At 70.7% G+C, this 57,671-nt stretch carries 48 protein-coding genes and 1 pseudogene (1 of these 49 running past the window's edge); 40 read left to right on the forward strand and 9 right to left on the reverse strand.

Annotation, left to right across the window (positions count from 1 at the left end; all coding sequences use genetic code 11):
* From E1294_RS52305 to E1294_RS00710, 5 genes and pseudogenes are all read left to right on the forward strand, one after another.
* Positions 1 to 343 (forward strand): annotated as a pseudogene (locus E1294_RS52305) (hypothetical protein); the annotation flags it as partial.
* Positions 344 to 364: 21 nt separating this feature from the next.
* Positions 365 to 1,153, forward strand: coding sequence for a DUF2786 domain-containing protein (locus E1294_RS00695; RefSeq protein ID WP_132503647.1), 789 nt, complete (start codon positions 365 to 367; stop codon positions 1,151 to 1,153).
* Positions 1,154 to 1,309: 156 nt separating this feature from the next.
* Positions 1,310 to 2,392, forward strand: coding sequence for an Ldh family oxidoreductase (locus tag E1294_RS00700; RefSeq protein ID WP_132503648.1), 1,083 nt, complete (start codon positions 1,310 to 1,312; stop codon positions 2,390 to 2,392).
* A gap of 39 nt (positions 2,393 to 2,431) precedes the next feature.
* Positions 2,432 to 3,745 carry an MFS transporter gene (locus E1294_RS00705; protein WP_132503649.1) on the forward strand — a complete coding sequence of 438 codons (1,314 nt, stop codon included), beginning with the start codon at positions 2,432 to 2,434 and terminating at the stop codon, positions 3,743 to 3,745.
* Positions 3,746 to 3,754: 9 nt separating this feature from the next.
* Complete coding sequence (locus E1294_RS00710) at positions 3,755 to 4,519, forward strand: SDR family NAD(P)-dependent oxidoreductase (RefSeq protein ID WP_132503650.1); 765 nt, start codon at positions 3,755 to 3,757, stop codon at positions 4,517 to 4,519.
* 76 nt (positions 4,520 to 4,595) lie between these two features.
* Here the strand turns inward: E1294_RS00710 and pgm are convergent, their stop codons facing one another.
* Positions 4,596 to 6,224: a phosphoglucomutase (alpha-D-glucose-1,6-bisphosphate-dependent) gene (gene pgm / locus E1294_RS00715; protein WP_132503651.1), complete on the reverse strand. Its 1,629-nt coding sequence runs from the start codon at positions 6,222 to 6,224 to the stop codon at positions 4,596 to 4,598.
* A gap of 97 nt (positions 6,225 to 6,321) precedes the next feature.
* On the opposite strand from pgm, the gene E1294_RS00720 reads away from it, so the two are divergent.
* The 3 genes from E1294_RS00720 to thrS all read left to right on the forward strand — a co-directional run bounded on the left by E1294_RS00720 (position 6,322) and on the right by thrS (position 9,968).
* Complete coding sequence (locus tag E1294_RS00720) at positions 6,322 to 7,221, forward strand: LLM class F420-dependent oxidoreductase (protein ID WP_132503652.1); 900 nt, start codon at positions 6,322 to 6,324, stop codon at positions 7,219 to 7,221.
* A 30-nt stretch (positions 7,222 to 7,251) separates the two neighbouring features.
* The gene (locus E1294_RS00725; RefSeq protein ID WP_165977016.1) at positions 7,252 to 7,866 is read left to right on the forward strand and encodes a glycoside hydrolase family 25 protein; all 615 of its coding nucleotides are present in this window, start codon (positions 7,252 to 7,254) and stop codon (positions 7,864 to 7,866) included.
* A gap of 137 nt (positions 7,867 to 8,003) precedes the next feature.
* Positions 8,004 to 9,968: a threonine--tRNA ligase gene (gene thrS / locus E1294_RS00730; RefSeq protein ID WP_132503654.1), complete on the forward strand. Its 1,965-nt coding sequence runs from the start codon at positions 8,004 to 8,006 to the stop codon at positions 9,966 to 9,968.
* A 144-nt stretch (positions 9,969 to 10,112) separates the two neighbouring features.
* Here thrS and E1294_RS00735 read toward each other — a convergent pair whose 3' ends face one another.
* Complete coding sequence (locus E1294_RS00735; protein ID WP_132503655.1) at positions 10,113 to 10,835, reverse strand: PIG-L deacetylase family protein; 723 nt, start codon at positions 10,833 to 10,835, stop codon at positions 10,113 to 10,115.
* Positions 10,836 to 10,965: 130 nt separating this feature from the next.
* Here E1294_RS00735 and E1294_RS00740 point away from each other — a divergent pair, with 130 nt between their 5' ends.
* Positions 10,966 to 11,496, forward strand: a complete 531-nt coding sequence (locus E1294_RS00740) for an HIT family protein (protein WP_246082734.1) — start codon at positions 10,966 to 10,968, stop codon at positions 11,494 to 11,496.
* Between the two features lie 19 nt (positions 11,497 to 11,515).
* Here the strand turns inward: E1294_RS00740 and E1294_RS00745 are convergent, their stop codons facing one another.
* The 3 genes from E1294_RS00745 to E1294_RS00755 form a co-directional block, all read right to left on the reverse strand.
* Positions 11,516 to 13,588 carry a hypothetical protein gene (locus tag E1294_RS00745; protein WP_246082735.1) on the reverse strand — a complete coding sequence of 691 codons (2,073 nt, stop codon included), beginning with the start codon at positions 13,586 to 13,588 and terminating at the stop codon, positions 11,516 to 11,518.
* Between the two features lie 275 nt (positions 13,589 to 13,863).
* On the reverse strand, positions 13,864 to 15,414 hold the full coding sequence (locus tag E1294_RS00750) for a glycoside hydrolase family 10-like protein (protein WP_132503657.1): 1,551 nt from the start codon (positions 15,412 to 15,414) through the stop codon (positions 13,864 to 13,866).
* Positions 15,415 to 15,549: 135 nt separating this feature from the next.
* Entirely contained in the window at positions 15,550 to 17,688 is a 2,139-nt protein-coding gene (locus E1294_RS00755; RefSeq protein WP_181958439.1) for an elongation factor G-like protein EF-G2, read from the reverse strand.
* A gap of 144 nt (positions 17,689 to 17,832) precedes the next feature.
* Here E1294_RS00755 and pgsA point away from each other — a divergent pair, with 144 nt between their 5' ends.
* The 19 genes from pgsA (at position 17,833) to E1294_RS00850 (ending at position 39,084) form a co-directional block, all read left to right on the forward strand.
* A complete protein-coding gene (gene pgsA / locus E1294_RS00760) occupies positions 17,833 to 18,456 on the forward strand; it encodes a phosphatidylinositol phosphate synthase (RefSeq protein WP_132503659.1) in 624 nt (207 codons plus the stop codon).
* Positions 18,453 to 19,361, forward strand: a complete 909-nt coding sequence (locus tag E1294_RS00765; RefSeq protein WP_132503660.1) for a phosphatidylinositol mannoside acyltransferase — start codon at positions 18,453 to 18,455, stop codon at positions 19,359 to 19,361. Before pgsA ends, E1294_RS00765 begins: the two co-directional genes overlap by 4 nt.
* On the forward strand, positions 19,358 to 20,488 hold the full coding sequence (locus E1294_RS00770) for a glycosyltransferase family 4 protein (RefSeq protein ID WP_132503661.1): 1,131 nt from the start codon (positions 19,358 to 19,360) through the stop codon (positions 20,486 to 20,488). The genes E1294_RS00765 and E1294_RS00770 overlap by 4 nt, the downstream gene beginning before the upstream one ends.
* Entirely contained in the window at positions 20,485 to 21,027 is a 543-nt protein-coding gene (locus tag E1294_RS00775; protein WP_132503662.1) for a hypothetical protein, read from the forward strand. The genes E1294_RS00770 and E1294_RS00775 overlap by 4 nt, the downstream gene beginning before the upstream one ends.
* Positions 21,028 to 21,090: 63 nt before the next feature.
* Positions 21,091 to 22,107: a DUF3048 domain-containing protein gene (locus tag E1294_RS00780; RefSeq protein WP_132503663.1), complete on the forward strand. Its 1,017-nt coding sequence runs from the start codon at positions 21,091 to 21,093 to the stop codon at positions 22,105 to 22,107.
* A gap of 109 nt (positions 22,108 to 22,216) precedes the next feature.
* The gene (pdxS, locus tag E1294_RS00785; protein WP_132503664.1) at positions 22,217 to 23,137 is read left to right on the forward strand and encodes a pyridoxal 5'-phosphate synthase lyase subunit PdxS; all 921 of its coding nucleotides are present in this window, start codon (positions 22,217 to 22,219) and stop codon (positions 23,135 to 23,137) included.
* A 147-nt stretch (positions 23,138 to 23,284) separates the two neighbouring features.
* Positions 23,285 to 24,976 carry an alkaline phosphatase D family protein gene (locus tag E1294_RS00790; protein WP_132503665.1) on the forward strand — a complete coding sequence of 564 codons (1,692 nt, stop codon included), beginning with the start codon at positions 23,285 to 23,287 and terminating at the stop codon, positions 24,974 to 24,976.
* Between the two features lie 149 nt (positions 24,977 to 25,125).
* A complete protein-coding gene (gene pdxT, locus E1294_RS00795) occupies positions 25,126 to 25,704 on the forward strand; it encodes a pyridoxal 5'-phosphate synthase glutaminase subunit PdxT (protein WP_132503666.1) in 579 nt (192 codons plus the stop codon).
* A gap of 3 nt (positions 25,705 to 25,707) precedes the next feature.
* Entirely contained in the window at positions 25,708 to 26,457 is a 750-nt protein-coding gene (locus E1294_RS00800; RefSeq protein WP_132503667.1) for a YebC/PmpR family DNA-binding transcriptional regulator, read from the forward strand.
* 140 nt (positions 26,458 to 26,597) lie between these two features.
* Positions 26,598 to 28,382, forward strand: coding sequence for a sugar ABC transporter permease (locus tag E1294_RS00805; RefSeq protein WP_132503668.1), 1,785 nt, complete (start codon positions 26,598 to 26,600; stop codon positions 28,380 to 28,382).
* Positions 28,383 to 28,393: 11 nt separating this feature from the next.
* Positions 28,394 to 29,536 carry a GNAT family N-acetyltransferase gene (locus E1294_RS00810; protein ID WP_132503669.1) on the forward strand — a complete coding sequence of 381 codons (1,143 nt, stop codon included), beginning with the start codon at positions 28,394 to 28,396 and terminating at the stop codon, positions 29,534 to 29,536.
* An 85-nt stretch (positions 29,537 to 29,621) separates the two neighbouring features.
* A complete protein-coding gene (gene ruvC, locus E1294_RS00815) occupies positions 29,622 to 30,152 on the forward strand; it encodes a crossover junction endodeoxyribonuclease RuvC (RefSeq protein ID WP_132503748.1) in 531 nt (176 codons plus the stop codon).
* A 231-nt stretch (positions 30,153 to 30,383) separates the two neighbouring features.
* On the forward strand, positions 30,384 to 31,004 hold the full coding sequence (gene ruvA, locus E1294_RS00820; RefSeq protein WP_132503670.1) for a Holliday junction branch migration protein RuvA: 621 nt from the start codon (positions 30,384 to 30,386) through the stop codon (positions 31,002 to 31,004).
* A 261-nt stretch (positions 31,005 to 31,265) separates the two neighbouring features.
* Complete coding sequence (gene ruvB, locus E1294_RS00825) at positions 31,266 to 32,297, forward strand: Holliday junction branch migration DNA helicase RuvB (protein WP_132503671.1); 1,032 nt, start codon at positions 31,266 to 31,268, stop codon at positions 32,295 to 32,297.
* A gap of 217 nt (positions 32,298 to 32,514) precedes the next feature.
* Positions 32,515 to 32,895 carry a preprotein translocase subunit YajC gene (gene yajC / locus E1294_RS00830; protein ID WP_246082736.1) on the forward strand — a complete coding sequence of 127 codons (381 nt, stop codon included), beginning with the start codon at positions 32,515 to 32,517 and terminating at the stop codon, positions 32,893 to 32,895.
* Between the two features lie 91 nt (positions 32,896 to 32,986).
* Positions 32,987 to 34,762 carry a protein translocase subunit SecD gene (gene secD, locus E1294_RS00835; RefSeq protein ID WP_132503673.1) on the forward strand — a complete coding sequence of 592 codons (1,776 nt, stop codon included), beginning with the start codon at positions 32,987 to 32,989 and terminating at the stop codon, positions 34,760 to 34,762.
* A gap of 1 nt (position 34,763) precedes the next feature.
* Complete coding sequence (gene secF, locus E1294_RS00840; RefSeq protein WP_132503674.1) at positions 34,764 to 35,762, forward strand: protein translocase subunit SecF; 999 nt, start codon at positions 34,764 to 34,766, stop codon at positions 35,760 to 35,762.
* A gap of 423 nt (positions 35,763 to 36,185) precedes the next feature.
* Positions 36,186 to 36,704 carry an adenine phosphoribosyltransferase gene (locus E1294_RS00845; RefSeq protein ID WP_132503675.1) on the forward strand — a complete coding sequence of 173 codons (519 nt, stop codon included), beginning with the start codon at positions 36,186 to 36,188 and terminating at the stop codon, positions 36,702 to 36,704.
* A gap of 187 nt (positions 36,705 to 36,891) precedes the next feature.
* Entirely contained in the window at positions 36,892 to 39,084 is a 2,193-nt protein-coding gene (locus tag E1294_RS00850; protein ID WP_132503676.1) for a RelA/SpoT family protein, read from the forward strand.
* A 30-nt stretch (positions 39,085 to 39,114) separates the two neighbouring features.
* Here the strand turns inward: E1294_RS00850 and E1294_RS55380 are convergent, their stop codons facing one another.
* From E1294_RS55380 to E1294_RS00870, 3 genes are all read right to left on the reverse strand, one after another.
* Entirely contained in the window at positions 39,115 to 40,203 is a 1,089-nt protein-coding gene (locus E1294_RS55380) for a cupin domain-containing protein (protein WP_246082737.1), read from the reverse strand.
* A gap of 73 nt (positions 40,204 to 40,276) precedes the next feature.
* A complete protein-coding gene (locus tag E1294_RS00865; RefSeq protein WP_132503677.1) occupies positions 40,277 to 41,506 on the reverse strand; it encodes a DUF349 domain-containing protein in 1,230 nt (409 codons plus the stop codon).
* Positions 41,507 to 41,568: 62 nt separating this feature from the next.
* A complete protein-coding gene (locus E1294_RS00870) occupies positions 41,569 to 42,438 on the reverse strand; it encodes a peptidylprolyl isomerase (RefSeq protein WP_342774996.1) in 870 nt (289 codons plus the stop codon).
* Between the two features lie 138 nt (positions 42,439 to 42,576).
* Here E1294_RS00870 and E1294_RS00875 point away from each other — a divergent pair, with 138 nt between their 5' ends.
* From E1294_RS00875 to aspS, 3 genes are all read left to right on the forward strand, one after another.
* On the forward strand, positions 42,577 to 43,257 hold the full coding sequence (locus E1294_RS00875; protein ID WP_132503679.1) for an MBL fold metallo-hydrolase: 681 nt from the start codon (positions 42,577 to 42,579) through the stop codon (positions 43,255 to 43,257).
* On the forward strand, positions 43,257 to 44,516 hold the full coding sequence (hisS, locus tag E1294_RS00880; protein WP_132503680.1) for a histidine--tRNA ligase: 1,260 nt from the start codon (positions 43,257 to 43,259) through the stop codon (positions 44,514 to 44,516). The genes E1294_RS00875 and hisS overlap by 1 nt, the downstream gene beginning before the upstream one ends.
* Positions 44,517 to 44,723: 207 nt before the next feature.
* Entirely contained in the window at positions 44,724 to 46,469 is a 1,746-nt protein-coding gene (gene aspS / locus E1294_RS00885; protein WP_132503681.1) for an aspartate--tRNA ligase, read from the forward strand.
* 70 nt (positions 46,470 to 46,539) lie between these two features.
* On the opposite strand, the gene E1294_RS00890 is transcribed toward aspS, so the two are convergent.
* Positions 46,540 to 47,436, reverse strand: a complete 897-nt coding sequence (locus E1294_RS00890; protein ID WP_246082738.1) for a peptidylprolyl isomerase — start codon at positions 47,434 to 47,436, stop codon at positions 46,540 to 46,542.
* 221 nt (positions 47,437 to 47,657) lie between these two features.
* Between E1294_RS00890 and E1294_RS00895 the strand changes: the two genes are divergently transcribed.
* The 9 genes from E1294_RS00895 to infC all read left to right on the forward strand — a co-directional run.
* Entirely contained in the window at positions 47,658 to 48,959 is a 1,302-nt protein-coding gene (locus E1294_RS00895; protein WP_132503683.1) for a replication-associated recombination protein A, read from the forward strand.
* A 259-nt stretch (positions 48,960 to 49,218) separates the two neighbouring features.
* Positions 49,219 to 49,608 (forward strand): DUF948 domain-containing protein, encoded by a 390-nt coding sequence (locus tag E1294_RS00900; RefSeq protein WP_132503684.1) that lies wholly within the window; start codon positions 49,219 to 49,221, stop codon positions 49,606 to 49,608.
* Positions 49,605 to 49,835: a hypothetical protein gene (locus E1294_RS00905; protein WP_132503685.1), complete on the forward strand. Its 231-nt coding sequence runs from the start codon at positions 49,605 to 49,607 to the stop codon at positions 49,833 to 49,835. Before E1294_RS00900 ends, E1294_RS00905 begins: the two co-directional genes overlap by 4 nt.
* A gap of 30 nt (positions 49,836 to 49,865) precedes the next feature.
* On the forward strand, positions 49,866 to 52,541 hold the full coding sequence (gene alaS, locus E1294_RS00910; RefSeq protein WP_132503686.1) for an alanine--tRNA ligase: 2,676 nt from the start codon (positions 49,866 to 49,868) through the stop codon (positions 52,539 to 52,541).
* 10 nt (positions 52,542 to 52,551) lie between these two features.
* Positions 52,552 to 53,031 carry a Holliday junction resolvase RuvX gene (gene ruvX / locus E1294_RS00915; protein ID WP_132503687.1) on the forward strand — a complete coding sequence of 160 codons (480 nt, stop codon included), beginning with the start codon at positions 52,552 to 52,554 and terminating at the stop codon, positions 53,029 to 53,031.
* Positions 53,032 to 53,152: 121 nt separating this feature from the next.
* On the forward strand, positions 53,153 to 54,463 hold the full coding sequence (gene mltG / locus E1294_RS00920) for an endolytic transglycosylase MltG (RefSeq protein WP_246082739.1): 1,311 nt from the start codon (positions 53,153 to 53,155) through the stop codon (positions 54,461 to 54,463).
* A 211-nt stretch (positions 54,464 to 54,674) separates the two neighbouring features.
* Positions 54,675 to 55,838 carry an endolytic transglycosylase MltG gene (gene mltG, locus E1294_RS00925; protein ID WP_132503688.1) on the forward strand — a complete coding sequence of 388 codons (1,164 nt, stop codon included), beginning with the start codon at positions 54,675 to 54,677 and terminating at the stop codon, positions 55,836 to 55,838.
* 222 nt (positions 55,839 to 56,060) lie between these two features.
* Positions 56,061 to 56,903 carry a shikimate dehydrogenase gene (locus E1294_RS00930; protein WP_132503689.1) on the forward strand — a complete coding sequence of 281 codons (843 nt, stop codon included), beginning with the start codon at positions 56,061 to 56,063 and terminating at the stop codon, positions 56,901 to 56,903.
* A 555-nt stretch (positions 56,904 to 57,458) separates the two neighbouring features.
* Positions 57,459 to 57,671, forward strand: the 5' end (the start) of a protein-coding gene (infC, locus tag E1294_RS00935) for a translation initiation factor IF-3 (RefSeq protein ID WP_281284075.1). The gene runs 357 nt beyond the window's last position; only the first 213 of its 570 coding nucleotides appear in the window; the start codon lies at positions 57,459 to 57,461; its stop codon lies off the right edge, out of view.

The raw sequence follows: 57,671 nt of genomic DNA on the forward strand, positions 1-57,671 counted from the left end.
CCTGCCGCCCGCGCTGGCCGAGCTCGTCGAGGACGAGGACGAGGACGTCGAGGTGCTCGACGCCACCCCGCAGGTGGTCAGCACGGCCGAGCGGGCCGCACGGATGCGGGCCGCGCGCGACTACTGGGACCGGCAGATCGCCAAGGGCATCGTGCCGCGCACCGTCGACATCGCGCAGGAGATCGGCATCTCGCTGGCCACGGCGCGCGAGTATCGTGCTCTGTGGAAGCTGGAGCCGCAGGCACACGCCCTCATCGAGGCTCTCTACCACCAGCACGGCATCGTCGACACAGGCGCCTTCCCCGCCCTAGGGGCCGACGGGAGGGTGCTGACGAAGTCCTGAGGCGTCGTCGGAGGAGCACTGTTGCGGGAGCGCACGCTGGAACGCGTCAGGAAACTCCTGGCCAAGGCCGAACGCACCGACAACGAGCACGAGCGGGCGGCGTTCATGGCGGCCGCGTCGGCGCTCATGGCCAGGCACGGCATCGACGCGCTTCCTCCCGCGGGCACCCGCCAGACGCCCGGCGACCGCATCGTCTCCCTGCCCCATCCGTGGGCCAGGGAGAAGGCCCGCCTCGTCAGCCTGGTCGCCCAGGCGATGCGGTGTCGGCCCCTGCTCATCGGGCGGGGTGAGGGCGGGCAGCGCGTGCACGTGTTCGGCTTCGCCGCCGACCTCGAACGCGCCGACCTGCTGGCCACCTCGTTGCTGCTGCAGATGGCCTCGGGGCTGGCGCGCGTGCGGCTCCCCGAGGGGGTCACGGCCGCGCGGGCCTACCGGCGGTCGTGGTTGCTCGGGTTCACCGACGAGGTGTACCGGCTGCTGTGCGAAGCCGAATCCCGCGCCGAATCCCGCGCCGAATCCCGCGCCGAATCCCGCGCCGAATCCCGCGCCGAATCCCGCGCCGAATCCCGCGCCGAATCCTGCGCCGAATCCCGCGCCGAGGCCGAGTCCGCCGGCACCGGGACGGCGGTGGTGCTGGCCGACCGGAGGGCCGAGGTGGAGCGGGCGGTGGCGGCCCGCTACCCGGACATCCGGATGAGCGTGCCCAGGACGAGCGGCACCGGCTACCGCGACGGGGTCGCCGCCGGCCGCCGCGCGGACATCGGCCGCACCGGGATGAGCACCGCCACCGCCCCCGAGCTCACCCGCTGACAGCCCCTCCCGCGGCTCTGCCGCGCCGGTCCGGCGTCCGTCCGGGCTGCGGCCAAGCGCTTGGTACGCCCTTTCCCTTGATCCGTTTGGGCGGGCTCACAGTGGGCATAAGCGCGCACACGGAACGCAGGATCTGCGGAAGCGAGACAGGTCACCGTGAACGCATCCTCCCGTCTCATCACCGCCGACCAGCTGCGCGATCTCGCCCGCGACCTCCTGACCGCCGCACGGGTCCCCGCCGGCACGGCGGCGACGGTCTCCGCCTCCCTGGTCGAGGCCGACCTCGCCGGGCACGGCTCGCACGGCGTACGCCGGCTCATGCCGTACGTTGACAGGATCGAGGCCGGTGTGATCGTGCCGGACGCCCGCCCCGCCGTCGTCTCGCGCCGTGGCGCGACCGCGGTCGTGTCGGGACGGCGCGGCTTCGGCCAGGTCGCCGCCCGGCTGGCCGCCGCCGAGGCGGCGCGGCTCGCCGCCGCGCACGGCGCCGGCGTGGTCGCCATCAGGGAGTGCAACCACGTCGGCAGGCTCGGCGAGTACGCCGGGACGCTGGCCGCCCAGGGCCTCATCGCGCAGGTGGTCGGCAACGCCGACCCGACGGTCGCCCCGTACGGCGGGCGCCGCAGGATGCTCGGCACCAACCCCATGGCCTGGGCCGTGCCCCGGGCAGGAGGTGCGGCCGTGGTCATGGACTGGGCGACGGCTGCCATGGCCGAGGGCAAGCTGGGCCTGCTGCTGGCCGGCGGCTCGAAGGCGCCCGAGGGGGTGGTCGTCGATCCCGAGGGCCGCCCTTCCACCGACCCGGCCGACTTCTACCGGGGCGGGGCGCTGCTGCCGTTCGGCGGCCACAAGGGGTACGGCCTGAGCGTCCTCATCGAGCTGGTCGGCGGCCTGCTCACCGGCACCGACACCGCCTGCTCACCCGAGTACGACGGCACGTTCGGCACGGTGATCACCGCCATGGACGTTTCCGCGTTCGTCCCCCTGGACGACTACGTCGCCCAGGTCGAATCGTTCTGCGAAGCCCTGCGCGCCTCGGGCCCCGGCGTGGTCGTTCCGGGGGAGCCGGAGGCGGAGGCGCGCGCGAGGCGGCTGAAAGAGGGGATTCCCGTGCCCGCGCCCGTCTGGGCCGAGCTGGGCGTCCTCGCCGCACGGCTCGGCGTCGCGCAGCCGCGGGCTCCGCGGGCTCCGCGGGCTCCGCGGGCTCCGCGGGCTCCGCGGCCTGCGCCGGGCCGCTGACCGCGGCCCGGCACGCCCTGACACCCCCCTGGAGGTCAGATGTCCGCCACAACACCCGAACTGAAGCGCGTCGTCACGGGCGCCCTCGTGGGCACCGCACTGGAGTGGTACGACTTCTTCATCTACGGCACCGCCGCCGCGCTCGTCTTCAACCAGCTGTTCTTCACCGAGGCCGATCCGGCGGCGGGCACGATCGCCGCGTTCGCCACGTTCGGCGTGGGATTCGTGGTCCGGCCGTTCGGCGGCATCCTGTTCGGCCACCTCGGCGACAAGATCGGCCGCCGCTCGACCCTGATCATCACCACCCTGATCATGGGCGTGTCGACCGGGCTCATCGGCCTGCTGCCCACCTACCCGTCGATCGGCGTGTGGGCGCCCATCCTGCTCACGCTGCTGCGCGTCTGCCAGGGGCTGGGAGCGGGCGCGGAGTTCGGCGGGGCGGCGACGCTGCTGGCCGAGCACGCCCCGCAGGGCAGGCGCGGTTACTACGCCTCCTACGCGCAGACCGGCGTGCAGATCGGCCTGGTGCTCGGCACCTCGGCGTTCCTGCTCGTGCAGCTCCTGCCGCAGCAGGACATCTTCTCGTGGGGCTGGCGGGTGCCGTTCCTCGTGAGCTTCGCGCTGATCGGGGTGGCGCTGTACGTGCGGTTGCGGGTGGCCGAGTCGCCGGTGTTCCGCGAGATGGAGCGGACCCGCGAGATCATCAGGCTGCCGATCAAGGACGCCGTGGCCCGCTACCCGCGCAACTTCCTCGTCGGCGTCGGGGCGCACATCTGCGACACGGCCGTGGTCTACACGCTGGCCACGTTCAGCGTCGCGTACGCCACCAGCCGGCTCGGCCTGGACAGCCATACGGCACTGCTGGGGGTGATCTTCTTCGGGCTGACCGTCATCGTGCTGCAGCCGGTCTACGGCCATCTGTCGGACCGGGTGGGGCGGCGCCCGCTCAACCTGTTCAGCGTGGTGTTCGTCGCGGTGTTCGCCTTCCCGTACTTCCTCATGGTCGACACCGGCGTGCCCTGGCTCGTGTGGCTGGCGATGATGATCATGGGGGCGTTCGGGTTCGCCCCGCAGGTCGCGGTGCAGCCGGTGTTCTACGCCGAGCTGTTCGGGGCGCGGGTGCGCTACACCGGGTTCGCGGCCTCCCGCGAGCTGGGCGCGGCGGTGGCCGGGTTCTCGCCGCTGATCGGCGCCGCTCTCGCGGCACGGCTGGGCGGGGCGCCGTGGCTGGTCGCGGCGTTCCTCATCGGGACCGCGGTGATCTCGTTCGCGGCCTTCTACGCCTCGCGCGAGAGCAAGGACATGGATATCACCGCCTTCGACCCGCTGCGCCGGCGACTGGTCGAGGAGTGAAGGAGAGGCATGGACATCAACGGCAGCGTCGCCGTGATCACCGGCGGCGGCACCGGCATCGGGGCCGCCGTGGCGGAGCACCTGGCCGGGAAGGGCGCGGCGACCGTGATCGTCAATTATTCGCGTTCGGCGGCGGAGGCGGAGGCCACGGTCGCCCGTCTGGAGGGTCTGGGCTGCAAGGCCGAGGCGATGGCCGCCGACGTGTCCGACGACGCCGCCGTGCGGCGCATGGCCGCGCGTGTACGCGCCGCCCACGGCAGGGTCGACGTCCTGGTGTGCAACGCGGGAACGACCACCTGGGTGCCCTTCCCGGACCTGGAGGGGCTCACCGGCGAGGTGTGGCGGGAGATCATGGGCGTCAACCTGATGGGCCCCTTCCACTGCGCCCGCGCCTTCGCCCCCGACCTGCGGGCCGCGCGCGGCGCGATCGTCAACGTATCCTCCATTGCCGGTCTCCTCCCCACGGGCTCCTCCATCGCGTACGGGGTGAGCAAGGCCGCCCTGATCCAGCTCACCCGTGACCTGGCGGTCGCGCTCGGCCCCGAGGTCCGGGTGAACGCCGTCGCGCCCGGCATCGTGGCGACCCGCTGGCACATCGGCAGGATGGGGGAGCAGGTGTTCTCCGAGATGGCCGCGCGGGAGGAGGCGAAGGCGCCGCTGAAACGCACGGCGCGTCCGGAGGACGTCGCCCAGATGATCGTCGCGCTGCTGGAGTCGGACCTGGTCACCGGCGAGGTCCTCGTCGGCGACGGCGGCCGGCACCTGACCTACTGATGGGGCTCTCACGGGCCGCGCTGGATCCCGCGGGCGCCAGGCCGGGCCACGCCCGGCGGCCTGGCCGCCCGCGGGCTCAGCCGAGGGCCGACGAGACCAGGGAGCGGGCCTCCTCCTGGACCTTGGCCAGATGGTCAGGCCCGCGGAAGGACTCGGCGTAGATCTTGTAGACGTCCTCGGTCCCGGAGGGGCGGGCCGCGAACCAGGCGCTCTCGGTCGCCACCTTCACCCCGCCGAGCGCCGCGCCGTTGCCGGGCGCCGACGTCTGCACCGCCGTGATCGGCTCGCCCGCCAGCGACGAGGCCGTCACCTGCTCGGCGGAGAGTTTCCCGAGCACGGCCTTCTCCTCGCGCGTCGCGGGAGCGTCCACGCGGGCGTACGCGGGCTCGCCGAACCGCTCGACCAGCTCCCTGTAGTGGTCGCTCGGCGACCGGCCGGTGACGGCGAGGATCTCGGAGGCCAGCAGTGCCAGGATGACGCCGTCCTTGTCGGTGCACCAGACGGATCCGTCGCGCCGCAGGAACGACGCCCCCGCGCTCTCCTCGCCGCCGAATCCCAGCGACCCGTCGAGCAGCCCGGGCACGAACCACTTGAAGCCCACCGGGACCTCGTAGAGCCGCCGCCCCAGCGACTGCGCGACGCGGTCGATGACGCCGCTGCTGACCATGGTCTTGCCGATTCCGGCGTTGGCCGGCCAGCCGTCGCGGTGTGCGTAGAGGTAGGAGATGGCGACGGCGAGGTAGTGGTTGGGGTTCATGAGGCCGTCGGGTGTGACGATGCCGTGCCGGTCCGCGTCGGCGTCGTTGCCGGTGGATATGTCGTATTCTACGCGATTGGCGATCAGCGACGCCATCGCGTACGGCGACGAGCAGTCCATCCGGATCTTGCCGTCCCAGTCGAGCGTCATGAACCGCCACGTCGGATCGACCAGCGGGTTGACGACCGTCAGGTCGAGGCGGTGCCGTTCGGCGATCTCCCCCCAGTAGGCCACGCTCGCCCCGCCCAGCGGGTCGGCCCCGGCCCGCACCCCGGCCGCCCTGATCGCGTCCAGGTCGAGCACGGACGGCAGGTCGTCGACGTACGTCCCGAGGAAGTCATAACGCCCCGCCAGGCCCAGCGCCCTGGAGTAGGGGATCCGCGACACGCCCTCCATCCCCGCGGCCAGCAGCCGGTTGGCGCGGTCCTGGATCCACGTGGTGGCGTCGGTGCCCGCGGGACCGCCGTGCGGCGGGTTGTACTTGAAGCCGCCGTCGCCCGGCGGGTTGTGCGACGGCGTGATCACCACGCCGTCGGCGAGCCCCGACGTGCGACCCCGGTTGTGCCGCAGGACGGCGTGGGACACGGCGGGGGTCGGCGTGTAGCCGTCGCGGGCGTCGATCAGGACCGTGACGTCGTTGGCCGCCAGCACCTCCAGCGCCGACACCCGCGCGGGCTCCGACAGCGCGTGCGTGTCGATGCCGAGGAACAACGGCCCGTCCGTGCCCTGCGCGCGCCGATATTCGCAGATGGCCTGGCTCGTGGCGAGGATGTGGTCCTCGTTGAACGCCGTGTCGAACGCCGAACCCCGGTGCCCCGAGGTGCCGAACGCCACCCGCTGCTCCACCTCGTCAGGGTCGGGACGGAGCGCGTAGTAGGACGTCACCAGCCGGGCGACGTCGACGAGGTCGGCTGGTCGAGCGGGCTTTCCCGCGCGTTCGTGCGTCATGTTCGCCACTTTACAAATCTCGTCCGGCCCGGCGGATGACCCCCGCCGCGATGGGGAGATACATTCGCGTCAGTCACCAGAACGGAGTTCTGTCCTTATGCGATACGGCTTCTTCCTGTCCGAGCGAAACGTGGACGACCCCATCGGCGACCTCCGCGACCAGATTGCCGGGGCGGCGCGGGACGGCTTCACCTCGGCCTGGTTGTCCAACATCTTCGGCCTCGACGCCCTCACCGCCCTGGGCGCCGCCGGCGGCCAGGTTCCCGTCATCGAGCTCGGCACCGCCGTCGTGCCGACCTATCCGCGCCACCCGGCCGCGCTCGCCCAGCAGGCCATGACCGTCAACGCCGCGCTCGGCGGGCGCCTCGCCCTCGGCATCGGCCTGTCGCACAAGGTCGTCATCGAGGACATGTACGGCTACAGCTTCGACCGGCCCGGCCGCCACATGAAGGAATACCTCGACATCCTCATCCCGGCGAGCAGAGGAGAGCAGGTCAGGTACGAGGGCGAGACGCTCAAGGCCGACATCCGGCTCGGCACTCCGGGCGCCGGATTCCCCGTGCTGGTCGCCGCGCTCGGCCCGCGGATGCTCAGGCTCGCCGGCACCGTGGCCGACGGCACCGTGCTCTGGATGACCGGCCCCAAGACGATCGCCGAGCACATCGCGCCCACCATCAAGGCGGCCGCAGCCGAGGCGGGCCGCGAGCCGCCCAGGATCGTGTGCGCGCTGCCCGTCTGCGTGACCGACGACCCCGCCGCCGCGGTCGCGCGCGCCAACGAGATCTTCGAGACGTACGGACGCCTCCCGTCCTACCGTGCGATGCTCGACAGGGAGGGCGCGGCCACCCCGGGCGAGGTGGCGGTCGTCGGCGACGAGGACACGGTGCTGGCCAAGCTCGACGAGCTCAGGCAGGCCGGGGTGACCGATTTCGTGGGCTCCGCGTACTCCGGCAGGGAACGTACCCTGAGCCTGCTGATCGGCGCGGCGAAGGGCTGATCAGGAGACATCTCAATAAACTCCGACAAGGTGAAGCGCTTGCTCCTGGGCATAGATGTGTCGAACTGGCAGGGCACCGTCGACTGGGCCGACCACGCCGAGACCGGCGTGTCCTTCGCCTTCGCCAAGGCCACCGAGGGTGGTGACTACGTCGACAAGTGGTTCGCGCGCAACTGGAACGGCATGCGGGAGAGCTGGATCGTCTGCGGCGCGTACCACTTCGCCCGGCCCAAGGGCGACCCCATCGAGCAGGCGCGGCACTTCCTGCGCACCATCGGGCAGGCGGGCGGGCTGCGCCGCGGCGACCTGGTCGCCCTCGACCTGGAAACCAACGACGGCGCGCGCCCCGAGCGGGTCGCCCGCTTCGCGCGCCGCTGGTGCCACCACGTCGAGCGGCACGGCGGCCTGCGGCCGTTCATCTACACCTTCCACGCCTTCGCCCATGGAGGACACTGCGCGGGCCTGGCCGAATATCCGTTGTGGATCGCGAGCCCGGCGAAGCCGCGCGGCCGGCCGGACGTGCCGCGTCCCTGGCGCGACTGGACCATCCACCAGTACGCCAACAGCCCGATCGACCGCAACATCTTCCACGGCACCCGCAGGGAGCTGACGAAACTGGGGTATCGCCCGCGCCAGCGGCACTGACCCGCCGGCTCCGCCCGGAAGATCGTCCAGGGCGCGGGCGCGGTGGCCGGGGACGCCTGTCGCCCGCGATAGCATCGGTGTTCACCATCGAAGCAGCCTCGGTGCCGGGCATCGAGCGCGATCCCTGAGGAGTCACCGTGTCAGCCGAGCTACGCATCACCCTCGCCGGAGCCGAGCGTGTGGTCGCGGCCGGCACGACGGCCGGGCAGGCCCTCGAGGCCGACGGCCGCACGGTCATCGCGGCCAGGGTCAACGGGGAGGCGCGCGACCTGGCCCACCCGCTGGAGCAGGGCGACGCGGTCGAGCCGATCGAGGTCTCCAGCGAGGAGGGCCGGGCGATCGTCCGCCACTCCACCGCCCACGTCATGGCGCAGGCCGTGCAGGAGCTCTTCCCCGAGGCCAAGCTGGGCATCGGCCCGCCCGTCGACAACGGCTTCTACTACGACTTCGACGTCGAGCAGGCGTTCCACCCCGACGATCTCAAGCGCATCGAGAAGCGCATGCGCGAGATCGTCAAGCAGGGGCAGCTGTTCTCCCGCCGGGCCGTCTCCGACGACGAGGCGCGCGAGGAGCTGGCGGGCGAGCCGTACAAACTGGAGCTGATCGGGCTCAAGGGCGGGGCCGAGGACGAAGAGTCGGTCGAGGTGGGCGCGGGGCAGCTCACCATCTACGACAACCTCGACCCCAAGACCGGCGAGCCTGCGTGGAAAGACCTGTGCCGCGGCCCCCACGTGCCGTCCACCCGGTCGATCCCCGCGTTCAAGCTCATGCGCTCCGGCGGCGCCTACTGGCGGGGCAGCGAGAAGAACCCGCAGCTCCAGCGCATCTACGGCACCGCGTGGGAGTCGCGCGACAAGCAGGACGACTACCTCAAGCTGCTGGCGGAGGCGGAGAAACGCGACCACCGCAGGCTCGGCGCCGAGCTCGACCTGTTCAGCTTCCCGCCCGAGCTGGGCAGCGGTCTGCCGGTCTTCCATCCCAAGGGCGGGATCATCCGCAAGGAGATGGAAGACTACATGCGCCGGCGGCAGGGCGAGGCGGGCTACGAGTTCGTCAACACCCCGCACATCACCAAGTCGACGCTGTTCGAGACCTCCGGTCACCTGCCGTGGTATGCCGAGGACATGTTCCCGCCCTTCGAGCTGGAGGGCATCGACTACCGCGTCAAGCCGATGAACTGCCCGATGCACAACCTGATCTTCCGGGCGCGCGGGCGCTCCTATCGCGAGCTGCCGCTGCGGTTGTGCGAGTTCGGCTCGGTCTACCGCTACGAGAAGTCGGGCGTGGTCCACGGCCTGACCCGGGTGCGCGGCATGACGCAGGACGACTCCCACATCTACTGCACCCGCGAGCAGATGGCCGGCGAGATCAAGAGCCTGCTCACCTTCGTGCTCAGCGTGCTGCGCGACTTCGGCCTCTCGGAGTTCCACCTGGAGCTGTCCACCCGCGACGACTCCGACAAGTTCATCGGCGACCCCGCCGACTGGGACGAGGCGACCGAGGCGCTGCGCCAGACGGCCGAGGAGTCGGGCCTCGAACTGGTCGACGACCCGGGCGGCGCGGCCTTCTACGGCCCGAAGATCTCGGTGCAGGCCAAGGACGCGATCGGCCGCACCTGGCAGCTGTCCACCATCCAGCTCGACCTCAACCAGCCCAAGCGCTTCGAGCTCGAATACCAGGCCGCCGACGGCAGCCGCCAGACGCCCGTCATGATCCACCGGGCGCTGTTCGGCTCGATCGAACGTTTCCTCGGCGTCCTCACCGAGCACTACGCCGGCGCGTTCCCGCCCTGGCTGGCCCCGGTCCAGGTGACTGGCATCCCGATCGCCGACGCCCACGTGCCCTACCTCCAGGACGTCGCCAAGCGGCTGAAGGAGCGGGGCATCAGGGTCGAGGTCGACGGGTCCGACGACCGCATGCAGAAGAAGATCCGCAACGCGCAGAAGGCCAAGGTCCCCTTCATGCTGCTGGCCGGTGAGGACGACATCGCCAACGGCGCGGTGTCGTTCCGCTACCGCAGCGGCGAGCAGAAGAACGGCGTCCCCATCGACGAGGCGATCGCCGAGATCGTCAACGCCGTGGAGCGCCGGGTCCAGGTCTGACCCCGCACGCGCGGTGAGGCGCCCGCCGCACCCCGGCGCCGCCTCACCACTGTTCCCCGCCGTGCCCTGCTGGCCGCGTCCTGCTGGCTGTGCCCCGCTGGCCGAGCCACGGGTCGAGCGGGCGGGGCCGGCGGGCCGGGGGAGTCAGCGGAGGAAGAGGCGGAAGGAGACGGCGGGGCGGCCGCCGAAGCGTTCGGCCGTCTCCGTGGCGAAGCCCTCGATCAGGTTGCGGGCGTAGGCTTCCGGGTCTTCGGTGGTGAGGGCCTCGATGTAGGCGCGGTGCTCCATGAGCGAGCGCACGCCGCGTTCCAAGCCGGACGTGACGTCCACGGCGTGGGTGGGGGAGGCGGATCCGGCCACGGCGACCCAGCGCACGCCGTCCCACGGCTCCGCCTCCGTGTCGGGAAAAATCCACCGATTTCCGGCGTCACCGGCCGCGTCGAGCACGGCCCGGCCCACCGCACGATGATCGGGCGTGTTCCAGTACGTGCCGTTCCAGGTCTCGTCCGGGTTCAGCGTGACCACGAGCTCCGGACGGTGCCTGCGGATGGCGGAGGCCAGATCCTTTCTGAGGGCGGTGCCGTACTCGATCACCCCGTCGGCGTGGCCGAGGAACTCCACGCTCGTCACCCCGACGACGGCCGCGCTGGCCCGCTGCTCACGCTCGCGCACGGCGGCGGACTTGGCGGGTTCGAGCGTGTCGATGCCCGCCTCGCCCTTCGTGGCGAGCACGTAGGAGACTTCGCGGCCCGCGTCGGTCCAGGTCGCCACGGCCGACGCGCAGCCGTACTCCAGGTCGTCGGGGTGGGCCACGATGGCGAGGGCCCGCTGCCAGTCTTGGGGCATGGGTTCGAGCTGAGAGGTCATGGGTGACATCCTGGCAGGCCTTCCGGCGGCTCGCGCGGGGAGAGTGCCCGCCCTCGGGCCCGCGCGCAGGCGGTGCTCGGGTCCGTACCGGAGGAGCACCGTGATTGCCCGTAGTCCTATGCTGCTAGGTATGCACGATCAGGCAGGGGCAGGGGATCCGGACCACTTCGAGCGTCTGTGGACCCCGCATCGCATGGCCTACATCAAGGGCGAGAACAAACCGACGGGCACCGGCCCCGGCGACGGGTGCCCGTTCGACGCGATCCCCAAGATGAGCGACGAGGAGGGCCTGATCGTCGCCAGGGGCGACACCGTCTACGCGGTGCTCAACCTCTATCCGTACAACTCGGGGCACCTGATGGTGGTGCCCTACCGTCACGTGGCCGACTACGCGGAGCTGCAGCCCGCCGAGCTGGTGGAGCTGGGTCAGTTCACCCAGAAGTCGCTGGGGGCGCTGCGCACGGCCAGCGGCGCTCAGGGCTTCAACGTCGGCATGAACCTCGGCCAGGTCGCCGGCGCCGGCATCGCCGCGCACCTGCACCAGCACGTGGTGCCCAGGTGGGGCGGCGACACGAACTTCATGCCGGTCGTCGGCCAGACCAAGGTCCTCCCGCAGTTGTTGCGCGACACCAGGCAGTTGCTCGCCGACGCCTGGGACTGACCCGTCCCGGGCCCACGGCTCACCTTCGCACGCTCGCCAGCTCTCCCAGAGCGCCTCCGGCGGACGCGGGCGCGCGTAGCACGCCGATGCCGGTGGCCAGCAGCAGAGGCACGGCCAGCGCGAGCGCCATGGACAGCACGGCCGCACCGGAGTCGTTGACGAGCATGCCGAGCACGCCGCTGACGAGCGTGCCGATCAGCCCGGCGCGCAGGGCGGGGGAGTGCTCGAACGCGGCCGGCACCACGCCGGCCGAGGCCTGCTCGGGCCGCAGGATCGCGTAGACGAGGAAGGCGACGGCCGCGATCACGATCGGCATGAGGTTGGGGCTGAGCAGGGTGGCCAGCATGGCCTGCAGCTTGCGGAAGATGACGTCGAACGCCTCGCCGGTCAGCACCTGGCCGACGAACCTGCCCAGATGCGTCTGCTGGTCCGGCGGCCGCAGGTAGTTGAGCCAGGCGAACGTCATCACGATCACCCCGCCCGCCACGCAGAACACGGCCAGCTTCACCAGCGAGACGCGCTTGCCCGCCAGCACGAGGGCGGTCACCGCGATGCCCGGCACGAAGGCGATCACGCCGCCGAAGTCGCTGCCCATGCCCGACCCGCCGAGCACCATCGCGAACGTGCCGAGCACCACGATCGCGGCCACGCCCGCCCTGCCCGGCCAGCGGTGCGCGATGACCGTGGCGGTCAGCAGCGTGCCGGTCGCCAGCAGCGCGAACGGGATGTTGCCGAGCCCGTAGTAGCGGGCGCCGACGTCGGCGCTGTAGCCCATGACGCTGTTGACCTGCAGGGTCGTGCCGGTCAGCAGGTCGCCGACGAGCGTCAGTGCCGTGGCGCCGGCCACGACCGCGAGCGGGCCGAGGGGCGCGCGCCGCCACGGCCCCGCGAACGCCAGCGCGGTGATGGCCGCCGTCCACGCGAGCACCCCGGCGACCATCTGCGGCACACTCGACCACGGCAGCAGGTTGACCAGGAAGCTGGCGGCGGGCACGGCGGCCAGGGCGGCGCCCGCGACGCGTACGGGGACGAGGCCCTTGCGGCGGCGTAGCAGCAGGAACGCGATCAGGTAGAACAGCACCTGCAGGACCGCCATGACCGTGAAATAGGCGCCCTTCACCGAGCGGACGGCCTGCGCGTCGGCGTCGGCGTCACGCAGCCGGTCGACCGTCGCACCCTGGTCGCCGACCTGCAGCGGACCGCCCACGACCGTGGCCGGCACCGGCACGCCCAGCTTGGTCAGCACGGTGGCGGTCAGGTCGGGCGTGATGGAGAGGTCTTCGCGGCGCGTGGAGGTCGCGCCGAGCAGGTGGCCCGCCGCGCCGGGCTCGCGCAGCGCGGTCACCCGCAGGTGCGGCACGGAGCCGTGGTCGGACAGCCCCGCGAGCACCACCGTGGTGTCCGCGGGCAGGACCGACAGCAGCGCGCCCGCCTTGGCGTCGGCCAGGCGCAGCGCGTCGCGGCGCTCGGTGGCGCTGAGCTGGTCGGGCACCCGGGGCAACTGACCGCTCGTGAGGTAGGGGAGGACGAGGTCGTCCACGTCCATGGCGATCATCCGGCACTTCTCCAGGTCGGCGGTCTTCACCTGGAGTGGTGAGGAGTGGTAGTGCCGCACCGCGCCCTGCCGGTCGGCCAGCCCCAGGGCGGCGCCGGGGCCGATGGCGATCGAGCACTGGCCGGCGGCCTTCAGCGACTCGCCGAGGACGCCAGCGTTGCGCTGGCCGGCCACGTCGATGAGGTAGCGGTAGTGGGGGATGACGGCGCCCGCGCCCTGCGGCTCGGGCGTGGGAGGTGCGCCGCAGCGGTAGCCGACGGCCGACCTGGTGCCCGCCGACACGGTGAGCCACGCGTCGTAGGGGCAGGTCACGGTGCCGACCGTGCGGATCGACATGGAGCCGATCGCGCTCGCCCTGGCCAGCTCCCACAGGTTGGGGGTGTCGGCCTGGGTGAGGTCGTTCCAGTGCAGGCCGGACACACCGATGAGGGCCACCCGGCCGGTGCCGTCGTCGGCCCGCGCCGCCCCGGTGAACAGCCCCAGCCCGGCCAGCACCTGAACGGCCAGCACGGCCAGCACCACTAGCGCGCGCCTCACCCGAGAACCTCCCGTGATCGATGTTCCGTGGCACGGGGCGATCAGCTCACGTTCCGGCGCCACCGGACCCGACTACCCTCTCACGCGGCGGGTGTGCTCGGTGCGATCCCGGCCGCCCGCGCGGCCCGTTGCGGCCCCTTTTCCTCATCCCGCGCCCGGCCCTCCCACCACCGGGTCTGACGCTCTCCTTCCCCGTTCGGGCGCGAACTCCCACGTCATGCGCGAGGACCCGCCGCGATGCCGCGCGGCGGGTCCTCAGGTGATGCGTACGGGCGTCAGCCGGACTTCACCTTGACGGCCTCGCTCTCGTGGTAGAGCCGGTCGAGCGAAGTGACCAGGTAGGTGCCCTCCTTCGCCGCGTACGACGGTTGCGAGACGACGGCGACGAGGTCGCGGGCGTCGGTGGTGCGGCAGTCCTTGCCCGACTTCGGCACCCGGTAGACGGCGTACGCGCGGGCGCCCTCGGAAGGCGCCCACGACAGCGTGCCGTCGGAGGCCTGGGCGCCGGCGGGCGGCGCGGGAGCCTGGCCGCCGCGCTCCTTCATCAGGGGCGGCAGCGCCGGCCGTCCGTAGCGGGACTTGGCCAGGCGGTCGACCGAGCCCAGCGGGTCGCTCAGCACCTGCTTGGCGCTGAAGTAGACCGACCCGTCGACCTGCTTGAGCTTGCGGTTGACGCCCACCTGCGCGGCCAGCTCGCCCGGCTTCCTCCAGGCCTTGTCGTCGGCGGCGCCGACGCGGTAGAGGCCGTGACCGATGTAGAGCTGCACGTCGGTGCCCTTGACCTCGCGGGCCCACCAGCGCGCGAGCGTGTTGTAGTCGGCCAGCCGGTGCCCGCGGGGCCAGTAGAGCTGCGGCAGCACGTAGTCGACCGTGCCGGACTTGATCCAGGCGCGCGCGTCGGCGTAGATCGAGTCGTACGCAGACATGCCCGACGTCTTGGAGCCGCTCGGGTCGTTGGACGTGTTCCGCCAGATGCCGAACGGGCTGATGCCGAACTTCACGTGGTTCTTCGCGTCGTGGACGGCCTTGTCGACCTCGGCGACCAGGGTGTTGACGTTGTCGCGCCGCCAATCGGCGAGCTTTTTTCCCTTGCCGTGCTTCTTGAAGGCCGCGCCGTCGTCGAACTTCGCGCCCGCCACCGGGTAGGGGTAGAAGTAGTCGTCGAAGTGCACCCCATCGACGTCGTAGCGGCCGACCACGTCGGTGATGACCTTGGTCACGTGGTGGCGCACGGCGGGCAGGCCGGGGTTGTAGTAGAGGCGGCCGCCGTATTTCACGGTCCAGCCCGGGTGCTTGCGCGCGGGGTGGCCGGCGGGCAGCTTGGCGGTGCTGTCGCCGTAGGAGGCGCGGTAGGGGTTGAACCAGGCGTGGAACTCCATGCCGCGTTGGTGTGCCTCGTCGATGAGGAACGGCAGCGGGTCCCACCCGGGGTCCTTGCCCGCCGTGCCCGTGAGATATTGCGACCACGGCTCGAGCGACGACTTGTAGAGCGCGTCGGAGGCGGGCCTGACCTGGACGAAGACGGCGTTGAGGTGGCGCTGGGCGGCGCTGTCCAGGATCTTCAGGTATTCGGCCCGCTGCTTGGCGGGGCTCAGCCCGGTCTTGGACGGCCAGTCGATGTTCTGGGTCGTGGCGATCCACACCCCGCGCAGCTCGCGCTTGGGAAAGCGGGCGTCGGCCTTGCACGCCGCGGCGGGGGCGGCCATGGCCGTCTTCTTCTGGCTCGCTGCGGGGCTCTCTCCGGCTCCGGGGCCGAACACGTAGGCGGCGGCCGTGGTGGCGACGGCGAGCGCGGCAGCGGCTAGGAGTGGGCGTCCAGTTCGCATAGTGCCACCCAGTGTGGCAGTTGCCCTCACATGCTCGGGACCAAAAAAAGAAATGTACTCGTGATGCTTCTGTGATTAAAGGGTAGGGCCGGGCCGGGAGGGACGAATCCCCTCCCGGCCCGGCCCGCCGGCCCCTCAGCCGGTTGCCGCCACCTTGCTCGCGAGGTTGGACGGCAGCGGCTCGTAGCGCAAGAACGTGCGCTGGAAGCTGCCCGTGCCGTGTGACATGGATCTCAGGTCGATGGCGTACCGCGTTATCTCCAGCTCCGGCACCTCCGCCTTCACCAGAGTGCGGCCCGTGCCCACGGGCTCGGTGCCGAGCACCCGCCCGCGCCGCGACGACAGGTCGGACATCACCGAGCCCACATAGTCGTCGGCCACCAGCACCGAGATCTCGTCCACCGGCTCCAGCAGCAGCGTGGGCACCTTCGACGCGGCCTCTTTGAGCGCGAGCTGGCCCGCGATCTGGAAGGCCATGTCGGAGGAGTCGACGGAGTGGGCCTTGCCGTCGTACAGGGTGACCCGGACGTCCACCATCGGGTAGCCGGCGACGACGCCCCGCTCCATCTGGGCCCGCACGCCCTTCTCCACCGACGGGATGAACTGGCGCGGCACCACGCCGCCCACGATCTTGTCGACGAACTCGAAGCCGCCTCCTGACGGCAGCGGCTCGACCTCCAGGTGGCAGATGGCGTACTGGCCGTGGCCGCCGGTCTGCTTGACGTTGCGGCCCATCGCCTGGCACTTGCCGCCGAACGTCTCGCGCAGCGGCACCCGCAGGTCCACCCGCTCGACCTCGACGCCGTGCCGTTTGGACAGGCGGTCGAGCAGCACGTCGGTGTGCGCCTCGCCCATGCACCACAGGACGAGCTGCCTGGTCTCGGCGTTGTTCTCCAGGCGCAGCGTCGGGTCCTCGGCCACCAGCCTGCCGAGGGCCTGTGACAGTTTGTCCTCGTCGGCCTTCGATTTGGCCGTGATGGCCACGGGGAGCAGCGGGTCGGGCATCTGCCAGGCCGTCATCAGCAGCGGCCGGTCGACGTCCGAGAGCGTGTCGCCGGTCTCGGCGCGTGACAGCTTGGCCACGGCCACGATGTCGCCGGCGAGGCCCTTGGCCGCGCCGCGCTGCTGCTTGCCCAGCGGGCAGGTCAGGGTGCCGATGCGCTCGTCGACGTCGTGGTCCTCGTGGCCGCGCTCGGCCAGGCCGTGCCCGGACACGTGCACGGTCATGTCGGGGCGCAGCGTGCCGGAGAAGACGCGTACGAGGCTGATGCGGCCCACGTACGGGTCGCTCGTGGTCTTGACGACCTCGGCCACGAGCGGGCCGTCCGGGTCGCAGGTGATGTCCTTGACCGGCTTGCCGGACAGATCGGTGATCTCCGGCATGGGATGTTCGAGAGGGGACGGGAAGCCCTGCGTGATGAGCTCGAGCACCTCCGTCGCACCGACGCCGAGCCCGCTGCAGAGCACCGGGTAGAAACTGCCGCGCGCGACCGCCTTCTCCAGGTCGTCGATGAGGACCTTGGTGTCGATGGGCTCGCCTTCGAGGTATCGCTCCATGAGCGACTCGTCCTCGCTCTCCTGGATGATCCCCTCGATCAGGACGCCGCGGTGGTCCTCGATCTGGGACGCGTACTCGGCTCCAGGGTCGTTCTCCGTGCGCGTGCCGGTGGCGTAGTTGAAGAACTTCTGCGACAGCAGCCCGATCAGGCCGTTGACGTGGCCGTTGGTGATCACCGGGAGATAGAGGGGCGCGACGCCGTCGCCGAACACGTCCTGGCAGGTGGTGAGCACCTCGTCGAAATCGGCCCGCTGGTGGTCGATCTTGGTGATCACGACCGCGCGCGGCATGCCGACCTTGGAGCACTCCTCCCAGAGGATCTGGGTGAGGCCGTCGATCCCCTCGGAGGCCGACACCACGAACAGCGCGGCGTCGGCCGCGCGCAGCCCCGCGCGCAGATCGCCCACGAAGTCGGCGTAACCGGGCGTGTCGAGAAGGTTGATCTTGATTCCGTTGAACATGAGCGGTGCCGACGCGAGGTTGACGGAGCGCTGCTGCCGGACCTCGACCTCGTCGAAGTCGCTGACCGTGTTGCCGTCCTCCACGCGACCCGGGCGCTGGACGGTGCCCGTGGCGGCCAGCAACTGCTCGACGAGGGTCGTCTTACCCGCTCCCGAGTGGCCGACCAGCACGACATTGCGTATCGCATCCGCCCGGTCGGCCGCGGGTGCCCTGCCCGCGGCTCCCACGGCGCCGCCTGAGTGTCTTTCCGCCACATCGCCTCCCGCGTCGTCGGATGTTTCCCAACGCCGCGCCCGCGCGGAAGGTGACAGAAACCGCATGGACGCGGTGTGTTCACCAAATACCCCTGTGGCGGATATCACAAGAGGGGCAGGGCAAAGAAAGTTGTCAGGTCCGCGATGGCCTACGATCGGACGGCGATGCTCAAACTCCTGCGCCCGGCCATGACCCGGATACTCACCCCGCTGGGCAGGGCTCTCGTCGGCCGCGGGATCGGCCCCGACGCCGTCACGGCGATCGGCACCCTCGGCACCGTCGTGTCCGCTCTGCTCTTCTTTCCCCTGGGGCTCCTGACCGTGGGCGCCTTCGTCATCACCGTCTTCGTGCTGTTCGACCTTCTCGACGGCGTGGTGGCCAGGCTCGGCGGCAAGGGCGGCAGCACCTGGGGGGCCTTCCTCGACTCGACGCTCGACCGGGTCGCCGACGCCGCCATCTTCGGCGGCCTGATCTTGTATTTCGTCGCCGGAGGCGACACGCTGATGGCCGCGGTGACGTTGGCGTGCCTGATCGCGGGAGCCGTGGTCTCCTACGCCAAGGCCAGGGCCGAAGGGCTCGGGCTCACGGCCGACGTGGGGCTGGCCGAACGTCCGGAGCGGCTGGTCGTGGCGCTGGTCGCGGCCTTCCTCTCGGGCCTCGGCGTGCCGTACGTCCTGCCGGCGGGCATGTGGCTGCTCGCGGTGGCCAGCCTGATCACCGTGGGGCAGCGTGTGGTGGCGGTCTACCATCAGACGAGGGAGAGATGAGCGAGAAGACGTCCGTCAGCGATCGCATCGTGGCCGCGGGCTTCGCGGCCGGCTGGAAGCTCGTTCCGCTGCTGCCCGAGGGGCCGACGGCGGCGGTCTTCCGCTTCCTGGCCGACCGCGTCTGGCGCAGGCGCGGCAAGTCCGTCCGCCGGCTGGAGTCCAACCTGGCCAGGGTGACCGGCCTCGAGGTGGGCAGCCGTGAGCTGAGCGAGCTCACCAGGGCCGGCATGCGCTCCTACTTCCGCTACTTCCACGAGGTCTTCCGGCTGCCGTCGATGCGCACCGAGGAGGTCGTTCGCCGCACCCATGTCATCGGCGCCGAGCACGTGCACGACACCGTGGCGGGCGGGCGGGGCGTGGTGCTGGCCCTGCCCCACATGGGCAACTGGGACCAGGCGGGCGCGTGGCTGGTGGGCGTGGGGCATCCGTTCACCACCGTGGCCGAGCGGCTCAGGCCGGAGTCGTTGTTCCGCCGCTACGTCGCCTTCCGCGAAGGGCTCGGCATGGAGGTGCTGCCGCTCACCGGAGGCGACGGGCACAACTTCGGCACCCTGGCCTCGCGGGTGCGCAAGGGCGGAGTCGTGTGCCTGCCCGCCGAGCGCGACCTGACCAAGAGCGGCGTCGAGGTGCGCTTCTTCGGCGCGACCACCAAGGTGCCCGCGGGGCCGCCGCTGCTGGCCGTGCAGACCGGGGCCGCGCTGCTGCCCGCGACCGTCTACTTCGTGGGCGACGACTGGGGCATCCACATCCACGAGGAGATCCCGGTCCCGGAGGAGGGCACCCGGCAGGAGAAGGTCGCCGCGGTGGCGCAGCGCATGGCCGAGGTGTTCGAGAAAGGGATCGCCGAGCACCCGGAGGACTGGCACATGCTGCAGCGGCTCTGGCTGGAGGACCTGCGGTCATGAAGGTCGGCATCGTCTGCCCCTACTCGTGGGACATGCCGGGCGGGGTCAAGCAGCACATCGACGATCTGGCCCAGGCGCTCATGGCGCAGGACCACGAGGTGTCGGTGATCGCGCCGGCGGCCGACGACGACGAGCTGCCCCCCTACGTGACGGGCGCGGGCCGCGCCATCCCCGTGCCGTACAACGGGTCGGTGGCCAGGATGTCGTTCGGCTTCCTGTCGGCCGCGCGGGTGCGGCGGTGGGTGCGCACGGGCGAGTTCGACGTGCTGCACATCCACGAGCCGCTGATCCCGAGCCTGGGCATCCTGGCCTGCTGGGCCGCCAAGGGCCCGATCGTGGCGACGTTCCACGCCTCGTGGGTGCGCTCGCGGGCGATCGCGGTGGCCGAGCCGGTGCTGCAGAGCGCGCTGGAGAAGCTCAGCGGGCGCATCGCGGTCTCCGACGCGGCCCGTAAGAGCCTGGTGGAGCAGTTCGGCGGCGACACCGTGCTGATCCCCAACGGCGTGACCGTCTCCCGCTACACCGAGGTTGAGCCGCTCGGCGGCTGGGGGCCCGACGGCGCCACGCTCGGCTTCCTCGGCCGGATGGACGAAGAGCGCAAGGGGCTGCCCATCCTGCTCGACGCGTTCTCGAAGCTGGCGGCCGAGCGGGCGGACGTGAAGCTGCTCGTCGCCGGCCCCGGCGACGAGAAGGACGTCTACGAGCGGGTGCCCAAGCGCTTCCACGACAGGGTGACCGTGCTCGGCATGGTGAGCGAGGCCGACAAGATCCGCGCCTACCACTCGGTCGATGTGTTCTGCGCGCCCAACACGCGCGGCGAGAGCTTCGGCATCGTGCTGGCCGAGGCCATGGCGTCCGGGGCCACGGTGCTGGCCAGCGACATCCCCGCCTTCCGCAGGGTGCTCGGCGACGGGCAGGCGGGCGCGCTGTTCTCCAACGGCGACCCCGACGCGCTGGCGCGCGAGGCGGGCGCGCTGCTCGACGCTCCGGAACGCCGGGCCAAGCTGGCCGCCGAGGCGCTGGTCGCGGTCAGGAAGTACGACTGGTCCACGGTCGCGCGCGACGTCGTGCGCGTCTACGAGACGGTCACCACGAGCGGCGCGGGGCGTGTGGAGGAAGACCTGTGACATCCACCATGATCGTGCTGATCGTGGGCATCGTCGTGGTGCTCGTGGCCGTCTACATCTCCTGGCGTGCGGGCCGGCTCGACCGCCTGCACATCCGGCTGGAGCTGGCTCAGGAGTCGCTGGACGCCGCGCTGATGCGGCGCAGGGCCGTGGTGCTGGAGCTGGCCGGGTCACGCCTGCTCGACCCCGCCACGTCCCTGGTGCTGGCCGCCGCCGCCCACGAGGCGAGGACGGCCGGCCCCGACGAGCGCGAGCACGCCGAGAGCGACCTGTCGCGGGCGCTGCGGGCGGCCGTGGACCAGGAGCGGTTCAGGGAGAAGCTGTCGGAGACGCCCGGGGGGCGTGACCTGCTCGGAGAGCTCGACGCCGCCGTGGCCAAGGTGGTCTACTCCCGCCGCTTCTACAACAACGCGGTCGCGGTCACGCGTACGGCGCAGCGCCGCTGGCTCGCCAGGACCCTCCGCCTGGCCGGCCACACCGAATACCCCCGATTCTTCGAGATTGATGACAATCCGCCAGCGACTATGGCAACTGAATGACCTGATTTGGGGAAACCAGTAAGCTTCATCCCGTTTTCAGGGCTGAGGCGAGGAGTGTTACTGGTGCGGCTATCCCGGACGATCACCATCTGGCTGGCCGGAGCGGCCGTGCTCCTGCCCGTCTCGGCCTGTTCCTCCGAGGAACCGGCGCCGGGCAAGGTGCCGCAGGCGGCCGCCTCCGTCGCGCCGAGCGAGGAGCCCGCCGAGGTCAAGACCCACCCCTTCACCGGCAGGCCGTACGACAGCCTCAAGCCCGTGCTGGCCGTGAAGATCGAGAACACCGCGGCGGGCAAGCCGCAGCAGGGCCTGAAGAGCGCCGACATTGTCTACGTCGAGCAGGTCGAGGCCGGTCTGACCCGGATCATGGCGATCTTCTCGTCCAAGCTGCCGTCCAAGGTGGGGCCTGTGCGCAGCGCCCGCATCTCCGACCTGCACATCGCACCGCAGTTCGGCAAGCCCGCCTTCTCCTACTCGGGGGCGCAGAGCAAGATGTTGCCGTTCATCGCCGAGGCGTCCCTGTTCGACGTCGGCGACACGCGCAACCCTGGCGCGTACTTCCGCCAGCCGGGCCGCTTCGCCCCCTACAACCTGTTCGCCAACACCAAGCGGCTGCTGGCCAAGGCGCCGAAGGCGAGCAAGGCCAAGGACATCGGCTTCACCTTCGGCGACGCTCCTGCCGAGGGCGGCGTGGAGCGCAAGTCGTACACGGTCAAGTGGCCCGCCGCGCGCTTCACCTTCGCCTGGTCGGAGGCGAGGAAGAAGTGGATGATCTGGCAGGACGGCAAGAAGGACATGGCCGCGGAGGGCGGGCAGCTCGGCGCGCCGACGGTCGTCATCCAGTACACGAAGACCGAGCGCTCGCAGTTCCACGACAAGAACGACAGCTACACGCCGCTCGTGCACACCACGGGCAAGGGCAAGGCGATCGTGCTGCGCGACGGCAAGGCGTACAAGGCGAACTGGGAGCGGGAATCGGAGAAGGACGGCACGACGTTCACCACGCAGAGCGGCGAGCCGATGAACTTCGCACCCGGCCAGGTCTGGGTCGCCCTCGCCAGCCGCAAGCCCGTCATCCCGTAGTACTTGTGTATAAGTAAGGCGATAGAACCTGACATATTGGCATGTCGGGGGAGGGGTCCGTCAGGACCTACGATGGGTTTGAGAACATACCGATTCGCCGTGAGAGCCCGTGAGGAAGACCGTGTCCAGCAGCACGCCAGAAAGCAGCCCTGTCACCGGAACGGCCCGCGTCAAGCGCGGCATGGCCGAGATGCTCAAGGGCGGTGTCATCATGGACGTCGTCACGCCCGAGCAGGCCAAGATCGCTGAGGATGCCGGGGCGGTCGCCGTCATGGCCCTCGAGCGCGTGCCCGCCGACATCCGCGCCCAGGGCGGCGTGTCGAGGATGAGCGACCCCGACATGATCGACGGCATCATCGAGGCCGTGTCGATCCCCGTCATGGCCAAGGCCCGCATCGGCCACTTCGCCGAGGCGAAGGTGTTGCAGGCGCTCGGCGTCGACTACGTCGACGAGTCGGAGGTGCTCACCCCGGCCGACTACGCCAACCACATCGACAAGTGGCAGTTCACCGTGCCGTTCGTGTGCGGGGCGACCAACCTGGGCGAGGCCCTGCGCCGCATCACCGAGGGCGCGGCGATGATCCGCTCCAAGGGCGAGGCGGGCACCGGTGACGTCTCCAACGCCGTCACCCACATGCGCACGATCCGCGCCGAGATCAAGCGGCTCGCGTCGCTGCCTGGGGACGAGCTGTACGTCGCCGCCAAGGAGCTGCAGGCGCCGTACGAGCTGGTCGCCGAGGTCGCGAAGCTCGGCAAGCTGCCGGTCGTGTTGTTCACCGCGGGCGGCATCGCCACCCCGGCCGACGCCGCGATGATGATGCAGCTGGGCGCCGAGGGCGTCTTCGTGGGCTCCGGCATCTTCAAGTCGGGCGATCCGGCCAAGCGCGCCGCGGCCATCGTCAAGGCCACCACCTTCTACGACGACCCTGACGTCGTCGCCAAGGTCTCGCGCGGCCTGGGTGAGGCCATGGTCGGCATCAACGTCGACGACATCCCGCAGCCGCACCGGCTGGCCGAGCGCGGCTGGTAGTCCCTCCGTACGGAGACGGCGAGTATCGCCAGAAAAGGCGGCATCCGCGAAGGATGTCGTCTTTTTCTGTTCTGCTGTTCACCCTCCGGTCATGATCCTGAGTCAGGCTACGGACGTCCCTCACCCTTGATCGCCCGGGAGCCTCACGTGTCCAAGCTGAACCGCCGGCATTTCCTCGTCACCGGTTTAGCGGCGGGCGCCGCCGCCGCGATCCCCGCGACCGGCGCGCACGCCGCCCCAGAGCCCGCTGCTGAGCCAAGCAAGGAAACCGCCCAGAGCCTCGCCTCGCGCGGGCTGCGCACCGACCCCTTCACTCTCGGCGTCGCGTCCGGCGACCCCGATCACGAGGGCTTCGTCATCTGGACCAGGCTCGCCCAGCAGCCGATGGCCGAGGACGGCCTCGGAGGCATGCCGCAGCAGCCGTTCCCCGTGCTGTGGCAGGTGTACTCCGACGAGGGCGCCCGCCGCGTCGTGCGCAGCGGCGTGACGGTGGCCGCGCCCGAATGGGGGCACAGCGTTCACGTGGAGCTGCAGAACCTGAGCTCCGACCGCGACTATTGGTACCGCTTCCGCGTCGGGCCGTACGTCTCGCCGCTCGGCCGCGCCCGCACCGCCCCGCACCCCCTGTCGTACGGCGGCGCCCTGGCCATGGCGTTCGTCTCCTGCTCACAGTACGAGCACGGCTACTTCACGGCGTACCGCCGGCTGGCCGAGGAGCGCCCCGACGTGATCCTGCACCTGGGCGACTACCAGTACGAGTACACCAAGGACACCTACACCATCCCCGGCGGCAACGTCCGCGACCATGAGGGCCCCGAGACCGAGACCCTCGCCAACTACCGCCAGCGCCACGCCCAGTACAAGACCGACCCCGACCTGCAGGCCGCGCACGCCGCCGCGCCGTGGCTGGTGGTGTGGGACGACCACGAGCTGGACAACAACTGGGCCGACGAGGTGCCCGAGAAGCCCGAGAACCCCCAGCCGAACTTCCTGAGCAGGCGCGAGGCCGCCTTCCGGGCCTACTACGAGAACATGCCGCTGCGCCGCACCTCCGTCCCGCGCGGCGTCGACATGCAGCTCTACCGCCGCATCCGGTGGGGCAGGATGGCCACCTTCCACATGCTCGACACCCGCCAGTACCGCGACGACCAGGGCTGCGGCGACGGCTACCGCGACTGTCCCGCCTCGATCGACCCGGCCCGCTCGATCACGGGCGCCGAGCAGGAGGCGTGGCTGCTGGACGGATTCCGGCACTCGCGGGCGCAGTGGGACATCCTCGGCCAGCAGGTGTTCTTCGCCCAGCGCGACAACAACGACGGCCCGGCCAAGATCACAAGCCAGGACGCGTGGGACGGCTACGTCGCCTCCCGCAAGCGCATCACCCAGGGCTGGCTCGACGCGAAGGTGCGCAACCCGGTCGTGCTGACCGGCGACGTGCACGCCCACTGGGCCAGCGACCTCAAGCTCGACTACGACGACCCGACGGGTCCGTCCGTCGGCTCGGAGCTGGTGGCCACCTCGATCTCGACCGGCGGGGACGGGACCGACTCCGACCCGGCGACGCACCCGTTCCTGACGATCAACCCGCATCTGAAGTTCTACAACAACCAGCGCGGCTACGTGCTGACGAAGGTCGAGCGCGATCAGATGACGGCCGACTTCAAGGTGGTGCCGCAGGTGCAGACTTCCGGCGGCGAGGTGTACACGCGGGCCACGTTCGTGATCGAGGACCGGGTGCCCGGGGTGCGGCAGACGTACCTGCGCCCGCTCGACCCGGCCCTGCGCAGCCAGCCGATGACGGTGGAGGAGACGGTCCGCCTGGAGACCGAGCGTCCGTGATCCCTCGCGCGCCGGCCGGGACACACCGCCGTGTCCCGGCCGGCGCGGTCCGCGGCCCCCTCGCCGCGAGACGCGGACCCCTATAGGAAGATCCCGGCCCGTCGTGGTGTTGAATTGTCTGAACCCGCACCCGGACGGAAGGATCTCCCGTGCCCACGATCGGTGTACTCGCCCTGCAGGGCGACGTGCGCGAGCATGTGCGCATGCTCCAGGAGGCGGGCGCGCGGGCCACGGCCGTGCGCAGGCCCCCCGAGCTGGAGGCGGTCGACGGCCTGGTCATCCCCGGCGGCGAGTCGACGACGATGTGGAAGCTCGCCGAGGCCTTCGACATGTTCGAGCCCCTGCGCATGCGGATCAAGGAAGGCATGCCCGCCTACGGTTCCTGCGCCGGCATGATCATGCTGGCCGACCGGATCGAGGACGGCGTCCCCGGCCAGCAGACCGCCGGCGGCATCGACATGGTCGTCAGGCGCAACGCGTTCGGCCGCCAGGTCGATTCGTTCGAGGAGGACATCGACTTCGCCGGGCAGCGGGTGCACGCGGTCTTCATCCGCGCGCCGTGGGTCGAATCCGTCGGCGCGGACGTCGACGTGCTGGGCAGGTGCGAGCCTGGGGATAGGATCGTCGCGGTCCGGCAAGGGCCGCTGCTCGCGACGTCGTTCCATCCCGAGCTGACCGGAGACGCTCGCGTGCACCGTTACTTCGTAGACATGCTGAGGGAGCTCTAGGTAATGTCCGGCCACTCCAAATGGGCGACGACGAAGCACAAGAAGGCCGCGCTCGACGCCAAGCGCGGCAAGCTGTTCGCGAAGCTCATCAAGAACATCGAGGTGGCGGCCCGGACAGGTGGCCCTGACCCGGATGCCAACCCCACCCTCTTCGACGCCATCTTCAAGGCGAAGAAGAACTCCGTGCCCAACGACAACATCGAGCGGGCTCGCAAGCGCGGCGGCGGTCTCGAGGCCGGCGGCGCCGACTGGCAGACCATCACCTACGAGGGCTACGCGCCCGGCGGCGTCGCGGTGCTCATCGAGTGCCTCACCGACAACCGCAACCGCGCCGCCTCCGAGGTGCGCGTGGCGCTGACCCGCAACGGCGGCTCGCTGGCCGACCCCGGGTCCGTTTCCTACATGTTCAACCGCAAAGGCGTCGTCATCGTGCCGAAGAACGGCCTCGACGAGGACACCGTGCTGATGGCCGTCCTCGACGCGGGCGCCGAGGAGGTCAACGACCTGGGCGACTCGTTCGAGGTCGTGTCCGAGGCCGGCGACCTGGTGCCGGTGCGCAAGGCCCTGCAGGACGCGGGCATCGACTACGACTCTGCGGAGTCGAGCTTCCTGCCGACGATGAGCGTGCCGCTCGACGAGGAGGGGGCCAAGAAGGTCTTCCGCCTCATCGACGCGCTGGAGGACAGCGACGACGTCCAGAACGTCTACGCCAACTTCGACGTCTCCGACGACGTGCTGGCGGCGCTGGACTAGCGTTCTTCCCCGGCCAAGGCCGTCCGGCGGGCGATCGTCACGGTCGCTCTCGGGCTCCTTGGCCGGCCGGCGCCGGATGGGTCCCGGCGGCGAGCCTTTCGCGTGCGCGACAGCCTCGGGGCGGCGTAGGGTCAGGCCACGTGACCTCCCCCACCCCTTCACAGGCGTTCCCGCCGGCGCTCGGCTGGCTGCTGGCCGCGCCCGCGGTCCTCGGCGCCCTCATCACCCTGGTCCTGCCCACGGTCCAGACGGTCCTGACCAGCCTCCAGAGCGGGGGCTTCCTGCGTGAGAGCGTTGACGCGGGGATGGACAACTACGTCGAGCTGCTGGGGCGGAGCGGCTTCTGGCGGTCGCTGGGCTTCACGCTCTCGCTGACCACGGTGCCGCTGCTGGTGGCCGTGGTGGTGGCGCCGTTGCTCGCGCTGGCGCTGGACCGCGCGGGCACCTGGCCCCGGCGGGCGGGGCGGGTCGTGCTTTCCCTGGGCATCGTCACGTTCTCCCCAGTGGGGGTGGCGGTGGCCTGGACGCGCGGGCTGCGTACCGACGCCTCCGGTGTGGCGGGCCTGGCCCAAGGGCTGCGCGAGACGGCTACGGCCCCTGGAACGCTCCGGCTCATCGTCGCGGCCGCCACGTTCGGGGTGGTCTGCGCGCTCGCGGTGACGGCGTTCCTGCCCGTCCTGCGCGCTCGCGCGGCGGGACCGCCCGCCGGTGGACGCGTCGCACCCGCGATGCTCGCCGTGGGGGCGCTCGTCGCGATCGCCACCGTCGCCGTCGGGATCCAGACGCTCTCGTTCGGCATGGTGCTCACCCGCGGAGGCCCTGAGCGCTCCACAGAGACGCTCGCGAGCCTCCAGTACGACTATGCCTTCAGGATGGCCAAGTTAGGCGCTGGAGCGGCCGTCGCGACCGTCACAGGGGTGATCCTGGGCGTGCTCGGCGTCGTCGCGACCGTCATCGCCGTGGCGTGCCGCCTGCGCATCACCCTCCTCCAGAAACCCGCGGGGGACGTGTCCCGCACCGGCGGCGCGATCACCCCGTCGCCCCCGTCCCTTCCTGGCGGTGCGCCCGCTCCGAACGCCCCGCACCCGGGCGAGGCGTCCCACCCGCGCGTGTCCCCGCACCCGGGCGAGGCGTCTGGTCCGCTCGTGCCCCCGCCCGCGGGGCAGAGCGGCAGGGCGCCGACCCCGGCGGCCGCGGCCGCCGGGGTGACCGCGCTGGTCGTTGTCGTGGCCGTCGCGCTCATCTGCGCCTGGCCGTGGATCGACGGCCTGCTCGCCTCGCCCGGCGCCGAGGCGGGCGGCCTGCGTACGCAGGTGAACACCTGGGTGCCCGCGGTCGCCGGCGCCCTGGTCTCCGTGGGCGTCGCCTACCTGGCCGCGCTCGGCATCGGCGGCCTGCGCCCGCTGGGGCCCAGGAGCGAGTGGCTGCTGCTCGCGTTCGCGCCCTGGTTGTTCGCCGGTCCGGGAGTCTTCTCCGTCGCCAACTGGCGGAACATGCGCAACCTCGGCCTCATCGACACGTTCGCCGCCCTCGTCCCGCCGCTTCTTGTGAGCGTCCCCGCGCTGCTCGTGCTCACGTTGTTGTGCAAGGGGCTGGCGGAGCGCGCCGGCGGCGACTTCTTCAGCGGTGTGTTCCTGCCCTCGCTCCCCATGGCGGGGCTTCTCGCCGGCGCCGTCGCGCTGGTGAACGCCCAGGACCTGCTCTGGCCGCGGCTCGTCGCCCAGCAGCCGGAGCTGTTCACCGCCCCGGTCGCCCAGGTGGCGCACCTCGGCGCCTTCACCGCCGCCTCGCCGGACGTCGGCGCGGCCACGCCGCTGGTCGTCGTCGCCGTCGCGCTGGCGGCCGCGGTGGCCGCCCAGCTGCTCTATCTCGACAGACTCGTCCTCACGGGAAACGGTTCGCGAGCGCGTACGCCCGCCGCATAAGTTGGCTGACTGTGGAGATACGCGACCTCACCCCTGAAGACCTCGACGACGTCCTTGACCTTCGCAGACGCGCCTTCGGCCCGCTGTCCGTCTCCGACAGGGACAGATGGCGCCGGGCGGTGCTCCCGGCCCTCGGTGAGGGCCGCTATCTCGGAGCCTTCGACGGCACCAGGCTGGCCGCCGCGGCACGGCTGCGTCAGTTCACCCAGTGGTGGCACGGCAGGCCGCAGCCGATGGCCGGGATCGCCGGGGTCACCGTGGCGCCGGAAGACCGCGGCCGCGGCCTCGGCAGCACGATCATGCGGGCCGTCGTCGAACGCGGCAGGGCGCTCGGCGACGCGATCTCCGCGCTCTATCCGGCCACCACCCGCATCTACCGCTCGCTCGGCTACGAGCACGCCGGAGCCCAGCACAGCGTACGCCTCCCCGCCGAGCTGCTGCGCAGGATCCGGCCGTCCGGCCAGGTCAAGCTGCGCAGGATGGGCCCGGGCGACGCGGGAGAGGTCGTCTCCATCCTGCACCGCGTCCACGGCGCCACCCGCGCCAGCGGGCCCATCTCGTGGGACGAGGACACCTGGAGCCTGTGGCTCGAGAGCGAGGACGACTTCCTCTACGTCGCCGACGACGGTTTCGTGGTCTACCGGTGGCACGGCGATGACATGCTGGTCGACAGCCTCGTCGCCGGATCCGGGGAGACACTCAGGGCGCTGTGGTCCGTGGTGGGCAGCGCGTCCTCGATCGCGCGCGAGGTCGTCGCGCACGTGGCTCCCGACGACCCGGTGTTGTGGCTGCTGCGCGAGCGGACGATAGAGCAGGTCACGCAGCGCCGGTGGATGTTCAGGGTGCTCGACGTCGCCGCCGCGGCCGAGCGCAGGGGCTACCCGGCGCACCTTGCGGGCGGGGCCGTCGTCACCGTGGACGACCCTCTCGGAGGTGGCGGCACGTGGCGGCTGGAGTTCTCCGGCGGCTCCGTCGCCGTCACCCCGGCCGGGCAGCCCGGGGTGAGGCTCAGCGTGAACGGCCTCTCCGCCCTGTACGCCGGGATCCCGGCCGCCACCCTGCGCCTCAGCGGGCTCATGTCCGGATATGACCGATACGACGAGACACTCGACGCCGCCTTCGCCGCCAGGCCGTACATGCTCGAAGACTTCTGACGGGCGTTTCCCGGTGCACGGTCACCGTGGGCGGAGTAGAGTCTCGTGCCGAACAGATGTTCGGCGGGCACGGGAGGGCATGCCGGTGCGGGTGATGGGCGTCGATCCGGGGCTGACCCGGTGCGGTCTGGGCGCCGTCGAGGGGCGTCCGGGCGCGCCGCTGACGCTCGTGGCCGTCGGGGTGGTGCGCACCGGCGCCGACGAGGAGCTCGGGGCCCGGCTCGTGGGCATCGAGGCCGGCATCGAGAAATGGCTCGACGACGTGCGTCCCGACGCGGTCGCGGTCGAGCGGGTCTTCAGCCAGCACAACGTACGCACCGTCATGGGCACGGCGCAGGCCGCGGGGGTCGCGGTGTTGTGCGCGGCCCGGCGTGGGCTGCCCGTGGCGCTGCACACGCCGTCGGAGGTGAAGGCCGCCATCACCGGCAGCGGCACGGCCGACAAGAAGCAGATCGGCGCCATGGTCACGCGGCTGCTGCGGCTCGCCGAGATGCCCAAACCCGCCGACGCCGCCGACGCGCTCGCCCTGGCCATCTGCCACGTCTGGCGCGGCGGCGCACAGCACCGCCTCGCCGCGGCCCTCGCCAAGGCCACCAGGAAGGGCTCCGGGCTGTGACGGCGCGGCGGAGCCGCCGTTCCCGCGGACTCCGGGACGGATGTCGCGAACGGCGGCCCGGGAGGCTCCCGGGCGGTTCGAGCGCGGTGGGTCCGGCTGGTCCGGTCGTCTCAGTGGCGGATGGTCGAGCGCGAGAGGGAGCCGCTCTCCTCTCGGGGCGGGCGCCTCGGCAGGGCAGGGTCGTGAGGCGGAGGGCAGGGTTGTGACCGGATCGACGACAGGAGGCGTGTGATGATCGCGTCGGTGGCCGGGAAGGTGACGGCGATCACGCCCGACGGAGCCGTGATCGAGGTCGGCGGCGTCGGGATTCTCGCCCACTGCACCCCCGGCACGCTCGCCACGCTGCGCATCGGCGAGGAGGCACGCCTGGCCACGTCTCTCGTCGTGCGCGAGGAGTCCCTCACCCTCTTCGGTTTCGCCACCGACGACGAGCGGGCGGTGTTCGAGCTGCTGCAGACGGCCAGCGGCGTCGGGCCGAAACTGGCGCTGGCGATGCTGGCCGTGCACGCGCCCAACGCGCTGCGGGTGGCCGTGGCCGGCGCCGATCTGAAGGCGCTCACGCAGGTGCCGGGCATCGGGCAGAAGGGGGCACAGCGCATCGTGCTGGAGCTGAAAGACCGGCTGGGCACGCCGGAGACGACGGTCGACGCCGCGCTCAACGGCGAGCGGAAGGTCGCGGCCTGGCGCGAGCAGGTGCACTCGGGGCTGGTGGGGCTCGGCTACTCCAGCAAGGACGCCGACGAGGCGATCGACGCCGTGGAGCCTGACGCCGACGCCGACCTCGCCGCCGGCCGCCAGCCGCGGGTGGCCACGCTGCTGAAGGCCGCGCTGCGATCGCTGAGCGTGCGATGAGTCATGGCGGCGGAGCCGGCGGCACCGCACGCGCCGACGTGGCCTGCCGCCCGTCACGGCCGGTCGTGAAGGCCCACGTGGTGCCCACCGTGACGAGCGGAACGCGGGCCGGGTTCCGTGGTTACGCGGTGAGCGGAGTGACCGGCGGGGCGCCGGGGTTCGATAGGTTGGCCCGGCCGGGGCGCGACGGGCGGTGCCATGCCGGGCCCCGCCGGCCCGGTGCGATGCGTAGGGTCGTCATCGGCGGGAGGAGGTGCCGCGGTGAGCTCTGATCGGGAGCTCGTCTCACCCGACGCCGAGGGCGAGGAGCTGCAGATCGAGGCGGCGCTCAGGCCCAAGCGGCTCGGCGAGTTCATCGGCCAGGGCCGGGTGCGCGAGCAGCTCTCCCTCGTGCTCGAAAGTGCTCTGCGGCGGCAGCGGCCACCCGACCACGTGCTGATGAGCGGTTCTCCGGGGCTCGGCAAGACGACCCTGGCGATGATCATCGCAGCCGAGCTGAACGCGCCGCTCCGGATCACCTCGGGCCCGGCCCTCGAACGTGCGGGCGACCTCGCGGCCATCCTGTCGACGCTGGCCGAGGGCGAAGTGTTGTTCATCGACGAGATCCACCGGATGGCCAGGCCCGCCGAGGAGATGCTCTATCTCGCGATGGAGGACTTCCGGGTCGACATCGTCGTCGGCAAGGGCCCAGGGGCCACCGCCATCCCCCTCGACATCGCGCCGTTCACCCTGGTCGGCGCCACGACCAGAGCCGGGCTGCTGCCCGCGCCGCTGCGCGACAGGTTCGGGTTCACCGCCCACATGGACTTCTATGAGGTCGGCGAGCTGGAGCAGGTGCTCTACCGGTCGGCGAGGCTGCTCGGCGTCGGCCTGCCGGACGACGGCGCCCACGAGATCGCCAGGCGGTCGAGGGGCACGCCCCGCATCGCCAACCGGCTGCTGCGGCGGGTGCGCGACTTCGCCGACGTGCGCGCCGACGGGGTGGTCGACCGCGAGGTCGCGGCGGCGGCGCTCAACCTTTATGAAGTTGACGCAGAAGGGCTCGACCGGCTCGACAGAGCGGTGCTGGGCGCGCTGCTGAAGAAGTTCGGCGGCGGTCCCGTGGGGTTGTCGACCCTCGCGGTCGCCGTGGGCGAGGAGCCGGAGACGGTCGAAGTGGTGGCCGAGCCGTTCCTCGTACGCCAAGGTCTGCTGGCCAGGACACCGCGCGGCCGGGTGGCGACCGCGGCCGCGTGGACCCATCTCGGCATGACTCCACCACCTGACGCATTCGGAGCCCCGCTTTTCGACTGATCACAGAACGGTTGCAACCGTTTCAATATGGGAACTTCCCCGCGCGCCGAAACGCTGCTTCGTTGCCGCGTTTCTCAACAAGCGCCTACACTCCGTGGCTTGGCTGGCTGTGTAGGCTGACGGCCCGAGTGGCGCGGCCCGACGCGACGCACGGAATTTCCGGCGCGAGGCCGGTGTCAACTCCTTGTACGACAATGGAAGGTCGCCCCTTATGGACATGGGACAACTCGGAAGCATCCTGCCGCTGATCCTCTTGGTGGTGGTGTTTTACTTCCTGCTGATCCGCCCGCAGCGCAAGCGCCAGCAAGAGGCCGTCCGGATGCAGAACTCTCTCACTCCGGGTGCGCGCGTCATGACCACGACGGGCCTGTTCGGCACCGTCGTCGCGGTGGACAATGAGGACGTCGTCCTCGAGGTCGCCCCCGGTGTCGAGACCCGCTGGGTGAAGGCCGCCATCGGCCGCGTCGTCACGCCCGGAGACGCTTCCGCAGGTGACGAGGCCGCTGACGGCAACACGTCCGACGAGGAGGGCGGGAACGAGTCCGAGGCCGCCGTGGATCGCAACGGAGACCAGGACTCCAGCACCAAGCGGTCCTGACTAAGCTCTGCGACAAACCTCTATCTGAAAGAACTGACGACCAGTGGCCCGACCGACCAGCCGCCACAGCCGACCGGGGCGTACGCTCCTGGTGCTTCTGGCGCTCTTCCTCGCCCTGGGCGGGACGATGTTCCTGCAGCAGGCGTACACGCCCAAGCTGGGGCTAGACCTCGCCGGCGGCACGACGGTGACTCTGTCGCCCGTGACCCAGAACAACGCGGCTCCTCCAGAGGAGATCCTTGACCGGGCGGTCAACATCATCCGCGACCGGGTCAACGGCACCGGCATCTCCGACGCGGAGGTCGCCAAGTCCGGCGACAACATCATCATCTCCATTCCGGGTGTCGGGCAGAACGAGGCCATCAAGCTGGTCGCGACCACCGCAGAGCTGCGCTTTCGCCAGGTGCTCGCCATGGAGGCCACGCAGGCCCCGGCAGACCTGGCCACCAACGCGCCGACGCCGAGCGCCTCGCCCTCGGGCGGCACGTCGGACGGCCCTTCGGCCTCCGACCCGGCCAAGCCGAAGGCCTCCGAGCCGGTCAGGCCGCCGGCGTCCCCGTCGGCCGGAGCGCCGCAGCCGAGCGCGTCCCCCACGGGCAAGGCGTTGTCGTCGGCGCTGATCGCGCCACAGCCGAGCACGTCGGCCGAGCCCTCCGCCACGGAGAGCCCGAAGGGGCAGGACAAGCGGGGCACCAAGGACGGTAAGTCCACGCCCGCGCCGAGCGACGAACCCAGCCAACCCCCGGCGGACGACCCCAACGCCTTGGGCGTCAACCCCGAGGGCATCGACCCCGCGGTGCTGGCCCAGTTCAAGAAGCTCAACTGCGCCGACCCCGCCAACCGCGGGCAGGGTGTCCAGGACGACCCCAACAAGCAGTACGCCGGCTGCGAGAGCGACGGCAGCTTCAAGTACGTCCTCGACGTCGCCAAGGTCGTCGGCACCGACATCGACACCGCCTCCGCGGGCGTCCGCCAGGGCACCACCGAGTGGGTCGTCCAGCTCGACTTCAAGAGCAAGGGCGCCGGCGAGTGGAGCAAGCTCACCACCGCCGCTTACAACTCCCAGGAACCACGCAACAAGGTCGCCGTCGTGCTCGACGGCGTCGTCATCACCGCCCCCAACATCATCGGCCCGATCCCGGGCGGCCGGGCGGAGATCACCGGCGGCTTCGACCAGGCCAGCGCCACCACGCTGGCTGACCAGCTCAAGTACGGAGCGCTGCCGCTGAAGTTCAACCGCAGCTCCGTCGACACCGTCTCCTCGACCCTGGGTCAGGACCAGCTCGAGGGCGGCCTGATCGCCGGCCTGATCGGCCTGGCGCTGGTGGTCGTCTACTGTCTGCTCTACTACCGCGGCCTGGGCATCGTGGCGGTGCTGAGCCTCGTGGTGGCCACCGTCATCACGTACACGTCCGTGGTGGTGCTCGGGCACAACGCCGGCTTCCGCCTCTCTCTGCCGCACATCATCGGCCTGGTGGTCTCGATCGGCATCACCGCCGACTCCTTCATCGTGTACTTCGAACGCATACGTGATGAGATGAAGGAAGGGCGGCGGTCGCTCCGCTCGGCCGTCGAGGTGGCCTGGGTCCGTGCCAGGCGCACGATCCTGATCGCCGACGCCGTCATGTTCATCGCCGCCATCGTGCTGTATTTCCTGGCGGTGGGCGGTGTCGCCGGGTTCGCGTTCGCGATGGGCCTGACCACGCTGATCGACGTCGTGGTGGTGTTCCTGTTCACCAAGCCGTTCATCGCTCTGCTGGCGAGGGTGAAGTTCTTCGCCAAGGGGCACCCGCTGTCCGGCCTCGACGCCGAGCGTATGAGCGAGGTCGGCTCGACCGGCCGCACGACCACTCCGCAGGAGGCCTGAGATGGGACTGGGGCGTCGCCTCTACCGCGGCGAGATCGACGTCGACTTCGTCGGCAAATGGCGGCTGTGGTACAGCCTGTCCGGCCTGCTGCTCGCCGTCTCGCTGGCCGGGCTGCTGGTCAACGGGCTCAACCTGGGCGTGGAGTTCAAGGGCGGCACAATCTTCTCGTTCAAGTCCTCGCAGGCCTCGGTCGAGCAGGTGCGTGAGTCCGTGCTCGACCAGGGCGTGCACCAGGTGATCGTCCAGCAGGCGGGCACCGGTGGCTGGCGGGCCACCACCGAGAGCCTGCCGGAGGACACCCGGACCCAGGTGCAGAGCGAGATCTCCAAGGACTTCGGGGTCCCGCTCGACCAGGTGAGCATCCAGGCCATCGGCCCGTCCTGGGGCGGTGAGGTCTCGCAGAAGGCCTGGATCGGCCTGGGCGTGTTCATGCTGGCGATCATCCTCTACCTGTCGATGGCGTTCGAGCCGAAGATGGCGCTGGCCGCGATCGTCGCGCTCATCCATGACCTCGTCATCACGGCCGGCATCTACGCCTGGTCGGGCTTCGAGGTCACGCCGGCGACGCTGCTGGGCTTCCTGACCATCCTCGGTTATTCGCTCTACGACGCGGTCGTGGTGTTCGACATGATCAAGGAGGTCACGGCCAAGCTGGGCCACACGTCCAAGCAGACCTACTCGATGGCGGCCAACAACGCGCTCAACCACACGCTGATCCGATCGCTGAACACCTCGCTGGTCGCGATCCTGCCGGTGGCGGCGATCCTGTTCATCGGCACCACGGTGCTCGGCGCCGGCACGCTGAAGGACCTGTCGCTGTCGTTGTTCGTCGGCATGATCGTCGGCACCTACTCCTCGTTGTGCGTGGCCACGCCGCTGCTGGTGACGCTGAAGGAACGCGAGCCGAAATACCAGGCCATCGCCAGGCGGCTGGCCTCCACGGGCGGCGGCGCCAAGGGAGCGAAGAGCTCCAAGAAGGCCGCGGCGGCCAAGGGATAGCCAGCCCACCCGCCGTTCACGACGCCCTCGCCCGGCCCTGGGCGGGGGCGTCGTCGTGCCACCCAGTGAGGGTCCCGCCGGGCTGGGGGCTCGCCGATGCGGCCTTGAGAACGCCCCTGGCGAGGGCGTACGGCCGCGGCGCAGGGGTAAGGCGACGCGGCCGTCATCGTGCCGCCAGGAACGCTCTGAGGCGCGCGGAGGCGCGCGGAGGCGCCGGCGCGGGGGCCGCGGACCAGGGATGTTGCCGGAGCACATGACGGTGCGGGGCAGCAGGGGAGACCGAGGGCTGCGTGACGGGTTGCTCAGGTACGCCGGTGAGGGGCGCGGACGGGGAGGCCGGTGGGCGGAGAAGGTCCTGCAAGGGCCCGCTATGCATCATCATGGAGCGCGGCAGATGGCCGGTGAGGAATGCGAGGAAACACCATGAGTGAGCTGAACACGTTGATCCTGGAGCGGATCAGGGATGTTCCCGACTATCCGAAGCAGGGCGTCCTGTTCAAGGACATCACCCCGCTCCTGGCCGATCCCGTGGCGATGGCCGCCGTGGTGGAAGAGCTGGCCGGGTTGCACCAGGTCGACAAGATCGTGGGGATCGAGGCGCGCGGGTTCATCCTCGCCGCTCCGGTGGCGTACCGCGCGGGCGCCGGGTTCGTGCCGGTGCGCAAGAAGGGGAAACTGCCCGCCGAAACCCTCGAGGAGTCCTACGATCTGGAGTACGGCTCCGCGACCATCGAGGTCCACCGCGACGCCCTCGCGCCCGGCGACCGGGTTCTCATCGTCGACGACGTGCTGGCCACGGGTGGCACCGCCGGGGCGGCCGTGGAACTGGTGAAGAGGACGGGAGCCGAGGTCGTCGGTGTGGCGGTGCTGATGGAGCTGGCGTTTCTCCACGGACGTGAGCGGCTGACGGGAGTGCCGTTGCACTCGCTCGTGATCGTCTGAACCGCCCCGCGACCGCTCAAGTTTGCTGCCTGGATACACTTGGGGGATCTGGACTCGAACGTGAGGAGTCATTGCGTGAGGAGTCTGTGTGCCCCGTGATGTGGTCGCGCCCGACGTAACCGATTCCGGCAACGCCGAGGCGCCCGGCGTGCCGGCGGTGCGCCGAAGGCGGTTTGGGGGTGGGGCCATGAATCCGGTGCTGGAGCCGTTGTTCCGTACGGTCCGCGCCACCCATCCCAAGGCCGACCTGCGCCTGATCGAGCGCGCCTACGACGTCGCGGCCTACCACCACCGTGACCAGAAGCGGAAGTCGGGTGACCCCTACATCACCCACCCGCTGGCGGTGGCGACGATCCTTGCCGAGCTCGGCACCGACGACGAGACCCTGTGCGCGGCGCTGCTGCACGACACGGTGGAAGACACCGCCTACAGCCTCGACGAGCTGCGCGGCGACTTCGGCGAGACGATCGCCTCCCTGGTCGACGGCGTCACCAAGCTCGACAAGGTCAAGTTCGGCGACGCGGCGCAGGCCGAGACCGTGCGCAAGATGGTCGTCGCCATGTCGCGCGACATCCGCGTCCTGATCATCAAGCTGGCCGACCGGCTGCACAACATGCGCACCATGCGCTACCTGCCCGAGCACAAGCGCCACCAGAAGTCGCGCGAGACGCTGGAGATCTTCGCCCCGCTGGCCCACCGCCTGGGCATGAACACGATCAAGTGGGAGCTCGAGGACCTGGCCTTCGCCATGCTCTATCCCAAGCGCTACGACGAGATCGCGCGCATGGTGTCGGAGCGGGCGCCGCGCAGAGACCTGTTTCTGCAGGAGGTCATCGAGAAGGTCTCCGGCGACCTGCGCGAGGCGAAGATCCGCGCCGTCGTCAAGGGCCGGCCGAAGCACTACTACTCGGTCTACCAGAAGATGATCGCCCGCGACGTGGCGTTCGACGACATCTATGACCTGGTGGGCATCCGCGTGCTGGTCGACAGCGTGCGCGACTGCTATGCCGCCCTCGGCACGATCCACGCCCGGTGGAACCCGGTGCCGGGGCGGTTCAAAGACTACATCGCGATGCCCAAGTTCAACATGTACCAATCGCTGCACACGACGGTGATCGGTCCCGAGGGCAAGCCGGTGGAGCTGCAGATCCGCACCCACGCGATGCACCACAGGGCTGAATACGGCGTGGCCGCCCACTGGAAATACAAGGAGGAGGTCGGCGCCCCCGGCCCTCCCGGCAAGGTCAAGCCGGGCAGCGACATGGCCTGGCTGCGCCAGCTCCTCGACTGGCAGAAGGAGACCTCCGACCCGGGAGAGTTCCTCGAGTCGCTGCGCTTCGACCTGTCGGTCTCCGAGGTCTACGTCTTCACCCCGAAAGGGCAGGTCATCGCGCTGCCCGAGGGGGCCACGCCGGTCGACTTCGCCTACGCCGTGCACACCGAGGTGGGCCATCGCTGCATCGGCGCCCGGGTCAACGGGCGGCTGGTGCCGCTGGAGTCGCGGCTGGGCAACGGCGACACGGTGGAGATCTTCACCTCCAAGTCGCCCGACGCCGGCCCCTCGCGCGACTGGCTGAAGTTCGTCAAGTCCGGCCGGGCCCGCAACAAGATCCGGCAGTGGTTCTCCAAGGAACGCCGCGAGACCGCAATCGAGGCCGGCAAGGAGGCCATCGGGCGGGCCATGCGCAAGCAGGGCCTGCCGCTGCAGCGGCTGATGTCCGGCGAGGCGCTGCTGGCGCTGGCCCGCGACCTGCGCTATCCCGACGTGTCCGCCCTCTACGCGGCCGTGGGCGAGGGCCACGTCGCGGCCCAGAACGTCGTGCAGAAACTCGTGGCCTCGATCGGCGGCGTCGACAGCGCCGAGGAGGACATCGCCGAGACCTCGCTGCCGACCCGGCTGCGCGGCCGCCCCCGGGGCGGTGGCGGCGCGGGCGTGGTCGTGGCGGGCGACGCAGACGTGTGGGTACGCCTGTCGAAGTGCTGCACCCCCGTGCCCGGCGACGAGATCGTCGGCTTCGTCACCCGGGGCCACGGCGTGTCGGTGCACCGCGGCGACTGCACCAACGTGCAGCAGCTCAAGGCGCAGCCCGACCGGCTGGTCGAGGTCAGCTGGTCGCCGAGCGACGACAGCGTCTTCCTGGTGGCCATCCAGGTCGAGGCGCTCGACCGGCCGCGCCTGCTGTCCGACGTCACGCGCACTCTCTCCGACCAGCACGTCAACATCCTCAGCGCCTCGGTGACGACCTCGCGCGACCGGGTGGCGGTCAGCAAGTTCACGTTCGAGATGGGCGACCCCAAGCACCTGGGGCACGTGCTGAAGGCCGTACGCAGCATCCAGGGCGTCTTCGACGTCTACCGGGTGAGCGGCGCGGGCGGCTGAACCGGCCCGGTCAGCCGGTGCGGTCGGACGTCAGCCCGCCAGACCGGGCAGGTTGACCACGATCGCCTCCTGGGTGTTGCGGGCGATCACCACCACCGCCTCCTGCGACGGGTCCGGATTCTCCTCCCGATGGGGCACGTACGGCGGAACGTAGATGTAGTCGCCCGGGCCCGCCTCGATGCGCACCTCCTCGGCGTCCTCCAGGAAGACGAACGCCGGCGTGCCGCTGACCACGTAGATGGCCGTCTCGGACGCCCCGTGATGGTGGTCGGACGAGCGGGTGGCGGGCGCGACGTGCGTCTGGCCCATCCACAACCGCGTGGAGCCGGCCGTGGCGCCGCTGATGGCGGCCAGCCGGCGCATGCCGGAGCTCTGCGCCGTATCGCCCGAGAGCTCACCGGCGGGCACGTGACGCAGCGGATGGTGGAACGGGTCGCCCTCAGCCCGGTAGCCCTCCCAGAGCCGCCCTCCGGCCCGCTCCAGCACGCCCGAGGCGACGGCGGCCAGGCGTACGGGGTCGTCGTGCGCGGCGAGCAGCTCGCCCGCCAACGCGGGGTCGTGCGCGCGCAGCTCGCGCAGCAGCCACTTGCCGCTGCCCTGCCACCTGCGCCCCACGCCCAGCGCGGTCCTGGCGGCCTCCTGGACCACCTCCCAGCGGATGAACGCCTGCTCGCCGGCGTCGGTGACGCCCGCCAGGTCGTCGAGCAGATCGGACAGCACGTAGCGGGCCCGCGCGGCCTGGTCGGGCGTCAGCCCGCCGGGCCCTGCGGCCAGGCGCTCGCCGAGCGCGCTCTGCAGGTCGCTGGCCCGTCCGCCCGTCCTGTCGGCCAGCACCGCGCCCTCCGCGCACATGCGCGCCAGGCTCGGCCTGCGCCTGCCGAAGTCCTCGTCGAAGAAGACGTGCAGGCTGGCCTCGCTGTGCACGAACAACTCCACCGGCCACCCGCGCCAGCGCAGCGACTCGCGGTAGGGGGCCGCCAGGCCGTCGAGCACCACCACGACGTCGAGATCGGAGGTGCTGGTGCGGCGTTCGGTGAGCACGCTGCCGCCGACGAAGGCGTACAGCGCCCCCGGGAACATCTCCTCGACCAGGGCGCGCGCGTCGGTGACGGGATCCATGCCGTCAGCCTAGATCCCAGGTGCCGGCGCGCGCCGCCCGAATCTGCGCCCTCTCACCGGGAGGGGCCGCGGCTCAGCTGAACTCGGCCAGCGTGCGCTCGGCCTCCTCCAGCCACGACCGGCGGGCGGTCAGCGCCTCCTCGGCCTCCTTGACGTCCTTGGCGCGCCCGGCGGCCTGCGCCTTGGACAGCCGCTTCTCCAGCTGGTCGATGGAGGTGCGCAGCTGGTCGACCGTGCTCTGGGCGCGGGCCCTCGCCTCGGGGTTGGAGCGCTTCCACTCGGCGTCCTCGGCCTTGCGCACCGCGTCGTCGACCTTGCGCAGCCCGCCTTCGAGCCGGTCGCGCTGGTCGCGCGGCACGGGGCCGGCGGCCTCCCAGCGCTCCAGGATGTGCCGCAGCGCCGCCCTGGCCGTGCGTACGTCGGTGACGGGGAGGATCTTCTCCGCCTCGGCGAGCAACTGCTCCTTGACCGCGGCGTTGGCTGCGAGCGAGGCGTCACGTTCGGCGAACACGGCGGAACGGGCCTGGAAGAACTGGTCCTGGGCGCCTTTGAAGCGGGCCCAGAGCTCGTCCTCCGCTTCGCGCGAGGCCCGGCCGGCGCTCTTCCACTGTTGCATCAGGTCGCGGTAGATCGCCGCGGTGCCGCCCCAGTCGGTCGAGTCGGCCAGCGCCTCGGCCTCGGCGACGATGCGCTCCTTGGCCGCGCGCACCTCCTCGCGCTGCTCGTCGAGCCCCGCGAAGTACTGCTTGCGGCGCTTGGCGAACGCCGTGCGGGCGGCCGACAACCGCTTCCACAGCGCGGCCTCGGTGACCCGGTCGATGCGATCGGCGGCCTTCCACTCCTCGATGAGCTGGCGCAGCCGCTCACCGCCGGACTTCCAGTGGGTGGTCTCGTCGGCGATGCGCTCGGCCTCGGCGACGATGCGTTCCTTGACCGCCCTGGCCTCGGCCCGCGCCTGCTCGCGAGCGGCCTTGACCTCCTCGCGGCGCTGGGCGACCAGCTCCGTCAGGCCGTCGAGCCTGGCCGTCAGCGCGGCGAGGTCGCCGATCGCGTGGGCGTCGGCGACGGCCTCGCGCAGCTTGACGATGCTCGCCTCGGCCTGTGCCGGAGCCAGGTCGGTGCTCCTGACGCGCTGTTCGAGCAGCTGGACCTGACCGGCCAGCTCGTCGTACTTGCGATGGAAGTAGGCCAGTGCCTCTTCGGGTTCACCGGCCTGCCAGGACCCGACGGCTCGCTCTCCCTCAGCCGTACGCACGTAGACGGTGCCGTCGTCGTCTACCCGGCCCCACGGGTCGGTGCTCACCGTGTCCTCCCGCACTATCCATCAGACCCTTCGGGACTACTTCGTCCCTAGTTTGTATTACGTCAGCTCTTGCCGGCGATTGTCACGTCTTTGATTTCGACGCTTTGCTTCGGCGCTCCGGTCCCGTCTCCCGCGTCTGCGACGACGCCTGCTTTGTTCACCTTGTCCAGGATGTCCAGCCCTTTGGTGATCGTACCCACCGGCGTGTATTGCGCGGGGAGGTTGATGTCTCCGAAGACCAGGAAGAACTGGCTGCCCGTGCTGCCGGGCGCCTGGGTCTTGGCCATCGCCATCACACCCCGCTTGTACGTGGCGCCCTCCAGGTTCTCCTCGGCCATGACGTAGCCGGGGCCGCCCGCGCCGTCCTGGCTCTTGCCGTCGGCCTTGGCGAACGGGTCGCCGCACTGGAGCATCGGGAACTGCTCGCTGCCCAGCCGGTGACACTTGCTGCCGTCGTAGTAGTTCTTCTCGGCCAGGTGTTCGAGCGAGTTGGTCGTGCACGGCGCCTTGGCGTTGTCGAGCTCGATCACGATGTCGCCGCGGGTCGTCTCGAACGTCATCGTCTTCTTCGCCGGCTTGGTCTTCACCTTCTTCGGCGGCATGCCGACGTCCTTGACCTGACCGCCGGTCTTGTCGGCGGCGTAGTCGCACGTGCCCGTCGCCGCGTCGTAGGGCTTGGGCCCCGTGGCCGCCGCCGCCGAGGCGGTGTCCTGGGGCGCCGCCGTGGGGGTCGCGGCCGCGTCCGTCGGCGTGTCACCGCCACTCATGAACGCGATCGCGGCCACGATGCCGCCGACCACGACCACCACGCCCACGGTGGAGCCGATGATCGCCGTGCGCCTGGACTTCTGCTCGCGCTCGAGACGGCGCTGCATCTGCCGCTCGTAGTGCTCACGCGCCAGCTGCTTCTGCCGGTCCTTCCCCGTGGCCACCGCTTTGCCTCCCATAGTGAATCAACTGAGGTGGGCGAATCGTATCGGCCAATGGGTAATGATTCGCAGCCCGGCGACCCGCACCGGTACCCTTCGGTTACATTCCCATTGGCTTTTCGACGAGATCACCTGAGGCAGATGCTCATCGCCGGCTTCCCCGCAGGGGCCTTCCAGACCAATTGTTACGTCGTCGCGCCTGCCGCCGGCGAGGAGTGCGTGATCGTCGATCCCGGCCAGGACGCGACCGACGGCGTCGACGAGCTGCTGCGCGAGCACCGGCTCAAGCCGGTCGCGGTCCTGCTCACCCACGGCCATCTCGACCACGTCTGGTCGGTGGCCCCGGTCTGCGGCGCGCGTGACGTCCCCGCGTGGATCCACCCCGACGACCGCCACCTGCTCAGCGACCCCGCCGCCGGCTGGTCCGACACGAGCGCCCAGCTGTTCGGGGGCCTGACGCTGAGCGAGCCCGACGCCGTGCGCGAGTTGTCCGACGGCGCCGTGCTCCGGCTCGCCGGCCTCGAGCTCGTGGTCGACCACACCCCGGGCCATACCAGGGGGTCGGTGAGCTTCCGGTCGCCCGGCGAGGAGATCATGTTCTCGGGCGACCTGCTGTTCGCCGGCTCCATCGGCCGCTCTGATCTTCCCGGCGGCGACTACGCCACGATTCTGCGCAGCCTGGCTACCAAGTGTCTGCCGCTGCCGGACGATACGGTCGTCCTGCCGGGCCACGGACCACAGACAACGATTGGCCGCGAGCGCGCCGTCAACCCATACCTGAAAGAGGCGGCGCCGCACGCCGGTCCCACACGAGGGATCTAATGAGCTTCCAAGCACCGAAAGGCACCTTCGACTGGCTGCCTCCCCGCTCCGAGCGGATCCTCGCCGTACGCGAGGCCCTCGCCGCGCCGCTGCGCGGGGCGGGCTACGGCTACATCGAGACGCCTGTCTTCGAGGACACTCAGCTGTTCGCCAGGGGCGTAGGCGAGTCGACCGACATCGTCTCCAAGGAGATGTACACCTTCCCCGACAAGGCGGGCCGTTCCCTGACCCTGCGTCCCGAGGGCACGGCCTCCGTCGTGCGAGCGGTGCTGCAGCACAACCTGCACGCCGGCCAGCTCCCCGTGAAGTTGTGGTATTCCGGCAGCCAGTTCCGCTACGAGCGTGCCCAGAAGGGCCGCTACCGCCACTTCTGGCAGGTGGGAGCCGAGGCCCTCGGGTCGGAGGACCCGGCGCTCGACGCCGAGCTCATCCTGCTCGGCGCCCGCGGGTTCGCCTCGCTCGGCCTCAAGAACGTCACGCTGCTGCTCAACTCGCTCGGCGACAAGGCCTGCCGGCCCGCCTACCGGGCGGCGCTGCAGGAGTTCCTGCGCGGCCTCGACCTCGACGCCGACACCAGGGCCCGCATCGAGATCAACCCGCTGCGGGTGCTCGACGACAAGCGTCCCGAGGTCCAGGCCCAGCTCACCGGCGCGCCCTTGGTGGTCGACCACCTGTGCGCGGCCTGCATGGCCTACCACGAGGAGGTCCGTTCCCTGCTGGCCGCGTCCGAGATCGCGTTCGACGACGACCCGCGGCTGGTGCGGGGCCTCGACTACTACACGCGCACCACGTTCGAATTCGTCCACGGCGGGCTCGGCTCCCAGTCGGCGGTCGGGGGCGGCGGGCGTTACGACGGGCTGAGCGAGATGCTCGGCGGCCCGCCGCTGCCCGGCGTCGGGTGGGCGCTCGGGGTCGACCGCACCTTCCTGGCCATGGAGGCCGAGGGGCTGCTGGACGACCACGCGCAGTCGCGCGTCCAGGTGTACGGTGTCCCGCTGGGTGACGAGGCCCGCCGCCGGATGTTCCTGATCGTCAGCGAGCTGCGCGCGGCGGGCGTCAGCGCCGACATGGCCTTCGGCGGCAAGGGGCTCAAGGGCGCGATGAAGGGCGCCGACCGCTCGGGTGCCGGGTTCGCGCTGATCCTGGGCGAGCGTGACCTCGCGGCCGACGCCGTCCAGGTGAAAGACCTGACCAACGCCGAGCAGACCGAGGTGCCGCTGGCCCGGGTCGTCGACGTCCTGAAGGGGAAGGTGCAGTGATCGGCCGGGTCGTCGCCGTTCCTTCGCCGTCTCTCCTGTCCGCGCGAAGGGAAGGCGCGGTGTTCCGCCGGTCGGCACGTGCCGGGTCGCCGCCGTCCGTTCGCCTCGTCCATTCGTGTGAAGGGAAGGCGCAGTGATCCGCCGGTCGGCTGATGCCGGGTCGCCGCCGTCCCTTCTCCCCTCCTATCCGTACGAAGGGAAAGTGCAGTGATCCGCACGCATACCGCCGGGTCGCTCCGCAAGGAGCACGCCGGGCAGCAGGTGACGCTCGCAGGATGGGTGGCCCGCCGCCGTGACCACGGCGGCGTCGTCTTCATCGACCTGCGTGACGCCTCCGGCTCGGCTCAGGTGGTCTTCCGCGAGGAAGACCACGCCCACGACCTGCGCGCCGAATACTGCGTGCAGGTCGTCGGCCAGGTCAGGGTGCGTCCCGAGGGCAACGAGAACCCCGACCTGCCCACCGGTGAGATCGAGGTGGTGGCCGACCGGGTCGAGGTGCTCAGCGAGTCGGCGCCGCTGCCGTTCCCCATCGAGGGCAGCGTGGGGGTGTCGGAGGAGGCGCGGCTCAAATACCGCTATCTCGACATCCGCCGCCAGCAGGTCGCCACGGCGATGCGCACCCGGTCCAAGGCCACCTACCTCGCCAACGAGGTGATGCACGAGCTCGGCTTCGTCTACGTCGAGACGCCGACGCTGACCCGTTCCACGCCTGAGGGCGCGCGTGACTTCCTGGTCCCGGTGCGCCTCCAGCCGGGCAGCTGGTACGCGCTGCCGCAGTCGCCCCAGCTGTTCAAGCAGCTGCTGCAGGTGGCCGGGCTGGAGCGCTATTACCAGCTGGCCAAGTGTTACCGCGACGAGGACCTGCGGGCCGACCGGCAGCCGGAGTTCACCCAGATCGACGTCGAGATGTCCTTCGTCGACCAGGAGGACGTGATCCAGGTCGGCGAGACGCTGATCGGCCGGTTGTGGAAGGAGATCGCCGGCTACGAGCTGCCGACGCCGCTGCCGCGCATGACATATGCGGAGGCGATGGACCGCTACGGCTCCGACAAGCCGGACCTGCGCTTCGGCCAGGAGCTCGTCGAGATGACCGCATACTTCTCCGGCACCTCGTTCCGCGTCTTCCAGGCCGACTACGTGGGTGCCGTCGTCATGCCCGGCGGAGCCTCGCAGACTCGTAAGGAGCTCGACGGCTGGCAGGAGTGGGCCCGCTCGCGTGGCGCCAAGGGCCTGGCCTACGTGCTCGTCCAGGAAGACGGCACGCTCGGCGGCCCGGTCGCGAAGAACCTGTCGGAGGCGGAGATCTCCGGGCTGGCCGGCACGGTCGGGGCCAAGCCCGGTGACGCGGTGTTCTTCGCCGCGGGCGCCAGGAACGCCGCGCGCGACCTGCTGGGCGCGGCCCGGCTGGAGATCGGGCGTCGCTGCGACCTCATCGATGAGTCGCAGTGGTCGTTCCTGTGGGTCGTCGACGCGCCCATGTTCGAGCCGGTGTCCGATGAGTCCGGCGGGGAGGGCGGCTGGACGGCCGTGCACCACCCGTTCACCGGGCCGAAGCCGGAGTGGGCCGACAACTTCCAGGACCATCCGGGTGAGGCGCTGGCCTACGCGTACGACATGGTCTGCAACGGCATGGAGATCGGCGGCGGCTCGATCCGTATCCACCGGGCCGAGATGCAGCAGCGCGTGTTCGACGTGCTCGGCATCTCCAAGGAGGAGGCGGAGAGCAAGTTCGGCTTCCTGCTGGAGGCGTTCAAGTACGGCCCGCCGCCGCACGGCGGCATCGCCTACGGCTGGGACCGCATCTGCATGCTGCTGTCCGGCGGCGAGTCGATCCGTGACGTGATCGCGTTCCCGAAGACGGCCTCCGGCTTCGACCCGCTCACGGGCGCGCCCACGCCGATCACGGCCGGCCAGCGCAAGGAGGCGGGCGTCGACGCGCCGCCCAAGCCGTAACCCGTAACTGGCCGGCGAACGGGTGACGGCAGGCGTCGCGCGACGCCTGCCGTCACCCGTTCGCGAGCGGTCAGGAGAAGGTGATCTTCTTGATGATCACCGGCTTCTTGGGGGCGGTGGTGCCGCCGTCGCCGGTGATGTCATCGTTGTTGAGGAGCAGGTCCTGCCCGCTCGTGGCCAGCCCGAGCAGCGTGTCCATGCCCTCGCTGACCATGCCGATGACCGAGTAGCCCGCGCCGACCTGAAGGTTCTCGTCCGACAGCGAGATGGCGAACTGGCTGTTGTTCCGGCCCGCCGCCTCACTGGGCTGGGTCATGAACACCACGCCCTTGCCCAGCGGGATGTCGGCGTTCTCGTCGGCGTAGACGTAGCCCGCGGTGCCCTGGCCGTCGGTCGGGTTCTTGCCGTCGGCCTTGGCCTGCGGGTCGCCGCACTGCAGCATGTGCACGCCGGCGACGTCGGGTGTGACCAGCCGGTGGCACTTCATGTCGTCGTAGAACTTCTTCTTCGCCAGGAAGCGCATCGAGTTGATCGCGCACGGCGCCGCCTCGGTCATGAGGTCGATGGAGAAGGTGCCGCGGTTGGTGGCGACCGTCATCTTCTTCAGCTTCATGCTGGGCTTCTTGCCTGGCAGCCCGACGAACTTGTGGGGGAGCGACTTGTCCCGCTTGTACGTGCAGGTCACCGGACCTGTCTTGGTCGGGCTCGGCGTCGTCCCCGGCGGGGTGACGGACGCGCTGGCGGAGGGGGTGCTCTGCGCCGTGGCCTCGCCGGGGTCCTTGCTGACCATCGTGGTCGCGGCGAAGATCCCGCCCGCCACCACGACCACTGCCACGCCCGCGCCGAGGAAGGTGTTCCGCCTCGCCTTGGAGGTCTGGTCGGCGGCGCGCTTGGCCTGCCGTTCCTTGTGCTCCCGCGCCAGCTCTTTCTGGCGGTCTTCTTCGTTCTGGCGGTCGTCGCCGCTCACCGCTATGTCCTCTCGCTTTTGCCCACGCATGACCAAACAACTCCGCGCATGCTACCGGCCTCCGATATGTGCCGGACGTAAGTGGCGAAAGCCGCTGGATGCGACGGGTGTGATCGTTGCTCGCCGCCGCCGCGCCCGCGTGCCGCATGGCCGGCGCGGAAGGGGGCGCAGGCCGCCGCCGCGCGGGCTTCGCGGCCCGGCGGACCCTGTAACCTCGCGTTGTGGACAGCCTGTTCGACTCGGCGGCTGAGGAGGCCACGCCGCAGCCCCTCGCGGTGCGCATGCGCCCGCGCACCCTCGACGAGGTGATCGGCCAGCGGCACCTGCTCGGCTCCGGCACTCCGCTGCGGCGCCTGGTCGAGAGCGAGGCGCCCATGTCGCTGTTCTTGTGGGGGCCGCCGGGCACCGGCAAGACGACCCTCGCCTACGTGGTCTCCAACGTCACCAAGCGCCGCTTCGTCGAGATCTCCGCCGTGTCGGCGGGTGTCAAGGACGTGCGGGCGGCCATCGACACCGCCCGGCGCGAGCTGGGCATGACCGGCCGGCAGACGGTGTTGTTCGTCGACGAGGTGCACCGCTTCAACAAGGCCCAGCAGGACGCGCTGCTGCCCGCCGTGGAGAACCGCTGGGTCACGTTCATCGGCGCCACCACGGAAAACCCGTTCTTCTCGGTCATCTCACCGCTGCTGTCGCGCTCGCTGCTCCTCGCCCTGGAGTCCCTGACCGACGACGACGTCCGCGCGGTGCTGGAGCGGGCGGTGTCCGACCCGCGCGGCCTGGGCGGGCGCGCGACGCTGGCGCCGGAGGCCCTGGAGCATCTCGTACGCCTCGCGGGCGGCGACGCGCGCCGGTCGCTGACCTACCTGGAGGCGGCGGCGCTGCTGGGCGACGACATCACCGTCGAGGTGGTGGAGAAGGCCGTCGACAAGGCCGCCGTGCGTTACGACCGGCAGGGCGACCAGCACTACGACGTGATCAGCGCCTTCATCAAGTCGATGCGCGGTTCCGACGCCGACGCCGCGCTCCACTACCTCGCCCGCATGATCGAGGCCGGCGAGGACCCCCGGTTCATCGCCCGCCGCATCGTCATCTTCGCCTCCGAGGACGTCGGCATGGCCGACCCCACCTGCCTGCAGACCGCGGTGGCCGCCGCGCAGGCGGTGCAGCTCATCGGGCTGCCCGAGGGGCAGATCAACCTCGCCCAGGCGGTCATCCACTGCGCGACGGCGCCCAAGTCCAACGCGGTCGTCAAGGCCATCGGGGCGGCGATCGGAGACGTCCGCAAGGGCCTGATCGGCCAGGTGCCCGGCCACCTGCGCGACGCCCACTACCCTGGCGCCGCCAAGCTGGGCCACGGCGACGGCTACAAATACCCCCACGACTTCGACCACGGGCTGGTGCGCCAGGACTACGCGCCCGAGCAGGTGCGCGGCAAGCGCTACTACGAGCCGACCAGGCACGGCGCCGAGGGGCCCGTGGCCGAGCGCTGGGCCAGGATCCGCTCCTTCCTGCGCGGCGCCTGAGGTCCGCGAGCGTGCCGGGCGGATGTACGGTTACAGCAGTGACGGTGGGACACGCCGCGAGCGCGTCGCGCGCTCCTGCTGGTGCCGGAGCGGCGGCTCGTGACCCGGATCGTGGCGGCACACGGTCTCACGCGGGCGGTCACGGAAGTGCCGGGGGCCGACGTGGCGGCCTGATCAAGGTCGCTTTCCCCACTAATGTGGTCGCTCGAACGCGATAGGGTCTTGCCGTTCCGGCCCAGCGTACGAGGGAGATGCGCGGATGCTTACCGCTGGAGAGGTCGCCGGGCTGATCGCGGCCACGGGCTGGATGGTCCTGGTCTGCGTGCTGGCCATGGTGCTCGTCAAGGTCGCCAGGCTGCTCACCGAGACCACCAAGGCGGTCTCCGATCTCAACAACCGGCTGACGCCGCTGCTCGACGACATGAGTGTCACGGTCAACGAGACCAACAGGCAGCTCGTCGCCGTCGAGGCCATCGCCAGAGATGTCAAGCAGGTCAGCGGCCACGCGGCCAAGCTGAGCGCGGTGACGCAGACCATCTTCACCGGGCCGCTGATCAAGGTCTCGTCGCTCGGCTACGGCGTGCGGCGCGCCATCGAGGCCCGCAGGCCGCCGGGGGCGAGGCGGGCGGCGCAGAGGCGGCCGAGATGATCAGGCGGCTGTTCTACCTCTCGCTCGGCGCGTTCCTCGCCTTCTGGGTGATGCGCAGGCTGCAGGCGCTCCACCCCGACCACGTCGCCCGCCGCACCGCCGACGGCGCGGCGGGCATGCTCCGGCGGGTGAGAGACTTTACTTCCGAGGCGCTCGGCGAGGCCGCCGGCCGCGAAACAGAGTTGCGGGCCCGCTTCGGGCTCGACGACGCTGATGACCACAAGTGATTTCCACAACCAACGCAAAGGATGGCCACCATGGAGTCGGCAGAGATCGCCCGCCGCTTCCTGCGCTTCTTCGAGGAGCGTGGGCACAAGATAGTGCCCTCGGCCAGCCTGATCGCTGAGGACCCCACGCTACTCCTGGTTCCTGCCGGTATGGTGCCGTTCAAGCCGTACTTCCTGGGGCAGCGCAAGCCTCCGGCGTCCCGGCTGGCCACCGCGCAGAAGTGTGTGCGCACCCCCGACATCGAAGAGGTCGGCAAGACCACGCGGCACGCGACGTTCTTCCAGATGCTGGGCAACTTCTCCTTCGGCGACTACTTCAAGGACGAAGTGATCCCGTTCGCGTGGGAGCTGCTCACCAGATCCGAGTCCGACGGCGGCTTCGGCTTCCCGGAAGACCGGCTCTGGGCGACCGTCTACCTCGACGACGACGAGGCGTACGACATCTGGCGCAACCGCGTCGGCCTGCCCGAGGAGCGCATCCAGCGCCGCGGCCTGGAGGACAACTACTGGCACATGGGCGTGGCGGGGCCGGGCGGCCCGTGCTCGGAGATCTACTACGACCGCGGCGCCGAATACGGCAAGGAGGGCGGTCCCGTCGCCGACGAGGACCGCTACCTTGAGGTGTGGAACCTCGTGTTCATGCAGTATCAACTGAGCCAGGTCCGCTCCAAGGTCGACTTCGACGTGGCCGGCGAGCTGCCCTCGAAGAACATCGACACCGGCATGGGCCTCGAGCGCATGGCGACGATCCTGCAGGGCGTCGACAACCTCTACGAGATCGACACCACCTACAAGATCCTCGACCGCGCGGCCGAGCTCACCAAGACCCGTTACGGGCGCGACCAGCGCGCCGACGTCAGCCTGCGGGTGATCGCCGACCACGTGCGCACCGGCACCATGCTGGTCGCCGACGGCGTCCTGCCCGGCAACGAGGGCCGCGGCTACGTCCTGCGCCGCATCCTGCGCCGCACGGTGCGCAACCTGCGCCTGCTCGGCTCCGGCGACGACCGCTACATGCACGAGCTGACCGACGTCGCGATCAACGTCATGGGCGAGCAATACCCCGAGCTCAAGGCCGACGCGCCGCAGATCCACGGCATCATCGACGCCGAGGAGGCGTCCTTCCTCGGCACGCTGCGCACCGGCACGGCCATCTTCGACGTGGCGGTCGAGGAGACCAAGCGCAGGTCGGCCACCACGCTCCCCGGTGAGCAGGCGTTCAAGCTCCACGACACCTACGGCTTCCCGATCGACCTGACGCTGGAGATGGCGGCCGAGCACGGGCTCAAGGTCGACGAGGAGGGCTTCCGCCGCCTCATGAAGGAGCAGCGGCAGGCGGCCAAGGCCGACGCGGCGGCGAAGAAGACCGGCAACGCCGACATCTCCGTCTTCGGGCAGCTGCTCGAGGCGTCGGGCAAGGTCGACTTCCTCGGCTACGACCAGACCGAGGCCGACACCAGCGTGGTCGGCGTCCTCGCCGACGGGCTGCCCGTGCCGGCGGCGGGCGCGGGTTCGAGCGTCGAGATCGTGCTCGCGCGCACCCCGTTCTACGCCGAGGGCGGCGGCCAGCTCGCCGACCAGGGCGTGATCCGCACCAGCGGCGCGGAGGTCGAGATCATCGACGTGCAGTCGCCGCTCGCGGGGCTCGTCGTGCACCGTGGCAAGGTCCGCAAGGGCGAGATCAGGGTCGGCGACGAGGCGCAGGCGGAGATCGACGTCGAGCGCCGCCGCGCGATCTCGCGCAGCCACAGCGCCACCCACCTCGTCCACCGCGGCTTCAAGAACGCGCTCGGCGAGACGGCGGCGCAGGCCGGCTCCGAAAACTCACCCGGCCGCTTCCGCTTCGACTTCACCGCCTCCGGCGCGGTGTCGCAGAGTGTGCTGCGCGACGTCGAGGACGAAGTCAACGCCGTGCTCGTCAACGACCTCCAGGTCAACGCCTTCTACACCTCCCAGGCGGAGGCCAGGGCGATGGGCGCGCTGGCGATGTTCGGCGAGAAATACGGCGACGAGGTCCGCGTGGTCGAGATCGGCGACTACTCCCGCGAGTTGTGCGGTGGCACCCACGTGCACAGCTCCGGGCAGCTCGGCCTGGTCAAGGTGCTGGGCGAGCAGTCCGTCGGCGCCGGGGTGCGCCGCGTCGAGGCCCTCGTCGGCATCGACGCCTTCCGCTTCCTGGCGCGTGAGAGCGTGCTGGTCGCCCAGCTCACCGAGCAACTCAAGGCGCGCCGCGAGGAGCTCCCCGAGCGCATCGACGGCATCGTCACCCGGTTGCGCACGGCCGAGAAGGAGCTGGACAAACTGCGCTCCGCCCAGGTGCTCCAGGTGGCGGGCGACCTGGCCGCCCAGGCTCGTGACCTGCACGGAGTCTCCGTGGTGACACACCGCGCGCCTGATGGCACCGGCGCTGATGATCTGCGTAAGCTCGCGCTTGATGTGCGTGGCAGGTTCCCGGCCGACAGACCGGCGGTCATCGTGATCGCCGGCGCCCCCTCCGACAGGCCCGTGGTGGTTGCCGCGGTCAACGAGGCGGGGCGCGAGCGGGGGCTCAAAGCCGGGCAACTGGTCGGCGTCGCCGCCAAGGCTCTTGGGGGTGGCGGTGGCGGCAAGGACGATGTCGCGCAAGGTGGCGGCACGCGACCGGAGGCGATCGGCGACGCGCTGCGCCTGGTCGAGCAGGCCGTCGCTGACCAGGTCAGCCGATAGCCCGGCCGGCATGAGATTCGGTGCGCGGATCGGCGTGGACGTCGGCTCCGTACGCATGGGCGTGGCCCGCAGTGACCCTTCGGGCATGCTGGCCACGCCGGTCGAGACCGTCAGACGTGGCAAGGGCACCCTCGACCGCATCGCCGCGATCGTCGCCGAGCACGAGGCGATCGAGGTCGTGGTCGGGTTGCCCACCTCGCTGTCGGGGCGTGAGGGGCAGGCGGCCGGGCTGGCGCGCGATTTCGCCTCCGCCCTGGCGGCCCGGGTGGCGCCGACACCGGTGCGGCTGTTCGACGAGCGGCTGACCACGGTGACCGCCCAGCAAGGGCTCAGGGCCAGCGGCGTGCGGGCGAAGAAGCAGCGCGGCGTCGTCGACCAGGCGGCCGCGGTCGTGCTGCTCCAGGATGCCCTCGACTCCGAACGCGCCACAGAAAGACCACCAGGCAGGCCCGTCGAACCGCCACCGGCGGCCGGCGGACCTGCCTCATGAGCGGCCGATCGACGGGCCACAGCCATGACCGGCGCGGGTGCGTGGCCGCCCCGTGCACGGGGTCCGCTGCGGGCGAGCGAGGGTGTGCTCCCGTCACGAGCGTGCGTGGCGAGGTGGTCTCGTGAACGGCACGCCCGAAGACGACGACGTGATCCCGTTCCGCGACGCGGACGACGACGCGGGCCCGGTGCCCGGGCAGGACAGCGGTGCCCGTCCGCACCAGGCGGCAGGGCCGCACCCGGCCCCCGGACCAGGGCCGCGAGCGGCTTCCGCGGTTGGCTCCGAGACGGGTTCAGGAGCGACATCCGAGCTCGGCCCCGAGACGGACTCAAAGGCGGCTTCCGCGCTGGGGTTGGGGGCGGGCTCCCGGGTGGAGGCAGGGTCGCCGTCCCAGCGGCGCCGCGGCGCCCTGCGCCGGGCAGGGCTGCTCTCGACCGGCCTGCTCGTCTCGCTGGTGGCCGTGGGCGCCGGGGCCATCGCGGTGCTCAAGCCGTACATCAGTCCTGACGACTTCGACGGGCCCGGCAGCGGCTCGGTGACCGTGCGCATCGCGCCCGGGTCGAGCGCGGAGGCCATCGGCTCGACGCTGGCCGACGCCGGGGTGGTGGCCAGCGCGCGGTCGTTCGTGAGGGTCTCGGAGGACCGCGCGGTGACCGGGCGGCTCCGTCCCGGCCATTACCGCATGCGCAAGGGCATGGCGGCGGGGGCGGCGCTCGACCTGCTGCTCGCGCCCTCGTCCAGGATCGTGAAGCGGGTCACCGTGCCCGAGGGCCTGCGCGCGGCCGAGGTGCTGGCCCGGGTGGCCCAGCAGACCGGGCTGCCGCTCAAGGAGTTGCAGGGCGTCGACAGGGCCCTTGTCGGGCTGCCTGACTACGCGCCGGGGATCGAGGGGTTCCTGTTCCCCGCGACGTACGAGGTCGAGCCGGGCGACACGGCGGTCGACGTGCTGGCGGCGATGGTGGAGCGGTTCCGCGCCGCCGCCCGGCAGGTGGGCCTGGCGGCCGAGGCCGCGAAAGTGCATCTGACGCCGCTTGAGGCCGTCACGGTGGCGAGCCTGATCCAGGCGGAGGGCGGCACCGACGCCGACTACCCCAAGATCGCCAGAGTGATCTACAACCGCCTCGCGAAGGACACGCCGCTGGAGATCGACAGCACCGTTCTGTACGCCCAGAAACGCCGGACGCTGAGAATCACGGAGAGCGACACCAAAGTCGATTCTCCCTACAACACCTATCGCCACAAAGGGCTGCCGCCGGGGCCCATCGCTAATCCCGGAGAAAAGGCGCTGATGGCGGCGCTGCACCCGGCGGAGGGCGATTGGCACTGGTTTGTCACCACTGATCCGGCGCATAGAATCACCAAATTCACCAACAAAGAGAGCGAGTTCGTGAGATACCGGGAAGAGTTGAACAAGAACCTCGGGACGAGCTGATGTTCGGTGGACCCCCCGCTATCACCGCGCAAAAGCCCCAAAACGGGGCATGCGTCCTCTTCCCGTCCCTTAGCATGGCTACCCAGTGTGATCCCCGCTGGCCGTGGCAGCACGTCCGGTGGACCCCCCAGTTCCGCTCGGTGACCCCAGCCGGTTGGGCAGTTCCGCTTGACGCCTGGCCGGGCGTGCCGGGAGATTGGCCAGCGAACCCATGAGCGATCTCGATCTCAACTCCTTGCTCGGCGCCGAGGACGACGAAGGTCCTGCGCGGCGCCGCAGCCGCGGCGGCAGGCGCGGCAACGGCCGCAGGCGGCGCAGGCGGCGCAACCGTGGCCGGTTCATCGCACCGCTGCTCGCCTTCGTGGTGCTGGCCGGCATCATCGGCGGTGGCGGCTACTACGGCTACATGTGGCTCAACGATGCGCTCGTGCCCGACGACTACACCGGCCAGGGCGCCGGCGAGGTCGTCGTCGAGATCAAGAGCGGCCAGAGCGCCTCCGACGTGGCGGTGGAGCTGGAGAGCAAGGGCGTCGTGGCCAGTGTCAGGGCCTTCACCAACGCGATCGCCGAGGCCGGTGCGAGCGCATCGCTGCAACCGGGCTCGTACAAACTGCGCAAGCGCATGTCGGCCGAGAACGCCGTGACGATGCTCGACCCGTCGAAACGGCTGCTCGCCAGGGTGACGATCAAGGAGGGTCTGCGGCTGTCCGACACCCTGGCCACGCTCGCCAAGGAGACCGGAATGCCGCTCAAGGAGTTTAAGTCCGCGGCCAAGGACGTCGACGCCCTGGATCTGCCGTCCTATGCCAAGGGCAAGCTGGAGGGCTACGCCTTCCCCGCCACGTTCGAGGTCCAGCCGAAGACCACGCCCCAGCAGATCCTCGCGGCCATGGTCGACCGCTACAAGAAGACGGCCGAGTCGGTCGACCTCGAAAGCGGCGCCGAGGACCTCGGGCACACACCGCACGAGATCGTCACCATCGCCAGCATCATCCAGGCCGAGGCCGGGCGCGCCGAGGACATGCCGAAGATCGCCCGCGTCATCTACAACCGGCTGGACCGCAAGCCACCGATGAAGCTGGGGATGGACAGCACGGTGATGTACGCCCTCGGCAAGTACCGCACCTACGCCACCCACGCCGAGCTGGAAACCAAGTCCCGCTACAACACCTACAAGTACGCCGGGTTGCCGCCCGGCCCGATCTCCAACCCGGGTGACCACGCCATCGAGGCGGCGCTCAACCCGGCCAAGGGCCCTTGGCTGTTCTTCGTGGCCACCGACCTCAAGAGCAACGTGACCAAGTTCGCCACCACGGAGACCGAGCGTCAGGCGCTGCTCGCGGAGTGCCGCAGAAACGGCGGCTGCGGCGGCTGACCTCTGCGTCCCGCGCCGTCCGCCCGCGCCGGGCCGGGCGGACGGCCGTACGGGACGGGCCGGGCGGACGGCCGTACGGGACAAGGCACCCGGCCGGAGGCCAAGGTCAAGGTCGGCGACGTGAGCATCGGCTCTGTGGACGGCCACGGCCTGGCCCGGCGTCGTACGGTGCCGTAACGCGCAGGCGATAGGGTCGTCATGATCGTGGGAGAAGGAGTGCGGATGCGGGCTGCGGTGCTGGGATCCCCCATCGGCCATTCGCTCTCGCCCTACCTGCACCGGGCCGCCTACCAGGCGATGGGGCTCGACGGGTGGAGCTATGAGGCGTTCGAGTGTGACGAGGCGCGGCTGCCGGGGTTGCTGGCCGAGCTGGTGCCGGTGCGCGGCTGCGAGCACGGCGGCGATGACGCCTGGGCGGGGTTGTCGCTGACCATGCCGCTCAAGCGGGCCGTGCTCCCGCTGCTCGACACGGTGTCCGAGGTGGCCGTCGAGGTCGGCGGCGCCAACACCGTGGTGTTCCGCGACGGTCTCCGGCACGGCGACAACACCGACGTCCACGGCATCAAGCAAGCGCTGGCCGAGGCCGGGGTGCCCGCGCCGGGCTCGGCGGTCGTGCTCGGCGGAGGTGCCACGGCGGCCTCCACGCTGGCAGCGCTGCGCGATCTCGGGCTGTTCCAGGCGACGCTGCTGGTGCGCGATCCCGCGCGGGCGGGGGAGACGGCTCAGGTGGCCGAGCGGCTGGGTGTTTCGCTGGCGGTGGAGACGTTCGACAAGATCGAGGCGGCGACGCGGGCGGATCTGGTGGTGTCCACGCTGCCCGCTGGCGCCGCCGACGCCTTCGCCGACCGGCTGGCGCGGGTGCCTGCGCTGTTCGACGTGGTCTACTCGCCCTGGCCGACCCGCGCGGCGGCGGCCGTCAAGGAGGCGGGCGGCACCGTGGTCGGTGGCTTCGCGATGCTGCTGCACCAGGCGGTGCGGCAGGTGGAGCTGATGACCGGCCGGCCGGATGTGCCGGTCGAGGCCATGCGCGCGGCCGGTGAAGCCGAGCTCCCGAGGCGGTCGTAGCCACCGGCGCGCACCGGATCAACGAGCGCGGCGCGGCACTGGTACCGGAACCGGGCCACCACGGTGGCGCAGCACTGGGTCACGTGGGTGGTGCGGCGGTTGGTTCGGGTACTGGGTCACGACGGTGGTGCGGCACTGTCCTGGTACCGGGCCCCACGACGGTGTAGCACTGGTTCGGTGCCGGGTGCCGGAGCAGCGGCCGGGCGACCGCAGTCGCGTGGCCATTCCCTGGGGAGATGTTTACCGGTAGGCCGTGGCCGGCCGGGATGATTCGGGGAGGCTCGGTGGTTGTGGTAATGTAGCTCTCTGATCGGTCCGGCATGCCTTGCTGGACGCGCAAGCGGAGGTCTCCTCCCACCTGAGTCGCCGAAAGGTGGCCGGGTCCAGGATCACGCCGGACTACTCCGGGGAGCTCGAGGCCACGAAGCCACAGAGCTCAGTGGCCCCGCATGCGCGACGTGCGGGGTTTTTCGCGTTCGCAGCGCGAGGGGCCCTCGGCACGACGAGCACGTAGGGATCGCAAACCTAGGAGGCCCCATCAGCACTGAGCCCCGCATCAACGAGCGTATCCGAGTTCCCGAGGTTCGCCTCGTGGGCCCGAACGGCGAGCAGGTAGGCATCGTCTCCATTCACGATGCGCTCAAGCTCGCCCAGGAAGCCGACCTCGACCTCGTCGAGGTCGCGGCAACGGCTCGACCGCCCGTGTGCAAGCTCATGGACTACGGCAAGTTCAAGTACGAGTCCGCGATGAAGGCGCGCGAGGCGCGC

Origin of the sequence: Nonomuraea diastatica (genome assembly GCF_004349015.1) — a bacterium.
Lineage (GTDB): Bacteria > Actinomycetota > Actinomycetes > Streptosporangiales > Streptosporangiaceae > Nonomuraea > Nonomuraea diastatica.

What these genes read in the sequence shown, in the direction of transcription:
- E1294_RS00705 (WP_132503649.1), top strand. Translation starts at nt 2,432, where the DNA reads ATGTCCGCCACAACACCCGAACTGAAGCGCGTCGTCACGGGCGCCCTC.
- E1294_RS00710 (WP_132503650.1), top strand. Translation starts at nt 3,755, where the DNA reads ATGGACATCAACGGCAGCGTCGCCGTGATCACCGGCGGCGGCACCGGC.
- pgm (WP_132503651.1), bottom strand. Translation starts at nt 6,224, where the DNA reads ATGACGCACGAACGCGCGGGAAAGCCCGCTCGACCAGCCGACCTCGTC.
- E1294_RS00720 (WP_132503652.1), top strand. Translation starts at nt 6,322, where the DNA reads ATGCGATACGGCTTCTTCCTGTCCGAGCGAAACGTGGACGACCCCATC.
- E1294_RS00735 (WP_132503655.1), bottom strand. Translation starts at nt 10,835, where the DNA reads ATGACCTCTCAGCTCGAACCCATGCCCCAAGACTGGCAGCGGGCCCTC.
- E1294_RS00740 (WP_246082734.1), top strand. Translation starts at nt 10,966, where the DNA reads ATGCACGATCAGGCAGGGGCAGGGGATCCGGACCACTTCGAGCGTCTG.
- E1294_RS00750 (WP_132503657.1), bottom strand. Translation starts at nt 15,414, where the DNA reads ATGCGAACTGGACGCCCACTCCTAGCCGCTGCCGCGCTCGCCGTCGCC.
- pgsA (WP_132503659.1), top strand. Translation starts at nt 17,833, where the DNA reads ATGGCCTACGATCGGACGGCGATGCTCAAACTCCTGCGCCCGGCCATG.
- E1294_RS00765 (WP_132503660.1), top strand. Translation starts at nt 18,453, where the DNA reads ATGAGCGAGAAGACGTCCGTCAGCGATCGCATCGTGGCCGCGGGCTTC.
- E1294_RS00770 (WP_132503661.1), top strand. Translation starts at nt 19,358, where the DNA reads ATGAAGGTCGGCATCGTCTGCCCCTACTCGTGGGACATGCCGGGCGGG.
- E1294_RS00800 (WP_132503667.1), top strand. Translation starts at nt 25,708, where the DNA reads ATGTCCGGCCACTCCAAATGGGCGACGACGAAGCACAAGAAGGCCGCG.
- ruvA (WP_132503670.1), top strand. Translation starts at nt 30,384, where the DNA reads ATGATCGCGTCGGTGGCCGGGAAGGTGACGGCGATCACGCCCGACGGA.
- yajC (WP_246082736.1), top strand. Translation starts at nt 32,515, where the DNA reads ATGGGACAACTCGGAAGCATCCTGCCGCTGATCCTCTTGGTGGTGGTG.
- secF (WP_132503674.1), top strand. Translation starts at nt 34,764, where the DNA reads ATGGGACTGGGGCGTCGCCTCTACCGCGGCGAGATCGACGTCGACTTC.
- E1294_RS00845 (WP_132503675.1), top strand. Translation starts at nt 36,186, where the DNA reads ATGAGTGAGCTGAACACGTTGATCCTGGAGCGGATCAGGGATGTTCCC.
- E1294_RS00850 (WP_132503676.1), top strand. Translation starts at nt 36,892, where the DNA reads ATGAATCCGGTGCTGGAGCCGTTGTTCCGTACGGTCCGCGCCACCCAT.
- E1294_RS55380 (WP_246082737.1), bottom strand. Translation starts at nt 40,203, where the DNA reads ATGGATCCCGTCACCGACGCGCGCGCCCTGGTCGAGGAGATGTTCCCG.
- E1294_RS00875 (WP_132503679.1), top strand. Translation starts at nt 42,577, where the DNA reads ATGCTCATCGCCGGCTTCCCCGCAGGGGCCTTCCAGACCAATTGTTAC.
- hisS (WP_132503680.1), top strand. Translation starts at nt 43,257, where the DNA reads ATGAGCTTCCAAGCACCGAAAGGCACCTTCGACTGGCTGCCTCCCCGC.
- E1294_RS00900 (WP_132503684.1), top strand. Translation starts at nt 49,219, where the DNA reads ATGCTTACCGCTGGAGAGGTCGCCGGGCTGATCGCGGCCACGGGCTGG.
- E1294_RS00905 (WP_132503685.1), top strand. Translation starts at nt 49,605, where the DNA reads ATGATCAGGCGGCTGTTCTACCTCTCGCTCGGCGCGTTCCTCGCCTTC.
- alaS (WP_132503686.1), top strand. Translation starts at nt 49,866, where the DNA reads ATGGAGTCGGCAGAGATCGCCCGCCGCTTCCTGCGCTTCTTCGAGGAG.
- ruvX (WP_132503687.1), top strand. Translation starts at nt 52,552, where the DNA reads ATGAGATTCGGTGCGCGGATCGGCGTGGACGTCGGCTCCGTACGCATG.
- mltG (WP_132503688.1), top strand. Translation starts at nt 54,675, where the DNA reads ATGAGCGATCTCGATCTCAACTCCTTGCTCGGCGCCGAGGACGACGAA.
- E1294_RS00930 (WP_132503689.1), top strand. Translation starts at nt 56,061, where the DNA reads ATGCGGGCTGCGGTGCTGGGATCCCCCATCGGCCATTCGCTCTCGCCC.